Here is a 55,221-nt window from a genome sequence, read left to right as displayed (position 1 = left end):
CCGTCCGCTCCTGGTGCTCCGCCCGCTCCGTCCGCTCCTGGTGTTCCACCCGTTCCTGGCGTTCCACCCGTTCCGTCCGCTCATGCCGTCTCCTCCGCGATGGCGGCGGCCGCCGCGGGGTCGCGCCACGAGGGCTTGCTGGCCTTCAGGAAGGCGAACGGGACGATCACGCCCAGCAGCAGCAGACCGCCGCCGACGATCCCGATGTACGCCCAGACGCTGCCGCCGCCGAACTGCGAGGACGGCACGAACCCGATCACCATGGCCGCCGCCGACGCCAGCAGGCCCACCACGCACAGCACCCCCAGCGCCGGGGCGCGGTAGCCGCGCGGGTGGTCCGGCTGGAGCCTCCGCAGCCGGATCGCCGCCAGGAACATCAGCAGGTAGACGATCAGGTACACCTGCGTGGTGATCACCGAGAAGATCCAGTACACGCTGGAGACGTTCGGGATGAACGCGTACATCAGCGCGATGGCCGTGGTTACCACGCCCTGCGCGACCAGGATGTTCTGCTGCACCCCGTGGCTGTTCAGCTTCTGCAGCGACGGCGGCAGGTAGCCCTCCTGCCGGGAGATCATCAGCAGGCCCTTGGACGGGCCGGCCAGCCAGGTCAGCATGCCGCCCAGCGAGGCCGCGACCAGGCCCACCGCGATCAGCGGCGTCAGCCAGCCGATGTGGAAGTACTGGAAGAACGCGTCGAAGGCCTGCATCACGCCCGCCGTCAGCGACAGCTGGTCGGCCGGCACCACCCAGCTGATCGCCAGCGCCGGGAGGATGAAGATCAGCAGCACCATCCCGACCGCCAGGAACATCGAGCGCGGGAACTCCCGGCCCGGGTTCTTCAGCGAGGAGACGTGCACCGCGTTCATCTCCATGCCCGAGTAGCTCAGGAAGTTGTTGACGATCAGCACCAGGCTCGCCAGGCCCGTCCAGGCCGGCAGCAGGTGGTCCGCCGACATCGGCGCTGCCGACGGGTTGCCCTGCCCCAGGAACACGAAGCCCAGCACCACCAGCAGCGCGCCCGGGATCAGCGTCCCGATGATCAGGCCCCAGGACGCCAGGCCCGCCACCGCGCCCGTCCCGCGCGAGGAGACCCAGACGCCGGTCCAGTACAACACCATGATCACGATCGCCGTGTAGAGGCCGTTGCTGGCCAGGCTCGGGTCCACCACGTACGCGATCGTGCTCGCCACGTACGCCAGCAGGCTCGGGTAGTAGAAGATCGTCATCGCGAACTGGCACCACACGGCCAGGAACCCCAGCGGCTTCGACAGCCCCTGGGCCACCCAGTTGTACACGCCGCCCTCCCACCCCGAGGCCAGCTCCGCGGAGACCAGCGCCGTCGGCAGCAGGAACACGATGGCCGGCACCACGTACAGGAACACGCAGGCCAGCCCGTACACCGCCATCGTCGGCGAGGACCGCAGGCTCGCCACCGAACTGGTCGTCATCAGCGCCAGCGTCACCCAGGTCATCCTGGGCGTCGCCACCGCCTTCACCCGCTTCGCCGCAACCGCCGCCGTCGCCCCGTCCGGACTCGGCACATCCGCCGCGCTCATCCACCGCCTCCTCGAAGCGGCCCCGCCCACCGGAGCCCGCCCCTCCACCCTCCGGCCCCCACCCCCACCCCGCATCCGAAAACCCGTCACCACCCCCACCCCCCTCACCGGAACAGCCCAACACCCCACCCCACCACCCCCTCACCCACCCCCCCATCCACACCCTGTGGACAACCCCACCCACCACCCACCCCGGCGCCCCACCCGACCACGCAAAACAGCCGGGGCCAGTGACCCCCACGAGTCACCGGCCCCAACTGCTGCCACGAAGTCGGGATAGCGGGATCCGAACCCGCGACCTCTTCATCCCGAAGCAACCCGGGTGCCAACCCGACCAGGGGTCAGGGGGTTGCTGACCTGCGCACACAGTCCCGGAACGTTCGTGGCTGTCCGCCAAAGTACGGGGCTGTTGTAGCGCAGTTAGACACTCGGCCTTGCGCGGTTCCTCGTGAGGCCCATGCCTTCCGCTGCTGTCAGGCGCGGCTCGCTGAGCAGAGCCACGATGCCAGCCAAAGCCGAGAGTGCAGCAGGGAGGAGATCGGTCGGCGCCTTGAGCACCACCACGATGACGACCACGGCCACTGGCCAAATACCAGGGGCTCGGGTTGACAGGGGGCGCGTGGTTTCAGTCAGACTCACTGTGATGCCTCCAACGAGGTGTCCATTGCCCGCCGTACCGCACATGGTTCGCAGCCTCCGCGGTATCGGCGGGCATCTTTATTTCGTCATCGGACCGTAGCAGCGGAGAGTGCAGCCGCTGAGCACGAGTGATGACTCTCAGATGAGTGAATTTCTATACTCAGAAACGCAACGTGACGGCTCGACGTGCAACATGTTCTCTGAGAACATGTCAGAAATGCTGATTAATCAGGGCATATCGGCCGACGCATCACTGGGCGTGATTGGCTTGAATGCGGCATAAGGCTCCTCTGGCATGGTGGGCCGCCGAGGACAAGGTCGAGGGCTCTCCGCCTACGCGTTCAACAGGCGCTTACCGTGGATGGACGCGGCATGATGCCAGGAGCAAGCAGTGCAGCGTTCCAGGTAGGTGTGAGGAGAGGCATCCATCGCGTCGACCTCAGGCATTTCCCAGAAGTTCCGGCGGTCATGTACGCGACCGCATGGGGCATCGGCTGAGTGGTATACGGTCAGGCTCGGGCCGGGAGTACCTCGAACGAGGCATGGAAGGCTGGGGCTACGATCGCCGACTTCCCGAATCTCGTCGTCGACTTGTTGGAGCAGGTCGAGCATCTTCCGCCGAAGCTTCTCTTGGGCCCGGTGGTGGTCGTCCATGATCTTTAGCCTGCGCAGCCGCAGCGTGTTCATCTCGTCAGCGATTGTCACGATGGCTCCTAAGAAGTGTTAGAGCAGTTGAGTACTTCTTAGGGCTTGATGGCGGAGGCTGTCATGCCGGGAGGTTGGATTGGCAGACTATGGCCAGATGGTGCTCATCAGTGATCTAATAAGGCAGTGTTCTGACCAACTGCTGGAGCAAGTTTGACTGTGAAGTTCCACCCTGCAGCTGGACACTCTCCGTCTACGCCGCGAGGGTGTGACCTTGCCGGTGCCGCTGGCGGATCTCAATTGGCGTGAGGTAACCCCACTCAGGGTGTTTGCGTAGGCGCCTGCGGTTGTAGAAGATCTCGACGAACGCGAAAACCTCCGCCCGGGCTGTGGCGCGGTCCGGCCAAACCCGAGTGCCGATCTCCTCCTTCAATACGGCGAAGAAGCTTTCGGCGGCGGCGTTACCGTAACAGGAGCCGACTCGCCCCATCGACTGCCTCATGTCCAACTTGCTTATCTCACTCCGGAATTCACTCGACGTATATTCGCTGCCGCGGTCGGTGTGAAAAATGCACCCCCGCTCCAGAGTGCCGCGGCCGGCGGCCATCCGCAGTGCGGCCGCCGGCAGTTCGGCGCGGTGGTGGTCGGCCATCGCGTGGCCGACGACCTCGCGGGTGGCCAGGTCGATGCAGGTGGCCAGGTAGAGCCGGCCCTCCTCGGTCGGCAGGAAGGTCATGTCGCCGACCAGCCGCATCCCGGGGCGGGGAGCGGTGAAGTCGCGCCCGATCAGGTCCGGGGCGAACACCGGCTTGCGGGCCTGGCGGGTCAGACTGCGGCACCGGCGGCGGGTGACACCTGCGATCCCACGTTCGCGCATGATCCGCTCCACCTTCTTCCGGTTCACCGCCCGGCCCTGGCGGCGGAGTTCCGCGTGAACGCGCGGGACGCCGTAGGCGCCCCGGGAGGCCAGGTGTATCACCGTGATCTCGGCGGCGAGGAGGTCCTCGGCCCGTTCGCGGGCACGCCGGTCCTGTTCGCCGGCGCGGCAGGCGTAGAAGGAGAAGCGGGCGATCCCCAGCGCTCGGCAGATCCGCTTGACGCCGAAGGCGCCGTGGTGATCCTCAACGAAACGGAAGCGGGTCACCGATTCGTCTCGGCCGCGAAATAGGCGGCTGCCTTGCGAAGGATCTCGATCGTCTTCTGCTGCTCGAGGTTCTGCCGGCGAAGCCGGGTGAGCTCCTCGCGCTCGGGGCTGGTCAGGTCGCCGGGCCGGCCCTCACCTCGGTCGGTGCGGTCCTGCTTGACCCAGCCTCGCAGCCCCTCCGGGCCGACCCCGAGCTCCCGGGCGATTTCGGTGACGTTCCGGTGCGGAGAAGACCGGACGAGCGCGACCGCGTCCCTCTTGAACTCCGCCGTGTACCGCTTACTCATGTTGCTGTTGCTTCCCACCTGAAACTGCTTCCTCCGGGCTCACACGTCCCAGTCTCCAGGTGTCCAACCGCAGGGTGGAACTTCACACCCGGATGTGGACCGCCGCCCTCGACACCCGCCGGCGGATGGCGCCGGGCTCGCCCGTGGCGGTGCTCGACGCCCTGCTGAAGGAACCTCAGGGGTAGGCCCGGGAGGGGGTTCTCCGGCGGTTTTCTCCCAGGATTCTCCCAAGAGGACCGGGAGAGACAAGCAGGGCCGGTGTTCCCTGAGGAACACCGGCCCTGACCTGCACTTACGAAGTCGGGGTAGCGGGATTTGAACCCACGGCCTCTTCGTCCCGAACGAAGCGCGCTACCAAGCTGCGCTATACCCCGGTCCTGCTTTGTTGCCTTCCGTGTCCGGCGCAACGAGTAGAACTCTACAGGAGGTGGGGCCAGAGACGAAATCCGGTTTCGGGCTGGTCAGCGCGGGGCGGGGGTGAGGGTGAGGAGGGTGGCTTCGGGGGGGCAGGCGAAGCGGACGGGGGTGTAGCGGTTGGTGCCGCAGCCGGCGGAGACGTGGAGGTAGGAGCGGTGCTGGGGGGTGGTGTGGGTGGAGAGGCCCTTGACGCGGTCGGTGTCGAGGTCGCAGTTGGTGACCAGGGCGCCGTAGAAGGGGATGCAGAGCTGGCCGCCGTGGGTGTGGCCGGCCAGGATCAGGGGGTAGCCGTCGGCGGTGAAGGCGTCGAGGGTGCGGAGGTAGGGGGCGTGGACGACGGCGAGGGAGAGGTCGGCGTCGGGGGAGGGGCCGCCGGCGACGGCGGCGTAGTCGTCGTGGCGGATGTGCGGGTCGTCGAGGCCGGTGAACTCGATGTCGAGGCCGGCGACGGTGAGGCGGCCCCGGGCGTTGTTGAGGTTGAGCCAGCCGGCCTGGTCGAAGCCGTCGCGGAGCTTCTGCCAGGGGTTGTGGACGGCGCCGCTGATGCCGCGGCGGCCGCTGCCGTCGGGGTTGTTGAGGCCGTGGACGCCGCTGCGCAGGGCCTTGAGGTAGCGGGTGGGGCTCTTGCGGGCCGGGCCGTAGTAGTCGTTGGAGCCGAAGACGTAGACGCCGGGGAAGTCCATCAGCGGGCCGAGGGCGTCCAGGGCGGCGGGGACGCCGAGCGGGTCGGAGAGGTTGTCGCCGGTGTTGACCACCAGGTCGGGGCGCAGGCCCGCCAGGCTCTGCAGCCAGCGCTGCTTCTTGGCCTGGCCGTTGACCATGTGGATGTCGGAGACCTGGAGGATCCGGACGGGCCGGGCACCGGCGGGCAGGATCGGGACCTCGACGCGGCGCAGGCGGAACGAGCGGACCTCGTACCCGGCGGCGTAGACGAGACAGGCGGCGCCGGCGGCGGCGACACCGAGCGGGACGGAGTACAGCGGTCGCATCGGTCCATCGTCGCAGACGGGGGGAACGGTCGTACGGGCACCCGGGGGCGAAGCGGTCCGACGGGGTGTCAGGGGCGCCCGGGGGACGGGCGGGGAACGGCCGGGGCAGCGGGCCGGGAGCGGGGCCGGGCGCGCGGCCGGGCGTAAATGGGGCGGCACGGGGGCGGGGCAGGTGCCAGAATCGGCGGCATGACGACGCTCAAGGAGCAGCTGCAGGAGGACCTCACGGCTGCGATCAAGGCACGGGACGAGCTGCGCTCGTCCACCCTGCGGCTGACGCTGTCCGCGGTCACCAGTGCGGAGGTGGCGGGCGAGGAGAAGCGCGTGCTGTCCGACGACGAGGTGCTGCAGGTGATCGGCAAGGAGGCGAAGAAGCGCCGGGAGGCGGCCACCGCCTTCGAGGGCGCCGGCCGGGCCGAGCAGGCGGCGCGGGAGCGGGCCGAGGGCGAGGTGCTGGCCGAGTTCCTGCCGAAGCAGCTCTCGGACGAGGAGCTGGCGGCCGTGGTCGCCGCCGCGGTGGCCGAGTCCGGGGCGAGCGGCCCGCAGGGCATGGGCGCCGTGATGAAGCTGGTGCGTCCGCAGGTGGAGGGCAAGGCGGACGGCGGCCGGGTGGCCGCCGCGGTGAAGGCCGCGCTGGCCGGCTGACGCACGGGCGGGCGGACGGCCTGACGCCCTGACGGACGGCCTGAGGCCCTGACGGGCGGCCTGACGCCCTGGCGGGCGGGTGACGCCGGCCCGCGGAGAAGCAGGGAAGCGGACAAGCGGAGAAGCCGCCGGCCCGGAGGACCTCCTCCGGGCCGGCGGCTTCGTCGTGGGTGCCGCCGGGTCAGTGGCGGCCGGGCTTGGTGGTGTTGCCGCCGATGGTGCCGGGCGGGAGGGTGATGCCGCCGTTGACCAGGCCGCCGTCGTTGCTCCCGCCGGTGTTGCCGCCGTTGTTCCCGCCGTTGGCGCCACCGCCGCCGCCACCGCCGCCGGGGGTAGTGGCTCCGGCCGTGGTGGCGCCGCCGGTGGGCCAGCCGTTGTTCCCGCCCTGGACGTTGTCGCCGGAGGGGGCGGACGGGCTGTCGCCGGGGCTGGGGGACTGGGTGGGCTGCGGGATGTCGACCTTCTGGAAGGAGCGCGGGGCGCTGCCGTCGAGGGCGTCGTTCATGGCCTTCTGCCAGATCGGGCCGGGGCCGTCGGAGCCGTAGACCGCGCTGAAGGGCTTGCCGCCGATGCGGATGTTGCGCATCGGGACGTTGCCGCCGACGCCGCCGAGCCAGACCGAGGTGACCAGGTCGGGGGTGTAGCCGGTGAACCAGGCCGCGTAGCGGTTGTCGGTGGTGCCGGTCTTGCCGGCGATCTGGCGGCCGTCGTCGAGGCCGAGGGCGGAGCCGGTGCCCTTCTCGGTGACGCCGAGCAGCAGGGTGTTGATGCCGTCCGCGGTGGTCTGGGACATCGCCTGGTTGCAGTTGGCGCTCGGGACGCCGATGTCCTTGCCGTTGGAGCCGGTGACCGAGGTGATCGCGATCGGGGTGCAGTAGAGGCCGCGGGCGGCGAAGGCCGCGTAGGCGCCGGCCATCTGCAGCGGGCTGACCTCCTGGGTGCCCAGGGTCATCGAGGCGACCTGCTGGATCTTGGTGCCGTTGGCCAGGGTGCCGAGGCCCAGCTTGTCGGTCATCTGCTTGACCGGGCAGAGGCCCATCTGCTGTTCCAGCTGGATGAAGTAGGTGTTGACCGACTTCTGCATGGCGACCTGCAGGCTGTACGGGCCGTGCTCGCTGGTGGACTCGTTGGTCAGCGTCGGCGTGTCGTTGGTGGTGCCGTCGCAGGTGCTCATCTTGGGGTACTGCATGCTGTACGGCGAGGGGTATTCCTGGCTGATCGGGATGCCGGACTCCAGGGCGGCCGCGGCCACGATCGGCTTGAAGGTCGAGCCGGGGGAGAAGCCGTTGCCGCCGCCCATCGACGCGCCGACGTTGAGGTTCAGCACGGTCTGGTTCTTCGAGGTGTCCAGGCCGTACGGGCGGGTCTGCGCCATGGCGAGGATCTTGCCGGTGCCGGGCTCGATCATGGTGCCGGCGGCGGAGACCGGGTCGGTCACGTAGACCTTCTTGGTGACCGCGTTGTACATGGCGCTCTGCTTGTCCGGGTCGATGGTGGTGGTGATCTTCAACCCGCCCTGCGACCAGAGCTTCTGGCGGTCCGCCGCGGTCGCGCCGAACGCCGGGTCCTGCTTGACCACGTGGCGCACGTAGTCGCAGAAGAAGCCCATGCCGTTCTGCGCGGTGATGCAGCCGTTCTGCGGCTCGGAGTAGTGGACGCCGAGCGGCGCGGCGAGCGCCTCCTTGGCCTGCTCCGGGGTGATGTGCTTGTACTCCAGCAGCTTGTTGATCACCGTGTCGCGCCTGGTCTGCGCGGCCTGCGGGTGGGCGACCGGGTCGTACGCCGTGGGGTTCTGCACCAGGCCGGCCAGCATCGCGGCCTCGGGGATGGTGAGGTCCTTGGCGCTCTTGCTGAAGTACCGGTTGGCGGCGGCCTCGACGCCGTACGCCTGGTGGCCGTAGAAGGTGATGTTCAGGTAGTTGGTGAGGATCTGGTCCTTGGACAGGTCCTCCTCCAGCTTGATGGCGTACTTGAGCTCCTGGATCTTGCGGCCCAGGCTCTTCCTGGTGGCCTCCAGGAACGCCTGCTGGTCGTCGCCCGCCTGCTCGACGAAGACGTTCTTCACGTACTGCTGGGTGAGCGTGGAGGCGCCCTGCGCGGTGGTGCCGGACTCGGCGTTCTTGGTGATCGCGCGGAGCACGCCCTTGAGGTCGACGGCGCCGTGCTCGTAGAAGCGGGCGTCCTCGATGTCGACCTGGGCCTGGCGCATCACCGGGGCCATCTGGTCGGCGGTGAGGATGGTGCGGTCGCGGTCGTACACCTTGGCGATCAGGCCGCCCTTGGCGTCGTAGATCATCGACGCCTGGGACAGGGTGGGCTGCTTGAAGTCGTCCGGGATGTTGTCGAACGACTCCGCGGTGTCCTTGGCGGTCAGGCCGAACGCGCCGACCGCGGGCAGCGCCATTCCGGCGACCAGGATGCCGGCCAGGACCGAGCCGCCCAGGAACTTGACGCCGTGCCCTGCCTTGTCCATGAAGGAGCCAGTGGATCGCGAAGGTGCCATGGGGAGAACCCTACGTCGCGGAATCCCGTACACGGGGGCAGGTGTTCGCCTACGCTTGTCACAGAACTGCGACAGCTTCGCTCTGTTCATCGTCATCACTCTTGTGAGTGATGAGCTTTGTCCGATTCGCGGCGTTATGCCCGTGATCCGGACGGGTGTCGGGCGGGTCGCTGTCGCGCACCGTGACGAAAGCCCCCCTTCCGGCCCGGGCAAGGCCCCCGACCTGCGGTCACTCCAACGAGTGAGCTGCTGGACACCCATAGTCCGATCGGGTCATGCGAGATTGGGCACACAGGGGCTGTTGCGTCGTGCCGTTCTTCCGTAACGTCCTCAACTGGCAACGGTGAATATGCCGTTGCCGCCGTGGGGGAGCCCCGAATCGGGAGAGGACGGCGCCGGAATGGGCTGGGTGGACGACTGGAGCGCGCAGGCGGCGTGCCGCACGAGCGATCCGGATGAACTGTTCGTGCAGGGGGCGGCGCAGAACCGCGCCAAGGCGGTGTGCAGCGGGTGTCCGGTGCGCACCGAGTGCCTCGCGGACGCGCTCGACAACCGGGTCGAGTTCGGCGTCTGGGGCGGGATGACGGAGCGCGAGCGGCGGGCGCTGCTGCGCCGGCGGCCGACCGTGGACTCCTGGCGCCGGCTGCTGGAGACCGCGCGCACCGAGTACGAGGAGTCGCTGGCGACCGGGGTGGTCCTGCGGGACTACGCCCAGGCCGGCTGAGGCCGACGCTCCGTCAGGAGCGGTCGGTGGACGGGCCGTCGGGCCGTTCGGTGGGGGAGCCGAGCCGGTCGCCGATGGCCCGCAGGCCGTCCAGGTCGTGGACGTCGCCGGGGAGGGCGGCCACCTCGACGATCGGTACGTCCGGGTAGACCGAGGCGAAGCGATTGCGGGTGCGCCGCTCCCTCGTCATGATCTGCACCCGTTCGGCGTGCAGGCGCAGCAGGCCGGCGGCCAGCGTCTCGGCCGCCGCTCCGGCGTGCGGGGTGCCGTTCTCCTCCAGTGCCTCGGCGGCGGCCAGCGCGCGCTCCGCGGTGAGCTGCGGGGCGCCGGTGGAGTGGACCCGGTTGAGCACCAGGCCGGCCAGCGGCATGTCGTCGTCGGCGAGCCGGTCGACGAAGTAGGCGGCCTCGCGCAGCGCGTCCCGCTCCGGGGCGGCGACCACCAGGAACGCGGTGCCCTCGGCCTTCAGCAGCTGGTAGGTGCGGTCGGCGCGTTCCCGGAAGCCGCCGAACATCGAGTCGGTCGCGGAGACGAACGTCTGGATGTCGCTGAGCAGTTGGGCGCCGAAGATCTTGCCGAGGGTGCCGGTGATCAGCCCCATGCCGACGTTGAGGAACTTCATCGCGGAGCGGCCGCCGACCTTGGCGGGGGCGGTCAGCAGCCGGATCACCCGGCCGTCCAGGAAGGACCCGAGGCGGGTCGGGGCGTCCAGGAAGTCCAGCGCGGAGCGGGACGGCGGGGTGTCGACGACGATCAGGTCCCAGCGGTCCTCGGCGCGGAGCTGGCCGAGCTTCTCCATCGCCATGTACTCCTGGGTGCCCGCGAACCCGGCCGACAGCGACTGGTAGAACGGGTTCTCCATGATCACCCTGGCCCGGTCGGGCTCCGCGTGGGCCAGCACGACCTCGTCGAAGGTCCGCTTCATGTCCAGCATCATGGCCTGGAGTTCGCCGTCGCCCCGGGTGCCCTTGACCACCCGCGGGGTGTTGTCGAGCTCGCTCAGGCCCATCGACTGGGCCAGCCGGCGGGCCGGGTCGATGGTCAGCACCACGACGCGGCGGCCGCGTTCGGCGGCGCGCAGCCCGATCGCCGCGGCGGTGGTGGTCTTGCCGACGCCGCCGGAGCCGCAGCAGACCACGATCCGGGTCTCCGGGTCGTCGATCAGGGTGTCGATGTCCAGCCCGGTCATGCCGCTCCCTGCCGTTTCAGCTCGCCCGCCAGCCGGTACAGCCCGGCCAGGTCCATGCCCTCGCCGACCAGTGGCAACTCGTAGGTGGGGAGCTTGAGTTGCTGGATCTCGACGCGCTGGGAGCGCTCCAGCTCGACCCGCTCGGCGTGCTCCCTGGCCTGCTCCAGCAGCGGGTCGAGCAGCGGTTCCACGTTCGCCCGGACGGTCTCCGGCTTGCGCGAGCGCCCGCCGAGGCCGGCCTCGCCGAGGGCCAGCGCCACCTCCTCGCGGTGGTCGCCGTCGGCGGCCGCCACCGCCGCCGCGTCCAGTATCGGCGGGCGCACCATGTTGACCAGCACGCCGCCGACCGGCAGGCCGGAGGCGCGCAGGTCGGCGATCCCGTCCACGGTCTCCTGCACCGGCATCTCCTCCAGCAGGGTGGTGAAGTGCACCGCGGTCTCCGGGGAGCGCAGCACCCGCATCACGGCCTGCGCCTGGGAGTGGATCGGCCCTATCCGGGCCAGGCCCGCGACCTCGGAGTTGACGTTCAGGAAGCGGGTCAGCCGGCCGGTGGGCGGGGCGTCCATCACCACCGCGTCGTAGCGGCGGCGCCCGTCCGGGCCCTTGCGGCGGGCCGCCTCGCAGGCCTTGCCGGTGAGCAGCACGTCGCGCACGCCGGGGGCGACGGTGGTGGCGAAGTCCACGAAGCCGACCTTCTGCAGGGCCTTCCCGGCCCGGCCCAGCTTGTAGAACATCTCCAGGTACTCCAGCAGCGCCTGCTCGGTGTCGATCGCCAGCGCGTGCACCTCGCCGTGCCCCTTGCCGGGCAGCCCGAGCTGGGCGGGCGTCACAGTGGCCACCCGGCGCTCCTCGTACGGCAGCGCGGCGATCTGGAACAGCTCGGCGATGCCCTGCCGGCCCTCCACCTCGATCAGCAGGGTGCGGCCGCCGTCGGCGGCCAGCGCCAGGGCCAGGGCGGCGGCCAGCGTGGTCTTGCCGGTGCCGCCCTTCCCGCTGACCACGTGCAGCCGGACGCCCTCCCAGTCGGGTTCCCGCGGCGGTTCCTGCTCGGTCGGCCCCGCCGTGCCGCTGGTGCCCGCCACGCCCGCTCTCCGTCCGTCGCTGTCGGTACTGCCCGTGCTGTCCGTGCTGTCCGTGCCGTCCGCCGCCGTTCCCGGTGGTCGGTCTGGGGCCGCTCCCACCGCGAGGGTAACCAGCGCGCGGTCCGGATGCCGGGAGCACCCCGGCGGCCCCGGCGAATCATGCCCGCTTTGTGTCCCACCTCACACCGGCCCGGGCGGCTAGAGTCACCCCCATGACCAAGTGGGAATACGTCACCGTGCCGCTGCTCGTGCACGCCACCAAGCAGATCCTCGACACCTGGGGCCAGGACGGCTGGGAGCTCGTCCAGGTCGTTCCCGGGCCGAACCCGGAGCAGCTGGTCGCGTACCTCAAGCGCGAGAAGGAGTAGGGCATGGGCCAGGTCGAGCAGCGGCTCGCCGAGCTCGGACTGACGCTGCCCGAGGTCGCCGCCCCGGTCGCCGCGTACGTCCCGGCGGTGCGCGACGGCGCGCACGTGCTGACCTCGGGTCAGCTGCCGATGGTCGCCGGGAAGCTCCAGCTGACCGGCAAGGTCGGCGCCGAGGTCACCGCGGAGGAGGCCAAGGAACTGGCGCAGGTCTGCGCGCTGAACGCGCTGGCCGCGGTCAAGTCGGTGGTCGGCGACCTGGACCGGGTCGAGCAGGTCGTGAAGGTGGTCGGCTTCGTCGCCTCCGCCCCCGACTTCACCGGCCAGCCCGGCGTGGTCAACGGCACCAGCGAGCTGCTGGGCAAGGTGTTCGGCGACAAGGGCGTGCACGCCCGCAGCGCCGTCGGCGTGGCGGTGCTGCCGCTGGACGCGCCGGTCGAGGTCGAGCTGACGGTGCGGGTCCGGGACTGATCCGGGCGCCGCGCCCCTGACAGGGGAGGGCCCGCCACCGTTCGCGGTGGCGGGCCCTCGGCGTGCGGGCCGGGGCCGTTCCCGGGCGGGTGCGGTTAACATCCGTGAACATGCTGGAGATGCCGCCGTCCTGGCCCGCCCGAATCCGCGCCGTGGCCGCCGGGGAGATCGCCCCCGTGCCGCCCAGGCCCTCCGCTACCGTCGTGCTGCTGCGCGAGGCCGCGGCCGGCCCCGAGGTGTACCTGCTGCGCCGGCGCACCACGATGGCCTTCGCCGGGGGCATGTACGCCTACCCGGGCGGCGGGGTGGACCCGCGCGACCGGGAGGTGCGCCCGCCGTGGGCCGGGCCGTCGCCCGCCGAGTGGGCCGAGCGGCTGGGGGTGGACGAGCCGACCGCGTGCGCGGTGCTGTGCGCGGCCGTCCGGGAGACCTTCGAGGAGGCCGGGGTGCTGCTGGCCGGGCCGGACGCGCGGACGCTGGTCGGGCCCCGGGACTGGGCCGCCGAGCGGGGCGCGCTGGAGCGGCACGAGGTGTCGCTGGCCGAGTTCCTGGCGGAGCACCGGCTGGTGCTGCGCAGCGACCTGCTGGCGGCCTGGGCGCGCTGGGTGACGCCCGAGTTCGAGGAGCGGCGCTTCGACACCTGGTTCTTCGCCGCGGTGCTGCCGTCCGGGCAGGCCGCCGCGGACACCGTCGGGGAGGCCGACCGGGTCGCCTGGCTCACCCCCGCGGCGGCGGTGGCCGGGTTCGAGGCGGGCGAGTTCGGGATGCTGCCGCCGACCGTCACGGTGCTGCGCGAGCTGCTGCCGCTGCGCGCCGCGGCCGAGCTGCCCGGGGCGGCGGCGGGCCGGAAGCTGGTGCCGGTGCTGGGGCGGGCGGTGGTCTCCGGGGACCGCATGACGGTGCGCTGGAGCGGGTATGACGAGCTGACTATCGACGGAGTGTTCCCGGCGTGAGAACCTTCCCCCGGAACGATCACCGGCCCCGCCGGGCGACCCGTTCCGGGACGGGCCCGCGTCGGCCCGTACCGTTGACCGGACCACCGCAACCACCGTCTTGACCTCGGAAGGAGACTCCGATGACCCACAACGACGTGGCTCGCCGGACCTCGGCCATGCCCGCCCGCACCGTCACCCCCCGCGCCGCCGCCTGCGACGAAGGGAGCGCGCCCCGGGAGACCGTCCGCAGCCTGGTCCGCGACCTGCCCGGCCGCGACCTGGTCCGGCCGCTCCCGCTGCGCCGCCTCAGCCGCGCCGAACGGGACGTCGCGTGAGCGCAGCACACCGGGTGAGCGCGCACTCCGAGGGCGCCGCGTGAGCGGCCCGCTCCCGGGCGACCCCGCCGACACCGTCGGCGGGGTCGCCACCCCGCGCGCCCAGTGCGTGCTCGCCCCCAACCCGTCCCCGATGACGCTGGACGGCACCAACACCTGGCTGCTCTCCGAACCCGGCTCCGACCTCGCCGCCGTCGTCGACCCCGGCCCGCTCGACGAGGCCCACCTGCGCCGGATCGTCGACACCGCCGAACGGCAGGGCAAGCGGATCGCGCTCACCCTGCTCACCCACGGCCACGCCGACCACGCCGAGGGCGCCGCCCGGTTCGCCGAGCTCACCGGCACCCCCGTCCGCGCCCTCGACCCGGCGCTGCGGCTCGGCGACGAGGGCCTGCGCGGCGGGCAGCGCCTCGACGTCGGCGGCCTCGACCTGCGGGTCGTCGGCACCCCCGGGCACACCTCCGACTCGCTGACCTTCCACCTGCCCGCGGACGGCGCGATCCTCACCGGCGACACCGTCCTGGGCCGCGGCACCACGATGGTCGCCCACCCCGACGGGCGGCTGGGCGACTACCTCGACTCGCTGCGCCGCCTGCACGCGATGGCCTCCGAGCACGGCGTGCGCACCGTCCTGCCCGGCCACGGCCCGGTCCTGGCGGACGCGCTCGGCGCCGTCGACTACTACCTGGCGCACCGGGCGGCCCGGCTCGCCCAGGTCGAGACGGCGGTCGAGGCCGGGTGCCGCACCGCCGCCGAGGTGGTCGCCCGGGTGTACGCGGACGTCGACCCGGCGCTGTGGCCCGCGGCGGAACTCTCGGTCCGGGCCCAGCTCACCTACCTGGAGGACCGGGGCCTGGTCTAGGGGCCTGGTCTAGGGGCCCGGCGTGGCCGGCCCGGGGCCCCGGGAACGCGGAACCGCGCCCGGTGCACCTGGCGGTGCGCGCGGGCGCGGTCGGGGCGGAGCGGCTCAGCGGGACCGGCGGGAGAGCCGCTCGACGTCGAGCAGGACGACCGCGCGGGCCTCCAGCTTGAGCCAGCCGCGGCCGGCGAAGTCGGCGAGCGCCTTGTTGACCGTCTCGCGGGAGGCGCCGACCAGCTGGGCCAGCTCCTCCTGGGTGAGGTCGTGGGCGACGTGGATGCCCTCGTCGGAGGGGACGCCGAAGCGGCGGGAGAGGTCGAGCAGGGCCTTGGCGACGCGGCCGGGCACGTCGGAGAAGACCAGGTCGGACATCACGTCGTTGGTGCGGCGCAGGCGGCGGGCGATGGCGCGCAGCAGCGCGATGGAGACCTCGGGCCGGGCGTGCAGCAGCGGGAGCAGGTCGCCGTGGCCGAGGCCGAGGAGCTTGACCTCGGTGAGGGCGGTGGCGGTGGCGGTGCGCGGGCCCGGGTCGAAGAGCGAGAGCTCGCCGATCATCTCGGAGGGGCCGAGCACGGCGAGCATGTTCTCGCGGCCGTCGGGGGAGGCCCGGTGCAGCTTGACCTTGCCCTCGACCACGACGTAGAGCCGGTCGCCCGGGTCGCCCTCGTGGAACAGCGACTCACCGCGGGCGAGCGTCACCTCGGTCATGGAAGCGCGGAGCTCGGCAGCCTGGTCGTCGTCGAGTGCCGCGAACAGCGCGGCGCGCCGCAGAACGTCGTCCACGAGCTTCCTCCTGCTGGTGTCTGGGCAGTGCTACTCACCACCAAGGATGACGCATGTCGCTCCGATCATATGAGGAGGGGGTGTGCCGAGGTGGGGCCTACGGGGCCATTCGCGCAGTTCGGGTGGGCGTTTCGCGCCACCGGTCCGCCACCGGTTCGGCACCGGCCCGGCGTCGGCCCGGCACCGCGGAGCTACCCGCCGAGGGCCTGCCGGGCGAAGGCGCGGGTGCCGGCGACGTGGTGGCGGGCGAGGTCGGCGGCGGTCTCCGGGTCGCCGGCCCGGATGGCGTCCAGCAGCCGCTGGTGCTCGGTGCACATCGGGAGGCTGGTCCCGACGTCGGAGGTGAGCCGGAACAGGCGGCGCAGGCGGCCGTCGAGCGGGGCCATCATGTCGCGCAGCAGCGGGTTCCCGGAGAGCTCGACGATCTCGCGGTGGAAATCGGCGTTCAGGCTGACCGTCTCGCGCAGCCGGCCGGCCTCGGCGGCCTTGCGGGTGCGGGCCAGGATGCGTTCCAGGCCGCGGACGCCGGCGGGGGTGGCGTGCCGGGCGGCGAGGCTGGCGGCGAGCGCCTCCAGGGACTCGCGGACGGCGAAGAAGTGCTCCGCCTCCTCGGGGCCGAAGTCGGCGACGACGGCGCCGCGGCGGGCCTGGACGGCGAGGAAGCCCTCGCGTTCGAGGCGCTGCATGGCCTCGCGGACCGGAATCCGGGAGACGCCCATGCCGTCGGCGAGCTCGCGCTCGACCAGGCGCTGCCCGGCGGGGTACTCGCCCTCGATGATCCGTTCGCGCAACTGGACGTAGACGAGGTCCGCCAGCGACTGGTGGGCGTCGCCGAGGGTGTCGGTCATCGGGGGGCTCCAGGCGGAAGCGGGCGGAGGGAGCGGGCAGTAGATCAGATCATTCCAGATCGGCTCCGGCCCCCCTCTTGTCTGGTATTCGGTATACCAGATAGCTTGGCCGCTCACCCTCCCCGACGAGCACCGGAGCCCGCCCGTGACCGCCCTCCCGCCAGGCCCGCAGCTGCTGCTGGACGCCACCCTCCCCGACGGCTCCCGCGCCGACCTGCGGATCGACGACGGCCGGATCGCGGCGATCACCCCCGTCCCGGCCGGGCGCGAGCGCGTCGACCCCGGGGCCGGCCGGGCCGCGCTGGACGGGGCGGTGCTGCTGCCCGCGCTGGTCGACGGGCACGCCCACCTGGACAAGACCTTCCTCGGCGCGCCCTGGCAGCCGCACCGCGCGACGGCCGGCCTGCGCGAGCAGATCGCCGCGGAGCGGGAGCTGCGCCGCGAGGTCGCCGAGCGGGCCCCGGTGGCGGACCGGGCGGAGGCGCTGGCCCGCCGGATGGCGGCGCTGGGCACCGGCTTCGTCCGCTCGCACGTGGACGTCGACCCGGACACCGGGCTGGACCACCTGTACGCGGTGCTGGAGGCCCGCGAGCGGGTGCGGGAGCTGCTCGACGTGCAGCTGGTGGCGTTCCCGCAGAGCGGCGTACTGGCCGAGCCCGGGGTGGCCGGGCTGCTGGACGCGGCGCTGCGCGAGGGCGCCGAACTGATCGGCGGGCTCGACCCGTTCGGCTTCGACGGGGACGTGGACGGCCAGCTGGACGTGGTGTTCGGCCTGGCCGAGCGGCACGGCGCCGGCATCGACATCCACCTGCACGACGGCGGCGAGGCCGGTGCGGCGCAGCTGCGGGCGATCGCCGGGCGGACGGCCGCGCTGGGCCTGGGCGGGAGGGTCGCGGTCAGCCACGCGTACTGCCTCGGGCAGCTCGCCGAGCCCGAACTCACCCGGACCGCCTCGGCGTTGGCGCGGGCCGGGGTGGCCGTGATGACCAACGGACCGGCCCGGACGATGCCGCCGGTGAAGCTGCTGCACGAGCTGGGCGTGCTGGTCTTCGCGGGCTCCGACAACATCCGCGACGCGTGGTGGCCGTACGGCACCGGCGACATGCTGGAGCGGGCCACCGTCATCGGTTTGCAGGGCGAGCTGATGACCGATCAGGAACTCGTGCTGGCGGCCGAGTTGGCCACCGTGAACGCCGCCCGCGCGCTCGGCGTCGAGGAGTACGGGATCGCCGTGGGGCGGCCCGCGAACCTGGTGGCCGTCGCCGCGCACTCGGTGCCCGAGGCCGTCGCCGCGCACCCGGAGCGGCTGCTGGTGCTGCACCGCGGCCGCACCGTACTGGACCGCCTCGACCCCCTTTCGCAGTAGCGAAGTTCCCCCACGCACATCCGCAGCACCCCGGAAGGATCCCCCCACCATGTCCCTCACCCCCTCCGTGGACCGGGCACCCGCCCCGGCCGAACCGCCCGACCCGTCCGCCCCGGCCGCGGGCCGGCTGGCCAAGGGCCTGATCGGCACCACCGACCTGGTGTTCTTCGTGGTCGCCGCGGCGGCGCCGCTGACCGTGCTGGCCGGCATCGCCCCGTTCGCGATCGGGGTGGGCGGGGCGTCCGCACCGGCCGCGTACCTGATCTCGGGCGCGCTGCTGGTGCTGTTCGCCGCCGGGTTCACCGCGATGAGCCGGTACGTGCGCAACGCGGGCGCGTTCTACGCGTACGTGGCGCGCGGGCTGGGGCGGACCCTCGGGGTGGTCACCGCCTACGTGGCGGTGCTCAGCTACAACCTGATCACCCCGGGCGTGGCGGCCGCGTTCGGCTACTTCGCGGCCGGCCACATCGAGCAGCGCACCGGCGCGCACGTGCCCTGGTGGCTGCTGTCCGGCGGCTGCGTGGCCGTGGTCGGCGTGCTCGGCTGGCTGAAGGTCACGCTGTCGGCGAAGGTGCTCGGCGTGGCGCTGGTGCTGGAGGTGCTGTCGCTGCTGCTGATGGAGGGCGGGGTGCTGGCCGACCGGGGGACGGCCGCGCTCGACCCGGTCTCCTTCGACCCGTCGCTGCTCACCCAGGCCGGGGTGGCGGGCATGTTCGTGCTGGTCATCGGCGCGTTCACCGGCTTCGAGGCGACCGCGATCTACGCCGAGGAGGCCCGCGACCCGGCCCGCACCGTGCCCCGGGCGACGTTCATCGCGATCGGCTTCCTGGCGGTGTTCTACGCCCTGGGCACCTGGATCGTGATGGGCGCGTACGGCACCGACGAGGCGGTCGCGCAGGCCCGGGCCGACGGCGGGCCGGACCTGACCTTCCGGGCCGCCGAGCGTTTCGTCGGCCTGTGGCTGTCGGACACCATGCACGTGCTGATCATCGTGTCGGCGTTCGCCTCCGCGCTGGCCTTCCACAACGCCGCCGCCCGCTACCTGTACGCGCTGGGCCGCGAGGGCCTGCTGCCGCGCGGGCTGGGCCGGGTGTCGCCGCGCACCGGCTCGCCCGGGCGGGCGGTGCTGGTGCAGTCGGCGTTCAACGCGCTGGTGGTCGGCCTGGGCGCGGTCCTCGCGGTCGACCCGTACCTGGTGGTGCTGCTGTGGTCCAACAGCGTCGGCGTGCTCGGCATCATGGTGATGCAGGCGCTGGCGGCGGTCGCGGTGTTCGCGTTCTTCCGCAAGGACCGGCGCGGGCTGTCGGCGTTCCGGGTGGTCTGGGCGCCGCTGCTGGCCGCCGCCGGGCTGGCGGTGCTGGCCGTGCTGGCGCTGTTCAACTTCGACCTGCTGACCGGCCGCACCGGCCTGGTCAACTGGCTGCTGCTGGTGCCGCTGCCGGTGGTCGCGCTGATCGGCCGGCAGGTCGCCCGGCGGATCCGGCGCACCGACCCGGAGCGGTTCGCCCGGCTGACCGAGGTCGACGTCGAACGCGACTGAGCGGGCGCGCGGACGGCGGTGGCCGCCCCGTCGCGGGGGCGGCCACCGCCGTCGCGGCGGGCGTCAGGGGACGAGCGCGCCGTGCTCGGCGACCGCCCGGCCCGCCTTCACCACCAGCTCGCGCGGCGGCAGGTCGACCACCACCTGCGGGACGCACTCGCCGTCCACCAGCAGGAAGTCGGCGGGCGTGCCGGGCCGCAGGTCGGCCCTGGGCAGGCCGAGCAGGTCGGCGCCGCCGTGCGCGGCCAGCTCCAGGCAGTCGGTCAGCTCGGCGTCGGTGCGGGCGTCGGTGGTCCAGCCCAGCAGGTGCGCCCGGTGCAGCATGTCGGCGTTGCCGAACGGGCTCCAGGAGTCCCGGACGCCGTCCGAGCCGAGGCCGACCCGCACCCCGCGGGAGCGCAGCGCGCGGAACGGCAGCACCTGGTGCGCGGACGGGGCGACGGTGGTCAGCCCGATCCCGGCGGCCGCCAGCAGGTCGGCGGTGGCGTCGAGTTCGGCGGCGGGCAGCTCGGGCAGGCAGAACACGTGGCTGGCCGTCACCCGGCCCTGCAGCCCGGCCGCGACCGTCCGTTCGGCCAGCGCCCGCAGCGGGCCCAGGCCGGCCGCGCCGAGGTCGTGCAGGTGCACGTCCAGCAGCACGCCGTACCGCTCGGCCAGGCCGAACAGCAGGTCGAGCTGCTCGCGGCCGTCCGGGCCGCCGCCGTCGAACCCGGCCGGGTCGATGCCGCCGACCGCGTCCACCAGGCGCTCGCGGGCCGCCTCGGTGAGCAGCCCGGCCGCGCCCGGGGTGCGCACCACGCCGTGCTGCGGGAACGCCACCGACTGCACGTCCAGCTTCCCGGCCAGCCGCTCGGCGGCCTCGCGCAGGCCGGTGACGCCCGCCAGGCCGTACGCGGGGGCGACGTCCACGTGCGCGCGCACGGCCCGGGTGCCCCGGGTCACCGCGTGCGCGAGCAGGCGGTGGGCCCGCTCGCCGACCGGGGTGCGCTGGTGCTCGTACAGCTCGACGTCGGCGGCCACGTACGCGGGGAGATCGTGCGCCGGGCGGCGGCCGTACCAGGGCTCGCCCCAGGTGGTCTTGTCCGGGTGGACGTGCGCGTCCACCAGCGTCGGCAGCGCGATCCGGCCGCAGCCCTCCACCACGGACGGGCGCGCGCCCGGCGGGAGCCCGGCGGCCAGGACGCCGTCCACGGCGACCAGGTCGGTGACCGGGCCGCCGAACGGGCGGACCCGGCGGAACAGCGTGACGTGCATGGTGTCGCTCCCGGGGAGGTGCTGAAGGCCCGGCCGGTGCGGCAGGTTCCGGAACCATTCGAACCGCTTCCGCGCTGTCAGTCAACTCGCATGTGAGGAAGGCGAGTTGACGCTTCAGGCTGCCCGGACGGGGCGGTCCGCCGGGGCGGCGACGGCCCGCACCGGGCAGGGCGCGTGCAGCCGGCAGTGCCGCTCGGTGCGGGCGCCCCGCAGGTGGCGGCGGTGCTCCCGGGCGCCGAGCAGCAGCAGGTCGTCCGGGCCGCCGACCGCCGCCACCAGCGCGGGCCCCGCCGCCCCGGCCACGACCACCGGACGCACCACCACCCCGTCCGGCCAGCCCCCGACCGCGTGCCGCAGCGCCCCGTCCAGCAGCCGCCGGGCCGCCGCCTCCGACGGCGGGCCGGCCAGCAGCGGCACCAGCACCGCCCCGCGCGCCGCGGCCTCCACCACCGCCCGGCGCAGCGCGGCCAGACTGCCCGGCGACCCGTCCACGCCGACCACCACCCGGGGCTCCCGCACCTCCGCCATCGCACCCGCCTCCTCGCTCCTCCCTCCAGTCAACGCCGCCCCGGGCCGGGCGGGCGTCAAGGCGGCGTCGGGAAAGCGGCGGCGGGCGTCAGGGAGGCGTCAAGGACCGGCCCGGAGCCCGTTCCCGCAGGTCTGCTGGTGGCCGGAGGCGGGCCCCGGCGACCGGAAGGCCGGGGCCCGCGCTCCCCGGACGAGGGACGAGCGGAGGACGAGATGGCACAGCGGATGCGCGTCGTGGTCGGCGTCAGCGGGTCGCCCGCCGGGCCGGCCGCACTGCACCGCGCGGTGGCCGAGGCCCGGCGGGCGGGCGGCGGCGCGGAGGTGCTGGCCCTGCACGCCTGGGAGCCGCCCGGCGGCGCGCCCGGGTACCTGCGCTCGCCCTGCCCGCCGCTGCTGTCCGCGGTCCGGGCCGCCGCCGAGCAGCGGCTGGACGAGGCGCTGGCCGCGGCGTCCGGCGGTGCCGGGTTCGACGGCGTGCCCGTCACCGCCCGCTGCGTGCGCGGCGCGCCCGCCGCGGCCCTGCTCGCCGCCGCCGACCGGGGCGCCGACCTGCTGGGGCTCGGCGCGGCCGGCTCCTGGTGGCGGCGCGGCCTGCGCGGCTCCGTCCCCGCCCGCTGCGTGCGCGCGGCCCGCTGCCCGGTCCTGGTGCTGCCGGGCCCGCCCGCTGCCGGACGGGCCGGGCGGGCCGGACGGCGGCGACCTGGACGCGGAGCTGTGCGGGCTGGTCGGGCGCGGATGAGCGCCGGGAGCCCCGCGCGGGGGCTGCCGGTCGACCTGTCGGCCGCCCTGGCCCTCCTCACCGGTGCCGGGACGGCGGCCGCCCTCGGCCTGCTGGGCGAACTGCGGCCCGGCTGGTTCGCGCTCACCGCCTTCGCCGCCGGCTGTGCCGCCCTGGGCGGCCGGTCACGGCCGGCCGCGGCCCCGCTGATCGGCCTGGCGGCCTGGCTGTTCCACAACGGCTTCGCCGAGCACCGCCACGCCGAACTCGGCTGGTCCGGCCCCGCCGCGGAGACCGGCCGCCTCGCCCTGCTCATCGCCGCGGCCCTGCTCGGCACCCTGGGGGCGACGGCCGCCCGGCGAGCGCGCTGAGAGCCGACCGTACGGCGGCGGCCGGGCCGTGGGGCCCGGCCGCCGCACCGAGGGGCGCGGCCCGGACCCGGTGCGTGGGGCACCGCCTGGCCGCGCCCGGCGCCGCGGGCCGGTGGTCCGGCCGGGGCCGGCCCGGCGGGGTGCGCGCCGCCGGGGGCGTGGTGACCGCCCGGCGCGCGGCGGCCGTTTGGAAGCGCTCCCAAGAAAGATCCGTACGCGTCTTCTGCGCAGGTGGTGAATCGAAGTACAAAGGAGGCAGCGGAAGTTCGGGCTGTGGGGGCCGGAACGTCCGCACCCGGGGCGGCCCGGGCGGTGCGTGGGGGTACTGCCTGGGCCGCCGGGTTCCTCCGTCCGCGTTCCCGGCGTTCCACAATGGACGGCATGAGCGTGCACGAGGACGGACTCCCCGAGGTGGCCCGGCTGCTGTCCGGCGGCGGGGTGGTGGTGCTGAGCGGGGCCGGGCTGTCCACCGAGTCCGGCATCCCGGACTACCGCGGGCCGGACGGCGTGCGCCGCCACCGGGCCCCGATGACGTACCAGGAGTTCGTCGCGGGCGAGGCCGCCCGCCGCCGCTACTGGGCGCGCAGCCACGCCGGCCGGGCGGTGGTCGCCCGGGCCCGCCCGAACGCCGGGCACCTCGCGGTGGCCCGGCTGCGCGAGGCCGGCCGGATCGCCGCCGTGATCACCCAGAACGTGGACGGCCTGCACCGCGCCGCCGGCACCGCCGACGCCGTCGAACTGCACGGCGGCCTCGACCGGGTGGTCTGCCTCGACTGCGGCGCCGTCACCCCCCGCACCGCCCTCGACGAACGCCTCGCCGTCCTCAACCCGTCCTTCCGGGACGCCGGTTCGCGCACCAACCCGGACGGCGACGTCGAACTCCCCGACCACCTGGTCGCCTCGTTCGTCGTCGCGTCCTGCTCCTCCTGCGGCGGCGTGCTCAAACCGGACGTGGTGTTCTTCGGCGAGAGCGTCCCCAAGGACCGCGTCGAGCGCTGCTACCGGCTGGTGGACGACGGCCGTGCCCTGCTCGTCCTCGGCTCCTCGCTCGCCGTGATGTCCGGCCTGCGCTTCGTCCGCCACGCCGCGAAGACCGGCAAGCCCGTCGCCATCGTCACCCGCGGCACCACCCGCGGCGACGACCTGGCCACCGTCCGGATCGACCGCCCCCTCGGCGAGACCCTGACCGCGCTGGCCGCGCCCTTCACCGGCGCGCCCTGCACCGGGTAGCGCGCCCGGCCGGGGGAGCCGCCCGGCGTCAAGGGGGCGTCAAGGGCGGCCGGGCGGCCGTATGGGGGGCGTCAGGGGACGCGGGAACGGCGGTCCGTGCTGCTTGGCTCCAGGTGCCGGCGAAAGCGCCGGCGCCCGTTCCGAGCCACCCTGGTGGATGCCATGTCAGACCTGATCTACGTCGGTGTCACGGTCGCCGTGTTCGCCGTCCTCGCCCTGATCGCGCGGGGGGTGGAGAAGCTGTGAGCGCCGAGCACATAGCGGGTCTCCTCGTCGCCGCCGCGCTGGTCGGGTACCTCGTCCTCGCGCTGCTCCACCCGGAGAAGTTCTGACATGGGGGCCACTCTCGCCGGGTGGTTGCAGGCGCTCGCCCTGGTCGGCGCGCTGGCCCTGTGCTACCGACCGCTGGGCGACCACATCGCCCGGCTGCTCACCTCCGCCAAGCACCTCAGAGCGGAGAAGGCGCTGTACAAGGTGGTCGGCGTCGACGCCGACGCCGACCAGCGCTGGCCCGTCTACCTGCGCTCGGTGCTGGCGTTCTCCGCGCTGTCCGTGCTGTTCCTGTACGGGCTGATCCGCCTCCAGACGCACCTGCTGCTGAGCCTGGGCGTGCCGGAGATGGAAGCGCACCAGGCCTGGAACACCGCGATCTCGTTCACCACCAACACCAACTGGCAGTCCTACGGCGGCGAGTCCGCGATGGGCCACCTGGTGCAGATGACCGGTCTCGCGGTGCAGAACTTCGTCTCGGCGGCGGTCGGCATCGCGGTGGTCGCGGCGCTGATCCGCGGGTTCCGGGGGTCCGGGGGTCGTCCCCCGGGAAAGCACAGCACCCGCAACCGCACCGACCGGGTCGGCAACTTCTGGGTCGACCTGACCCGGATCTCGCTGCGCCTGCTGCTGCCGCTCGCCGTCGTCTTCGCCCTGGTGCTGGTGGCCAACGGCGTCGTGCAGAACTTCCACGGCTTCGAGCAGGTGACCACCCTGTCGGGCGGGCAGCAGTCGGTCCCCGGCGGGCCGGTGGCCTCGCAGGAGGTCATCAAGGAGCTGGGCACCAACGGCGGCGGCTTCTACAACGCCAACTCGGCCCACCCGTTCGAGAACCCGACCGGCTTCAGCAACCTGCTGGAGGTCTTCCTCCTGCTGCTGATCCCCTTCGCCCTGCCGCGCACCTTCGGGAGGATGGTCGGCGACCACCGCCAGGGCTACGCGATCGTCGCCGTGATGGGCCTGTTCTGGGTGGCCTCCACCGTCCTGATCACCTTCTTCGAGCACCAGCACGCCGGCAGCGCGCTGCAGGCGGCCGGGGCGGCGACGGAGGGCAAGGAGCAGCGCTTCGGCGTGGCCGCGTCCAGCCTGTTCGCGGCGTCCACCACGCTGACCTCGACCGGTGCGGTGAACTCCTTCCACGACTCGTTCACGCCGTTCGGCGGCGGGCTGACGGTGTTCAACATGATGCTCGGCGAGATCGCGCCCGGCGGCACCGGCTCCGGCCTGTACGGCATGCTGATCCTGGCGGTCGTCGCGGTGTTCGTCGCGGGCCTGATGGTCGGCCGCACCCCCGAGTACCTGGGCAAGAAGCTCGGCGGCCGGGAGATGAAGTTCGCCTCGCTGTACATCCTCACCACCCCGGCGATCGTGCTGATCGGCGCGGGCACCGCGATCGCGCTGCCCGGCGAGCGCGCCGGGATGCTGAACGACGGCGCGCACGGCTTCTCCGAGGTGCTGTACGCGTTCACCTCGGCGGCGAACAACAACGGTTCGGCGTTCGCGGGCATCACCGTGAACACCACCTGGTACGACACGGCGCTCGGCCTGGCCATGGTGTTCGGCCGCTTCCTGCCGATGGTGTTCGTGCTCGCGCTGGCCGGCTCGCTGGCCCGGCAGCGCCCCGTCCCGGCGGGCGCGGGCACGCTGCCCACGCACCGGCCGCTGTTCGTCGGCCTGCTGGCGGGCGTGATCCTGATCGTCGTCGGCCTCACCTACTTCCCGGCCCTGGCCCTCGGGCCGATCGCAGAAGGTCTCCACTGATGTCCACCACCGTCCCTGAAGTCCCGCGCCGGGCCGCGGCCGGCCTGCTCGATCCGAAACTGCTGCTCGCCTCGCTGCCCGACGCGCTGCGCAAGCTCGACCCCCGGGTGATGGTGCGCAACCCGGTGATGTTCGTGGTCGAGGTCGGCTCGGTGGTCACCACCGTCGCCGCGGTCGCCGACCCGTCGGTGTTCGCCTGGGCGATCACCTGCTGGCTCTGGCTGACCACGGTGTTCGCCAACCTGGCCGAGGCGGTGGCCGAGGGCCGCGGCAAGGCGCAGGCCGACACCCTGCGCCGGGCCCGGACGGAGTCCGTCGCCCGCCGCCTCACCGACTGGCCCGCGTCCGGCACGGAGGAGGAAGTCCCGGGCACCGCACTGCGGTTGGGCGACCACGTGGTGGTCGAGGCCGGGCAGGTGATCCCGGGCGACGGCGACGTGGTCGAGGGCGTCGCGTCGGTCGACGAGTCGGCGATCACCGGCGAGTCCGCGCCGGTGATCCGGGAGTCCGGCGGCGACCGCAGCGCGGTGACCGGCGGCACCAAGGTGCTCTCCGACCGGATCGTGGTCAGGATCGGCTCCGAGCCGGGCAAGACCTTCGTCGACCGGATGATCGCCCTGGTGGAGGGCGCGGCCCGGCAGCGGACGCCGAACGAGATCGCGCTGAACATCCTGCTGGCCTCGCTCACCGTGGTCTTCCTGGTCGCCGTGGTCACCCTGCAGCCGATGGCGGCGTACGCGGGCGCCCCGCAGTCGACGATCGTGCTGGTGGCGCTGGTGGTGGCGCTGATCCCCACCACCATCGGCGCGCTGCTCTCGGCGATCGGCATCGCGGGCATGGACCGCCTGGTGCAGCGCAACGTGCTGGCCATGTCGGGCCGGGCGGTGGAGGCCGCGGGCGACGTCAACACGCTGCTGCTCGACAAGACCGGCACCATCACCCTCGGCAACCGGCAGGCCGCCGAGTTCCAGCCCGCCGCGGGCGTCCCGGTCGGGGAGCTGGCGGACGCCGCGCAGCTGTCCTCGCTGGCGGACGAGACCCCGGAGGGCCGCTCCATCGTCGTCCTCGCCAAGACCGGGTACGGCCTGCGGGCCCGCGCCCGGGGCGAGTTGGCGCACGCGGCCTGGGTGCCGTTCACCGCGCAGACCCGGATGTCCGGCGTCGACCTGGACGGGCGGCAGGTCCGCAAGGGCGCGGCCGGGTCGGTCGCCAACTGGGTAACCGCACACGGCGGTTCGGTCGGCGAGGAGGTGGCCGTGCTGGTCGACGGCATCTCCGCGGCCGGCGGCACCCCGTTGGTGGTGGCCGAGCGCGCGGCCGGGGGCGTACCGCGCGTCCTGGGCGTCGTCCACCTCAAGGACGTGGTGAAGGAGGGCATGCGGGAGCGCTTCGAGGAGCTCCGCCGGATGGGCATCCGGACCGTGATGATCACCGGCGACAACCCGCTGACCGCCCGGGCCATCGCCGAGGAGGCGGGCGTCGACGACTTCCTCGCCGAGGCCACCCCCGAGGACAAGATGGCGCTGATCAAGAAGGAGCAGGAGGGCGGCAAGCTGGTCGCGATGACCGGCGACGGCACCAACGACGCCCCGGCGCTCGCCCAGGCCGACGTCGGCGTGGCGATGAACACCGGCACCATGGCGGCCAAGGAGGCCGGCAACATGGTCGACCTGGACTCCAACCCCACCAAGCTGATCGAGATCGTCGAGATCGGCAAGCAACTGCTGATCACCCGGGGCGCGTTGACCACCTTCTCGATCGCCAACGACGTCGCCAAGTACTTCGCGATCATCCCGGCGATGTTCGCCGGCGTGTACCCGGGCCTGAGCCGGCTGAACGTGATGGGGCTGCACAGCCCGCAGTCCGCGATCACCTCGGCGATCGTCTTCAACGCCCTGGTCATCGTCGGCCTGATCCCGCTCGCCCTGCGCGGCGTCAAGTACCGCCCCAGCAATGCGAGTTCGCTGCTGTCGAGGAACATCGGGATCTACGGCCTCGGCGGCCTGGCCGTCCCCTTCGCCGGCATCAAACTCATCGACCTGGTCGTCCAGTTCGTGCCGGGCCTGAGCTGAGAGAGGCCAGAATCCACATGCCCGCCTTCCTGCGTACCCACCTCACCGCGCTGCGGATGCTGCTGGTGATGACCGTGATCCTCGGCATTGCCTACCCGCTGCTGGTCACCGGCGTCAGCCAACTCGCCTTCCCGGCAAGGGCGAACGGCTCGCTCGTCGAGGTCGACGGCCGGCTGGTCGGCTCCGGCCTGATCGGCCAGCGCTTCGACCTGCCGCAGTCCGACCCGGACGCCCCGGCCCGGCCCGACCCCAAGTGGTTCCAGCCCCGCCCCTCCGCGGGCGGCTACGACCCGACCGCCTCCGGCGCCTCCAACCTCGGCCCGAACAGCGACGACCTGCTGAAGGCCGTCGAGGAGCGCCGGGCCGCCGTCGCCGCCTTCGACGGCGTCGACCCGGCCGACGTCCCGCCGGACGCGCTGACCGCCTCCGGCTCCGGCCTCGACCCGCACATCTCCGTCGCCTACGCCAGGGAGCAGGTCGACCGCGTCGCCCGCGAGCGCGGCATCCCCGCCGAACGGCTGGACCAACTGATCGACCGGTGCACCGACGGCCGCTCGCTCGGCTTCCTCGGCCAGCCCGGAGTCAACGTGCTCCAGCTCAACCGGGCCGTCGCCGCCGTCAAGTGACGGACCGTCAGAAACCCGCGCAGGCCGTCCCGGACGCTCCCCCGTCCGGGACGGCCGACCGCGTCCCCGCCCGGCCCCCGCGCCCCGCAGCCGAGAAGAGCCGCCATGCCCGCTGACCCCCGGCCCCGGCCGCACCCCGAGGGCCGCCGCCGCGGCCGGCTGCGGGTCTACCTCGGCGCCGCGCCCGGCGTCGGCAAGACCTACCGGATGCTGGACGAGGCCCACCGCCGCCGGGAACGCGGCACCGACGTGGTGGTCGGCTGGCTCGACACCCACGACCGCCCGCGCACCGCCCGCCTGCTCGACGGCCTGGAGCAGCTCCCGCGCGCCGTGCGCCGGCACCGGGGCGCCGAGTTCACCGAACTCGACCTGGACGGGCTGCTCGCCCGCCGCCCCGGACTCGCCCTGGTCGACGAACTCGCCCACACCAACGTCCCCGGCGGGCGGCACGCCAAGCGCTGGCAGGACGTCGAGGAACTGCTCGCGGCCGGCATCGACGTGGTCACCACCGTCAACATCCAGCACCTCGAATCGCTCAACGACGTCGTCCGGAAGATCACCGGCGTCCCGCAGCGCGAGACCGTCCCCGACGAGGTGGTGCGCCGCGCCGACCAGATCGAACTGGTCGACATGGCCCCGCAGGCCCTGCGCCGCCGCCTCGCCCACGGCAACGTCTACCGGGCCGAGCAGGTCGACGCCGCGCTCGCCCACTACTTCCGGATCGGCAACCTCACCGCGCTGCGCGAACTCGCCCTGCTCTGGCTGGCCGGACGGGTCGACGAGGGGCTGCGCGACTACCGGGCCGCGCACCGCATCGACCGGGTCTGGGAGACCCGCGAACGCGTGGTGGTGGCACTCACCGGCGGCCCCGAGGGCGAGACGCTGGTCCGCCGCGCCGCCCGGATCGCCGACCGCGCCGCCGGCGGCGACCTGCTGGCCGTCCACGTGACCCGCAGCGACGGCCTGGCCGGGGCCTCCCCGGCCCGGCTCGCCGAACAGCGGCACCTGGTGGAGTCGCTCGGCGGCAGCTACCACGTGGTGGTCGGCGACGACATCCCCGAGGCGCTGCTCTCCTTCGCCCGCAGCCGCGACGCCACCCAACTCGTCCTCGGCACCAGCCGGCGCGGCCGCACCGCCCGCTTCCTCACCGGCCCCGGCATCGGCGAGACCACCGTCGACCGCTCCGCCGACATCGACGTCCACATGGTCACCCACGCCTTCACCGGCCGCGGCCGCCTCCCCCCGCTGGGCCGCCGTCACTCCCGCCGCCGCACCCTCGCCGGGTACGGCGCCGGGCTCGCCGTCCCCGTCCTGCTGACCGCCGCGCTCTCCCAGGCGCACACCGCGCTGAACCTCACCACCGACGCGCTGATCCTCCAACTCGGCGTGGTGGCCGTCGCGCTGCTCGGCGGCGCGGTCTCCGCCCTGCTGGCCTCGCTGACCGCCTCCCTGCTGCTGAACTACTTCTTCATCCCGCCGGTGCACACCTTCACCATCGGCGAGACCAACAACCTCATCGCGCTCGCCGTGTTCGCCGCCGTCGCCCTGTGCGTCTCCACCGTCGTCGACCACGCCGGACGCCAGACCGCCCGGGCGGCCCGCGCCACCGCCGAGGCCGAGACCCTCTCCACCCTGGCCGGCTCCGTCCTGCGCGGCGCCGACGCCGTCCCCGCCCTGCTGGAACGCACCCGCACCGCCTTCGGCCTGGACGCCGTCGCTCTCCTCGACCGGGCCGGCGGCACCGTCCTGGACCGCGCCGCAGGCACCCCCGACCCGGCCGGGCCCGCCGGCACCACCACCCTCGACATCGGCCCCGACGCCGTCCTGCTGCTCACCGGGCGCCCCCTGCCCGACACCGACCGGCGCGTGCTCACCGCGTTCGGCGCCCACCTCGCCGCCGCCCTCGAACGCGACCGGCTCGCCGACGCCGCCGCCGAGGTCGAACCGATCCGCGCCGCCGACCGGATGCGCACCGCCCTGCTCGCCGCCGTCAGCCACGACCTGCGCACCCCGCTCGCCGCCGCCCTCGCCTCGGTCGGCTCACTGCGCAGCCCCGACGTCGACTTCACCGCCGCGGACCGGGCCGAACTGCTCGCCCTCGCCGACGAGTCCCTGCACCGGCTCACCCGGCTGGTCGACAACCTGCTCGACCTCAGCCGCCTCCAGGCCGGCGCCCTCACCCCGCACCTGCGGCCCACCCACCTCGACGAGGTGCTGCCCGGCGCGCTCGACGCGCTCGCCGATCCCGACACGCCCGTCCGCAGCACCGCCACCGAGCACGTCCCGCCGGTCCTCGCCGACCCGCTGCTGCTCGAACGCGTCCTCGCCAACGTCCTCGCCAACGCCCTGCACCACAACCCGCCCGGCGCCCCGGTCCTGGTCACCGCCTCCGCCCACGCCGGACGGGTCGAGATCCGGATCGCCGACCGCGGCCCCGGCATCCCCCCGGAGGACCGCGACCGGGTCTTCCGGCCCTTCCAGCGGCTCGGCGACACCGACAACACCACCGGCACCGGCCTCGGCCTCGCCCTCTCCCGCGGCCTCACCGAAGCGATGGGCGGCACCCTCGACCTGGAGGACACCCCGGGCGGCGGCACCACCCTGCTCATCGCCCTGCCACAGGGGCCCGGCTGAGAACGGCGAAGAGAGAGCACCGCCAGGGGCTCGGGGAACGGCGGGCCCGGGTCTGCTGCCGGTGCACTGCCGTGGCGCGCATCGGCTTCCGGTTCTGTTCAGGACCCGCAGCAGCACGGACACTCCGATGGGCTCCGACCACCAGCAGCACGCACTCGCCGTTCCCCGAGCCCCTGATGTCGCCCCCCGCCGTTCTCGCCCGAGCCCCCGAGGTGCGTCTCAGTGCCCAGGCCACCACTCGTCGACGCCCGCGGCCAGGCTCCCCGCGACCGTCCCCAGCAGCGCGCCGGCGATCACGTCGCCCGGGTAGTGGACGCCGGTGTGGACGCGGGAGTAGCCGACCGAGGCGGCCAGCAGGCCCAGGGGGGCCGCCGCCCAGGGCAGTTGGGAGGCGACCCCGGTGGCGAAGGCGAAGGCGGACGCGGTGTGCCCCGAGGGGAAGGACGCCGACTCGGGCATCGGCACGAAGCGGGCCTCCGGCACCTTCCCCGCGACCCGGTCCGGCCGGTGGCGCCGGGCCAGCGACTTGCCGAGCAGGTTGGCCGCCGCCGAGGCCGTCGCCACCGAGGCCAGCCCGACCACCGCCGCCCGCCGCGAACGTCCCGGCACGAGGGCGAGCCCGCAGGCCACCGCGATGGAGATCTTCGAGTGGTTCGCGGCGGTGGAGAGCTGCCGCAGCCGCAGGTCCAGGGTCGGCGTCGGGGTCGCGGCCACCGCGACGTACACCGCCTCGTCCACCGCCGACAGGTCCGCGACCACCCGCTGCCCAGCCAGCACCCACCGCGTCAACGCCTTCACCGCATACCGCCGTTCTTCTCCGTCCGGCCCGACGCGAGGTGCGCCAGGCGGCTCCATTTCAGGTTCGGGGCCGGGGCCACCGTGCCCGGCCGGTCGCGCGGGACCCGCACCCGCAGCACGCCGGGGCGGATGACGCAGCGCACCGGCACGTCCAGTTCCAGGGCCTCGCCGTCCACCGCGACCGGGATGCGGGGCACGTCCGCCGTGACCAGCACCTCGCGGCCGACCAGCACCGTCACCCCCTCGGCACTCGTACCACGCAGCGCCAGGTCCGCGACCTGCGCCGCGCCGTCCACCCGCACGCCCAGCACGCCCAGGCAGCCGCGGTCCATCCGGGAGCGCCGCCCGGGGTCGAGCAGGTCGCCCGCGTCGTACGGGTTGTTGCTGACCAGGACGGCCTGCGGACGCTCCAGCCGCTCCCCGCCGATCTCGGCGGTGAGCTTCGCGCCCGCGTAGCCGACCAGCAGGTCGGGCAGCATCGCGAGGACGGTGGAGGTCTTCGCGTCCCGGTACTCGGGGTTCTGGACGATCTCCGCGTAGGTGCCGAACGACACGTTGTTGACGAAGGCCCGGCCCGCGACCTCGCCCAGGTCGACCCGCAGCTCCACGCCGTCGGGCAGCGCGTCCAGGCAGCGCGCCGGGTCCTCGCGGTCCAGGCCGAGGTCGAGCGCGAAGTGGTTGCGGGTACCCGCCGAGATCACCAGGAACGGCAGTTCGTGCCGGGCCGCGACCTGGGCGACCAGCGCCTGGGTGCCGTCGCCGCCCGCCACGCCCAGCAGGTCCGCGCCGTCCGCGACGGCCCGCTCGGCCAGCTCCACGACGTCCTGGTGGGCGTCCGGGTCCAGCAGGACGACCTGCGCGCCGAGTTCACGGGCCCGCTCCGCCAGGTGGAACTCCTCCACCTTCCCGCCGCCGGACTTCGGATTCATGATCAGGACGGGCCTGCGCGGCGGATCGACCTCCCGCTCCGGCACCTCCCTGGTCCGCTGCGCCGAACGCAGCGCCACCCGGCCCAGCCACAGCCCGGCCGCCCACAGCGCCACCGCACCCAGCACCCACGGCCACGTCCCGCCGCCGACGTACAGCACCACCGCGCCCACCGGGGCCGCCACCGCCAGCAGCACCCCCAGCCAGCGCAGCGGCCCGCGCCGCGACAGCGCCCACCACCCGCCGACCGCCATCAGCGCCAGCGCGGCCACCCCGACCGCCACCACCAGCGCCCCGCGCAGCCCGGCCCCGGCGGCCAGCAGCAGCACCGCCGCCAGCCCGCAACCGATCGCCGCCCGCGCCAGCCACACCGTCCTCGCCGGCCACACCACCTTCGCCGCCTCTCCCATTCGTCGACGGTAACGCCCTGTCAGCTACCCCGCCCGGCGCGTCGCATCCCCGCGGGTGTCCCTGCGGGTGTCCCCGCGGCGGAATCCGCCGGGTGGTCGCCAGGGTGGTCGTCCGGGTGGTCGTTCGGGTGGTGATCGCCGACGGCCGGCAGATGGCGCGGCGGGGCCGGCGGGTCGCCGTCCGGATTCCCGCCGGGGGAGGGGGCACCGGCTCCGGACACGCCGGTGGCGCACGGCGGTCCGCCGTGCGCCACCGGTCGTCCGGCCGCCCTACTCCGCGACGGGCGTGCCGTCGGCGGCGATCCGGGCGAAGCCCAGGTAGGGGTGCAGCGCCTTGGGCAGCAGCACCGAGCCGTCGGCCTGCTGGTGCTGCTCCAGCACCGCCGCGATGGTGCGGCCCAGCGGCAGGCCGGAGCCGTTGACGGTGGCGGCCGGGGTCGGCTTGCCCTTCTCGTCCCGGGTGCGGATGCCGGCCCGGCGGCCCTGGAAGGTGCCGAAGTCCGACACCGAGGAGATCTCCCGGTAGGTGTCCTGGCTGGGCAGCCACACCTCCAGGTCGTACGTCAGCTGCGAGGAGAAGCCGGTGTCCCCGGCGGCCAGCGCCACGACGCGGTAGGCGAGCCCGAGCTCCTGCAGGCAGGCCTCGGCGTGCGAGACCATCAGCCGCATCTGCTCCCGGGACTGCTCGGCCGCGCAGATCCGTACCATCTCGACCTTCGAGAACTGGTGCAGCCGGATCAGCCCGCGGGTGTCGCGCCCGTAGGAGCCGGCCTCCGAGCGGAAGCACGGGGTGTGCGCGGTGAGCGCCAGCGGCAGGTCGGCCGGCGGGACGATCTCGTCCGCGTACAGGTTGGTCAGCGGGACCTCGGCGGTCGGGATCAGGAACAGGTCCCGGTCGGCGACGCCGGTCCTGAACAGGTCCTCCTCGAACTTCGGCAGCTGCCCGGTGCCGGTCATGGTGCGCCGGTTCACCAGGTAGGGCACCGCGTGCTCGACGTACCCGTGCCGGCGGGTGTGCACGTCCAGCAGCAGGGCGACGATGGCCCGTTCCAGGGCGGCACCGGCGCCGCGCAGCACGCTGAAGCGCGAGCCCGACAGCTTGGTGGCCCGGCCGAAGTCCATGATCCCCATGGTCTCGCCGAGGTCGACGTGGTCCTTGGGCGTGAAGTCGAAGCGCGGCGGCTCGCCGACCCGGCGCAGCTCGCGGGCGTCCTCGTCGGAGAAGCCGTCGGGGGCCTCGTCGTCCGGCAGGTTGGGGATGGTCAGCAGCAGGTCGGTCAGCTCCTGTTGGACCTGCTCCAGCTCCGCCTCGTTCTGCTGGACCTGCTCCTTCAGCGCGCGGGCGGTCTCCTTCAGCTCGCTGACGTCCCCGCCCTGCTTCGCGGTGCGCTGCACCTCCTGGGCGACCTGCTTCGAGCGGGCCCGCAGCTCGTCGCCGGCCTGGATGCCGCTGTTGCGGCGGGACTGCAGCGCCTCCAGCGCGGACAGGTCGAGGCGGTAGCCACGACGTGCCAGAAGCCGGACGGCTTCGTCCCCCAGGTCGATCAGGACGCGGGCATCATGCATCGGAGTCGGTTCTCCTCGGTTCGCAACGGTTCCGGCGGGGTGGATTCGCCCCGACCGTAGCAGGGCCGGGGAAACCGGTGCAGTGCCTTTCCGCCCTCGCCGCACGCCGTGCGCACCCGGCCCGTGCCCTTGCTCCGGCCTCCCCTTGTGGGGATGGTCTACGCAGGGATAATCTCTGCGTAGATGAAGTCGGGCGGGGGAGCCGCCGGACACCGAACGAGGGGGAACCGCCATGTGGCAGCACGAGCACACCGCCGAGACCGCCGCCGCGCCGCACGCCGTCTGGGCCGTCCTCGGCGACCTGGACAACTGGACGGACTGGGACACCTCGATGGAGGCCGTCGCCCTGGACGGCCCGTTCGAGGTCGGAGGCAAGGTCACCATGACGCCGACCGGGCAGGAGCCGATCGTCTCCGTCATCACCCGGATCGAGCCGGAGCGCGTCTACGCCGACCGCACCGAGTTCGGCGGCGCGGTGCTGGACTTCTCGCACACCCTCACCGCCCTCCCCGGCGGCGGCACCCGGGTGGTCCACCGCCTGGAGATCACCGGCCCGGACGTCGCGCTGCTCGGCCCCGAGATCGGCCCGATGATCACCGAGGACTTCCCGGCGGCGATGGCCGGCCTGCTCGCCCGCGCCGAACGGTCCGCCTGACCGTGCTTGACTGTCCGACCGGCCGGTGCGGTCGGACGGCCGGTGCGGTCGGCGCGACCCGGACGGCCGGAGCCGCCGGAGCAGGTGAGACGTACGGAGGAGAGCGGCATGGACGGACTGGTCGAGGGCCCGGCGAACAGCCCCGGATTCTGGCTGTGGCACACCACCCTGCGCTGGCAGCGCGAGGTCGCCGCCGCCCTCGCCCCGCACGACCTGACGCACCCGCAGTTCGTGCTGCTCTCCTGCGCCTGGTGGCTCAACGAGCGCGGTGAGACCCCCAACCAGCAGGAACTGTCCGCGCAGGCCGGCACCGACGTCCGCACCACCTCCCAGGTGGTGCGGAAACTGGAGGCCAAGGGCCTGCTCGACCGCACCACCGACCCGGACGACACCCGGGCCCGTCGGCTGAGCATCACCCCGCGCGGCGTCGCCCTCGCCCGGGCCGCGATCCCGGCCGTCGAGGCCGTCGACCGCGCCTTCTTCGCCCCGGCCGCCCACGGCTCGCCCGCCCTCGACGGGGACGGGCTCAGCCGACTGCTGCGGCGCCTGGTCGACGCGCCCTGACGCCGTCGTGCCCTTGCGCCGTCGAGCCCTGACGCCGAAGCGCCCGCCCCGTCGAGCCTTCGAGCCCTCTCAGCCTCGGGCGACGAACCCGGCCACCACCGGCCCCAGCGCGTCCGGCGCGACCTCGTGGGTCTGCCCCTCCAGGGTGCGGTACTCGGCGCCCGCGGCGGCGGCCGTCGCCGCGGCCGCGTCGCGCAGCAGGGCCGGGCTCAGCCCGCCGTCGGCCACCAGCACCGGCACCGGCAGCCCGGCCAGCAGCGCGTCCGGCACCGGCGCGCCCTCCGTGCCGCCCAGCACCTCGGCGTCGTGCACCAGCGTCGGCGCCACCGCCAGGAAGGCCGGCCACACCGGCGACTCGCGCAGCTGCGCGACCACCGGCCCGGGGGTGCCGACGAGGGCCATGAACCGGGCCACCGCCGCACCCGGCTCGCCCGCCAGCACGTCCTGCTCCACGCCCGTCCGGTACTCCCTGAACCGGGCCCGCTGCTCGTCGGAGGTGCTGAACGGCGGCTCGTACGCCACCACCCGCTCCACCCCGATGCCCGCCCCGGCCGCCCGCAGCGCCAGCGCCGCGCCGGAGGACAGGCCCAGCAGCGTCGCCCGGCCGCCCGCCGCCGCGACGAGCGCCGCCAGGTCCTCCACCTCCCGCTGCACGGCGTACGGCCCGCCGGCGCCGCTCTCGCCGCGCCCGCGCCGGTCGTAGCTGAACACCCGGTGCGCACCGGCGAGTTCGGCGGCCAGGCCACCCGAGGGCCCGAACGCCCGGTGGCACATCGCGCCGTCCACCACCAGCACGGGCGGGCCCGCCTCACCCGCCACCTGGTAGGCGATGCGGGTCCCGTCGGCGGAGGTCACGTACTCGGTCATTCCCACTCCAGGTGAGTCGTCGTGGTCGGTCGGCCGCGGTCACGCACCGGCGGCGAGGTGGTGCGCGACCAGCGCGTTGGCGTGGCCGTGGCCGAGCCCGTACTCGGACTTCAGCCAGGCGACCAGCTCCATGTGCCTGGTCAGCGGCGAGTCGGCGATCAGCTGCTGCCACTCGGCGATCGGGCGCCCGTACTTCTTCTCGATCGAGGGGAAGTAGCTGGCCGGTCCCATGACCTTCTTCTCGGTCTTCTCGGTGCTCATCGCGCAGTCCCGTCCGTTCACGTGCTCCGTGCCACTGTCACAGGAGAGGACGCCGCGCCCCGGCGGAACTCATCGCTCCGCGCGGAAGTTTCTGCCAGCCCGTACGGTCGGCCCATGGCACGCATCGACGACAGCGCGATCGAACGGGCCGCCGACTACCTGTGGACGGCGGGCCGGGTCCTGGAACAGCGGCGCTTCGCCCACCTCTTCGGCACCGCCCCCGACCCGGCGGGCGTCCTCGCCGCGCTGGACGCCTACCGCACCCCGGACGGCGGCTGGGCGTACGGCCTGGAGCCGGACGTCCGCGGCCCCGCCGCCCAACCGCTCGCGGCCGGCGCGGCCGCCCGGATCCTCGCCGAGGCCGACGCCCTGGCCGGCCCGCGCGGCACCGGGCTCTGCGACTGGGCGAGCACCCTGACCACCCCGGACGGCGGCGTCCCGGCCGTCCTGCCCAGCCTGCGCCGCTACCCGCACCCGCCCTTCCTGCCGATCGCCGACGACCCGCCCGCCGAACTGCTCTCCACCGGCCAGATCGCCGCCCCGCTGCTCCGGGCCGGGGTCCGCCACCCCTGGCTGACCGGCGCGCAGGCGTTCTGCCGCCGCGCGATCGAGGCGATCGGGACGACCCACCCGTACGAGGTGATCACCGCCGTCGGCTTCCTGGACGCCGCGCCCGACCGGGCCTGGGCCGCCGAACAGGCCGCCCGCCTCGGCGAGTCGGTGCGCGCGCAGCGGCTGGTGCTGCTCGACCCGGCCCGCCCCGAGCAGGTCCGCCCCGCCCCCGGCTACGCGCCCGGCGAGTTCCACTTCCCGCACGACTACGCGTCCGGCCCGGACAGCCTGGCCCGCGCCTGGTTCACCGACGCCGAGGTCGAGCGCGGCCTCGACCACCTCGCCTCCCGCCAACTCCCGGACGGCGGCTGGCCGATCAACTGGGCCCGCTGGTCCGCCGCCACCGAGAACGAGGCCCGCCCGGGCGTCACCCTGGCCGCCCTGCGCACCCTCCGCGCGTACGAGGGGAGTTAGGGCCTGCCCGGCCGAGCTTGCCGGACGGGCCCTAGGGCAGCGCGTCCAGCCAGGCGTCCGCCGTGCCGGTCCGGGCGTACAGCACGCAGCGCCCGGCCCGGTGCGAGGAGACCAGCCCGGCGGTGCGCAGCGCGGTGAGGTGCTGGGAGACCGCGGGGGCGGAGAGCCCGCAGCGGGCGGCGAGTTCGGTGGTGGAGGCGGGCACGTCGAGTTCGGCCAGCAGCAGGGTGCGGGTGCGGCCGAGCACCGGCGCGAGCGCCTCGGCGCGCGGAGCCGGGCGGTGCTCCCAGACGGTCGCGGCGGCCAACGCCGGGTAGCAGAGCTGCGGGGGGTCGGGGGCGACGGTGCGGGTCAGCAGCCGGGGCCAGGCGAACACCGAGGGCACCAGCAGCAGTCCGGCGCCGGTCGCGATCCGGGTGACGGCGCAGTGCCGCTCCGACAGGTGCAGCGTGCCGTCCGCCCAGTGCGCCGTGCCGTGCAGGTCGCCGAGCATCGCCGCGCTGCCCCGCTCGGCGGCCTGCCGGGCCCGCCGCAGCACGTCCGCCTCCAGCACCGCGCGGATCCGCGACCAGTACGGGGCCAGGGCGAGCTGCCAGAACGCCTCGGCCTCGGCGGTGATCCGGCGCAGCGCCTGCTCGGGTTCGCGCTCCAGCAGCCGCAGCCGCAGCCGCAGCCGCAGCCGCCCGCCGGCCCGGACGCCCCGGTCGGCGCGCAGGCAGTCCAGGTCGTGCCGGAGCAGCGCGGGGCCGGTGGCCCGGATCGCCGCCAGTTCGGCCGCCAGCTCGGCGACCGGCACGCCGGGGACGGGGTTGAGGAAGTCCGGCAGGTGCCCGTGCGGGGGGACCAGCTCGGCCAGCCAGCCCCGGTCCAGCCCGGCGGCGGCCAGCCGCGGCCGGACCTGCGCGGCCCAGCGGCGGTGCGGCGCGGGCACCGGGTCGGCGGCCAGCGTGCGCAGGGCGGCGACCACCTCCCACATCGGCGAGATCGCGAACCTGGTCAGCGCCAGGTCGCCCACCGACAGCGGCAGCCCCGTCCGCACCCCGCCACCTCCGCCGCCGCCCACGGCCGCCCGACACCGCCGATTCGGCCCCAGCTTAATCAGTCGGCCCCGACCGGCCGGGCCCGCCAGGATGGACGCGTCCCTCCCGAGCACCGCACCGGAAGCGAGCCCCGCATGCCGCACCCCGCCCTCCCCGCCCGTTCCGCCGAGCACGCCGCCACCCTGCGCGCGCTGGCCGACGCCGACGCGCCGCTGCTGCTCCCCAACGCCTGGGACGCGGGCAGCGCGGCGGTGATCGCCGCGGCCGGGGCGCCCGCGATCGCCACCACCAGCGGCGGCGTCTCCTGGTCCGCGGGGCGCGGCGACGGGCAGGGCCTGGACCGGGCGGCGATGGCCGAGCTGGTGCGCCGGATCGCCGCCGCCGTGGACGTCCCGGTGACCGCCGACGTCGAGGGCGGCTACGGCCCGGCCCCCGAGGACGTGGCGCAGACCGTCCGCGCGGTGGTCGCGGCGGGCGCGGTCGGCGTCAACCTGGAGGACTCGGCGGCCCCCGGCGGCCCGCTGTTCACCGTCGCCGAGCAGTCCGCCCGGCTGCGCGCCGCCCGGACGGCCGCCGCCGAGGCCGGTCTGCCCGCCCTGCTGGTCAACGCCCGCACCGACGTCCACCTGTTCGGCGTCGGCCCGGTCGACGGGCGCCCGGCGGAGGTGCTGCGCCGGGCCGAGGCGTACGCGGCGGCCGGGGCCGACTCGCTGTTCGTCCCCGGTCTGCTCGACCTCGCCGCGCTGAAGGAGCTGACCGCCGCGTCCCCGCTGCCGGTCAACGCGATGGCCGTCCCGGGCGGCCCGACCGTCGTGGAACTCGCCGCCGCCGGGGTCCGCCGGATCAGCCTGGGCACCGCGCTCGCCCAGGCCGCGTACACCGCCGCGCACCGGGCCGCCGCCGAACTGCTCGGCTCCGGCACGTACGGGGCGCTGGACGGCGCGCTCGACTACGGCACGCTCAACGGCCTGCTCGCCGGGCGCGGATGACGGTCCGTCAGGAGGCCGCGCGCTCCACCAGCTCGGCGATCCGGGCCGCCTCGGCCTCGCCCAGCTCGGCGATCGCGAAGTAGGTGGGCCACATCGCGCCGTCGTCCAGCTTGGCGTTGTCGCTGAAGCCGATCATCGCGTAGCGGGACTTGAACTTGGCGGCGCTCTGGAAGAAGCACACCGGCTTGCCGTCCGCGTTGTTGTAGGCGGGCATGCCGTACCAGGTCTTCGGAGCCAGCTGCGGCGCGACCTCGGAGACGATCTCGTGGAAGCGCCGGGCCAGCACCCGGTCCTCCTCGGGCATCTCGGCGATCTTCTCCAGCAGGTCCTTCTCCGCCTCGGCGGCCTTCGCCGCCGCCGACGCCCGCTTGGACTCCGCCTTCAGCTCCTTGGCGCGCTCCTTCATCGCCGCGCGCTCGTCCGCCGTGAAACCTTCGTGCTTCTCCGCCATGACCGGTCCTCCCGTTCCCGTTCCCTGCTGACGTCTTCGATCCTAGGGACGGGACGGGCGCGGGGGCTTCTCGGAAAATGATCGGTCCGGCCGGGGGAGGGGCTCCCCGGGCCGGACCACGACCGGTCGGTGTTCCGACGCGGACGGCTCAGCGGGCCTTGAAGGTGCGCAGTCGCAGGCTGTTGGTGACGACGAAGACGGAGGAGAAGGCCATGGCGGCGCCGGCGATCATGGGGTTGAGGAGTCCGGTGGCGGCGAGGGGGAGGGCGGCGAGGTTGTAGGCGAAGGCCCAGAAGAGGTTGCCCTTGATGGTGGTGAGGGTGCGGCGGGAGAGGCGGATGGCGTCGGCGGCGGTGCGCAGGTCGCCGCGCACCAGGGTGAGGTCGGCGGCTTGGATGGCGGCGTCGGTGCCGGTGCCGAGGGCGAGGCCGAGGTCGGCCTGGGCGAGGGCGGCGGCGTCGTTGATGCCGTCGCCGATCATGGCGACGGTGCGGCCTTCGGTTTGGAGGCGTCGGACGGTGGTGAGTTTGTCCTGGGGGAGGACGTCGGCGATGACGTCGTGGGCGGGGATGCCGATCTGGGCGGCGACGGATTGGGCGGTGGTGTGGTTGTCGCCGGTGAGCAGGAGGGGGTGCAGGCCGAGGGCGCGCAGGTCGGTGACGGCTTGGGCGCTGGTGGGTTTGACGGCGTCGGCGATTTCCAGGACGGCGTGGGCGGTGTTGTCCCAGCCGATGGTGATGGCGGTGTGTCCGGCGTGTTCGGCGGCGGTTTTCGCGGTGCGCAGTCGGGTGGGCAGGGGGGTGGTGAGGAGTGTTTCGCGGCCGGCGACCACGGTGTGGCCGTCGATGGTGCCGTGGACGCCGTGGCCGGGGGTGTTGGTGAAGTTCTGGACGGGGGGGAGGGTGCCGAGGCGTTCTCGGGCGGCGGTGGCGATGGCTTGGGCGATGGGGTGTTCGGAGGCGTGTTCGAGGGCGCCGGCCAGGCGTAGGGCTTGGTCCTCGGTGGTGTCGGGGGTGGTGTGGATGGCGAGGAGGGTCATGCGGCCGGTGGTGACGGTGCCGGTTTTGTCGAGGAGGACGGTGTCGATCCGGCGGGTGTTCTCCAGGACTTCGGGGCCTTTGATGAGGATGCCGAGTTGGGCGCCGCGTCCGGTGCCGACGAGCAGGGCGGTGGGGGTGGCCAGGCCGAGGGCGCACGGGCAGGCGATGATCAGCACCGCGACCGCCGCGGTGAAGGCGGCGCTCCAGCCCCCGCCGGTGCCCAGCCAGTAGCCCAGGGTGGCCAGCGCCAGGGTGATCACGATCGGCACGAAGACGGCGGAGATCCGGTCGGCGAGGCGCTGGGCGGCGGCCTTGCCGTTCTGGGCGTCCTCCACCAGCTTGGCCATCCGGGCGAGTTGGGTGTCGGAGCCGACCCGGGTGGCCTCGACGACCAGCCGGCCGCCCGCGTTGACGGTCGCGCCGGTGACGGCGTCCCCGACGGCCACCTCGACCGGCACCGACTCGCCGGTCAGCATCGAGGCGTCCACCGCCGAACTGCCCTCCACCACCCTCCCGTCGGTGGCCACCTTCTCACCCGGACGCACCACGAACCGGTCCCCGACGGCGAGCTGCGCCACCGGCACGCGCACCTCCCGGCCGTCGCGCAGCACGGCGACGTCCTTGGCACCGAGCTCCAGCAGGGCCTTCAGCGCGGCGCCCGCGGTCCGCTTCGAGCGGGCCTCGAAGTAGCGTCCGGCCAGGACGAACGCGGTGACGCCGGCCGCCGCCTCCAGGTAGATGTTCGAGGAGCCGTCCGAGCGGGCGATGGTGAACTCGAAGCCGTGCCGCATCCCGGGCATGCCCGCGTCGCCGAAGAACAGCGCCCACAGCGACCACAGGAACGCGGCGCCGGTCCCGAGCGAGACCAGGGTGTCCATGGTGGCCGCGCCGTGCCGGGCGTTGGCCCAGGCGGCCCGGTGGAACGGCCAGGCGGCGTACGTCACCACCGGCGCGGCCAGGGTCAGCGACAGCCACTGCCAGTCGTCGAACTGCAGGGCCGGGACCATCGCCATCGCGATCACCGGCACCGCCAACGCCACGGCTGCGACCAGCCGCTGCCGTAGCGGCGCCAGTTCGTCGGCGGGCCCGGCGCCCGCCGCTTCCGGGGCCGCCGCCGGGGGCGCGGGGAGCGCGGCGGTGTAGCCGGTGGCCTCGACGGTCGCGATCAGGTCGGCGACCTCCACCGGGCCCTCGACGACCACCTTCGCCTTCTCGGTGGCGTAGTTGACGCTGGCCCGGACGCCGTCCATCCGGTTGAGCTTCTTCTCGATCCGGGCGGCGCAGGACGCGCAGGTCATGCCGCCGATGCGGAGTTCCACCTCGGTGGAGGCGGGTGCTGCCTGGGTGGTCATCAGGGCTCCTGGTGGTCGTCTCCCGGCCGGGGCCGGGTCACTGAGGGGTGGGGGGAGCGGGCCGCTCAGGCCCGGCCGGTCAGTTCGTAGCCGGCCTCGTCGACCGCGGCGCGCACCGCCGCGTCGTCCAGCGCGGCCGCCGAGTCGACGCTCACCAGGCCGTTCGGCACGTCGACCCGGACGGCCTGCACGCCCTCCAGCGCGCCGACCGCCGTGCCGACGGCCTGCTCGCAGTGGCCGCAGGTCATTCCGGCGACGGTGAACACGGTGGTGACGGCGGCCGGGGCGGTCGCGGTCGCGGTGGTCGAGCAGGTGCCGTCGGTGGAGCAGCAGGACACGGTGGCCTCCCAGTGGTCTCCCGATACCCAGTGGGGGTATCGGCTTCATGTCTCCAGTTATACCCCTGGGGGGTATGGTGCGCAAGCATCGCTCCCGGCGCCCCGTGCGGATGCGGCGGCCCGACCCCCGCCCTTCCGTCCTGATTGACAGATACCCCCAGGGGGTATCTACTCGCTGCGTCGGAACGTCCCGGAGCCCCGGACGCGAACCCCGCCCCACTCACCGGAGTACGCCATGAACACCGCCCGCAAGGTCACCGCCTTCGCCACCGGCCTCGCCGCCGCCTTCACCGCCGCGTACGGCGTCGGCCACGCGGTCGGCCCCGCCCCGGCCCCCGCCCGGCCGCACGCCGCTCACGGCGAGGAGACCGCCGCCCCCGGCGACCACCCGGTCGGCGGCCTGCAGATCGCCGACCGCGGCTACACCCTCAGCCTGGACCGCACCGTCGTCCCGGCCGGCGGCCCGGCCGAGCTGCGCTTCCGGGTGCTGGCCCCGGACGGGAACCCGCTCACCGCCTACCGGCCCGCGCACGAGAAGGAGCTCCACCTGATCGTCGCCAACCGCGACCTGACGGACTTCCAGCACCTGCACCCCGTCCGCGCCGCCGACGGCACCTGGACCGCCCCGGCCGCCCTCGCGGCGGCCGGCGACTACCGGGTCTTCGCCGACTTCACCCCGGCCGCCGAGGCCGAACCGCTCACCCTCGGCGCCGACCTGCACGCCGCCGGCGACTACCGCCCGGCCGCCCTGCCGCGGACCGGCCGCACCGTCACCGTCGACGGCTACACCCTCACCCTCACCGGCGACCTCGTCCCCGGGCGGCCCGGCCGCCTCGCCTTCACCGTGAGCAGGGACGGCCGCCCGGTCACCGACCTCGACCCCTACCTCGCCGCCTACGGCCACCTGGTCGTCCTGCGCGCCGGCGACCTCGGCTACCTGCACGTCCACCCGGACGGCGAACCCGGCGACGGCACCACCGCGCCCGGCCCCGAGGTCGACTTCACCGCGACCGCCCCCAGCCCGGGCGACTACCGGCTCTTCCTCGACTTCCGGCACCAGGGCACCGTCCGCACCGCGGCCTTCACCCTCACCGCCGGAGCCGCCGCCGCACCCCGGCCCGCCGCCGACCCCACCGCGGCCCACCACCACTGACCCCGCACGGGAGGCATCAGCAGGTCCGCGCTGCTCATCGGCTCGGCCCCGCCCGGGACTTGACGATGGTGTCGATCTCGATGTCGATACCATGCGAGACCGACGCCACCAGGGGGTCGACACCGCCGAGGAGGGGGACCATGGCGAAGATCGTCATCACCGGAGACCGGCTCACCGTCGAGCTGACCGCCTGGGAGAAGACCAAGGCCGTCCACGGCGACGTCACCGTCCCGCTCGGGTCCGTCAGCGAGGTCGCCGTGGTCGACCACCCGCTCGACGCCGCCAAGGGCCTGCGCGCGCCGGGCACCAGCGTCCCGGGCGTCACCAAGGCCGGGACCTGGATCTCCGGCGGCGAGCGACGGTTCGTGCTGGCCTCCCGCGGCGAGCGCGCCGTCCGCATCACGCTGACCGGCGGCAGCCACGGGAACTTCGACGAGTTGGTCGTCGCCGTGGAGGACCCGGAGGCCCGGGCCGCCGAGATCCGCACCGCCGCCGGCCGCTGACCGGTCCGGACCGCGCGCCCGGCCACGGCCCGCGCGCCCCGGGCGCCCGGGCCGCCGGGTGCGACCGATTCCGGGCCGTGGCCGGGTCGCTTCGGCGTAGCCTTCGTGCATGGCAGAGAGCAAGGTCGCGAAGGCCGGGCGGAAGAAGCCCGAGACGCACCTGGGGATGGTGCGGCGGGCCCGGAGGATCAACCGGGAACTGGCGGAGCTGTACCCCTACGCGCATCCGGAACTGGACTTCGACGGGCCGTTCCAACTGCTGGTGGCGACCGTGCTGTCGGCGCAGACCACCGACCTGCGGGTGAACCAGACCACGCCGGCCCTGTTCGCGAAGTACCCGACGCCGGAGGACCTCGCGGCGGCCGTCCCCGAGGAGCTGGAGCAGGTCATCCGGCCCACCGGTTTCTTCCGGGCCAAGGCGAAGTCGCTGATCGGCCTGTCGATCGCGCTGCGCGACCGCTTCGACGGCGAGGTGCCGCACCGGCTGGAGGACCTGGTCACGCTCCCCGGCGTGGGCCGCAAGACCGCCAACGTGGTGATCGGCAACGCCTTCGGCGGCGCCGGCATCACCGTCGACACCCACTTCGGGCGGCTGGCCCGCCGCTTCGGCTGGACGACCGAGGAGGACCCGGAGAAGGTCGAGGCCGACGTGATGGCGATCTTCCCGAAGTCGGAGTGGACGATGCTCTCGCACCGGGTGGTCTTCCACGGCCGCCGGGTCTGCCACGCCCGCAAGCCCGCCTGCGGGGCCTGCCCGATCGCACCGCTGTGCCCCTCGTACGGGATCGGGGAGACCGACCCGGAGCAGGCCCGCAAGCTGCTCAAGTACGAGCTGGCCGGGCAGCCCGGCCAGCGGCTGCGGCCCCCGGCCGACTTCCCGGGCGAGGCGGCGGCCCGCGCCGAACTGGCCGCCGGACACCCGCTGCCGGACACCGACCCGCAGGCCCAGCCGGCCGCGCAGGCCACGAAGGCCGCGCAGGCCGCGCAGGCCACGAAGGCCGCGCAGGCTCCGAAGACCGCGAAGGCCGCGAAAGCTTCGAAGAGCGCGAAGGCCGCCAAGACCCGGGAGGGCACCTCATGACCACGACGCCGCCGGTGCTGGTCCGGGACGGTCTGCCGGGGTGGCTGGTGCCGGTGCGGGAGGCCGCCGAGCGGGCGGTGCCCGAGCAGCTGAGCCGGTTCCTGCCGCCCGCCGAGGGCGGCCGCCCGTCGGCGGTGCTGATGCTGTTCGGCGAGGGCCCGGTCGGGCCGGACCTGCTGCTGATCGAGCGGGCCCGCAGCCTGCGCTCGCACGCGGGCCAGCCGTCCTTCCCGGGCGGCGCGCTGGACCCGGAGGACGGCGACCCGGCGGGCAGCGGCCCGCTCGCGGCGGCGCTGCGCGAGGCGGTCGAGGAGACCGGCCTGGACGCCTCCGGGGTGCAGCTGTTCGCCCGGCTGCCGGCCCTGTACATCCCGGTCAGCGGGTTCGTGGTGACGCCGGTGCTGGGCTGGTGGCGCCGGGAGTCGCCGGTCGGCGTGGTCGACCCGGCGGAGACCGGCGCGGTGTTCCGGGTGCCGCTGGCCGAGCTGACCGACCCGGCGAACCGGGCGAAGCTGCGCCACCCGTCCGGTTTCACCGGGCCCGCCTTCCAGGTGGCCGGCCGCCTGGTGTGGGGGTTCACCGCCGGGGTGATCGACCGGGTGCTGCACTTCAGCGGCCTGGAGCGGCCCTGGGACACCCGGCGCACCGTGGAGCTCTCCGAGGAGGCCGTCACGCTGTCGCAGCGCAGCGGCTGACCGCTCCGCCCGCGCGCCGGTCCGCCCGCCCGCGCGCCGCTCCGCCCGCGCGCCCGCTCAGCGGGACAGCGAGGCCATGGTCGAGACGGTGTCCCCGTCGTCCTCGTACCCGTTCCAGTCGCTGGTCACCGAGCTCGCCGCCGACCCGATCACCCCGAGCACCAGGTAGACCACCAGCAGCGCCTTCGCGGCCCCGGTCAGCACCAGCGGCCGGGTCGCGGAGCGGACCGGCTCGGAGTCGACCGGGTCGCCGAACACGGCCTTGGGGTACGCGGCGGTCAGCATCATCAGGTACGCCTGGAACCGCATCCGGTAGCGCAGCACCGCCGCGGTGGCCCCGAACAGCGCCTGCGGCATCCGGCCGAGCACCAGCACCACCAGCCAGCTGATGAAGGACAGCGTCCACCAGCCGGTCTGCAGCAGTCCCTGGACGATCGCGGCGGGGATCGCCAGCAGCAGCCGGAAGAACACCGCGAGCCGGTTCAGCGGTCCGCCCGCCCGCAGCTCGATCCGCACGGGGTGGTCCTGGGCCTCGAACCGGAACGGCGGGTAGCGGTCGGTGAGCAGCAGCGAGGAGGCGTAGACCCGGGTGTCGTACGCCAGGAACCCGCTCAGCCACCTGGCGGCGAAGCGCGGCAGCCGGCCGCCGAACAGCGCGCCGAACCAGCCGATCACCACGACCGCGAAGGCGACGATCGACAGCACCCACAGCACCACGTACTGCGGGACGAGCAGCAGCAGGCGCAGCAGCACGGTGAGCCGGTTCTGCGGGCCGGGCGGCGGGACGTCCAGGGCCGGCTGGAACTCGGTGCGGTCCACCGCCGGCACGTCCCACCTGGGCTGTTCCATGGTTCGGCTCCCTGTTCCCTGGTCGTTGCGCGATCGGCCGGCCGGAAGACCGGATGGTCCGACCGTCCCAACGGACCCGCACCCGCTGCCCGCCGGATTGACCCGATCGGGCGACGGCCGGGGACCGGTGTCCCCCGCCCGGCGGGACGTGGGAGGGTGTTCGGGTGAATGTCCTGGATCTGCTGCTGATCGCCGCCGCGCTCGGCTTCGCCGTGTCCGGCTATCGGCAGGGGTTCGTGGTCGGAGCTCTCTCGGTGCTGGGCTTCCTCGGCGGTGGCCTGATCGCGGTCCAACTGCTGCCGCTGCTGCTGCACCACCTCTCGCCGGGCACCACCGCCTCGGTGGTGGCGGTGGTGGTGGTGATCGTGCTGGCCGCGGTCGGGCAGGCGGTCACCACGCACTTCGGGTGGAAGCTGCGCGGCCGGATCGGCCGGAACAAGGTCAAGACCCTGGACGCGGTCGGTGGCTCGCTGGTCAACGTGCTGTCCATGCTGCTGGTGGCCTGGCTGATCGGCTCGGCGCTGGCGGGCACCTCGCTGCCCACCGTCTCCAAGCAGGTGCGCAGTTCGCGGATCCTGGGCACGGTGCAGGAGGCGCTGCCGGACGACGCCCCGAACTGGTTCTCCGACCTCAGCCAGGATCTGGCCCGCAACGGCTTCCCGCAGGTGTTCAACCCGTTCGAGCAGGAGCCGATCACCGAGGTGGAGCCGCCCGACCCGGCGCTGGCCAACAGCCCGGGCGTGCTGAGGGCCAAGGGCTCGCTGGTGAAGGTGCTGGGCACCGCGACCTCCTGCGGCAAGACCCTGGAGGGCTCCGGCTTCGTGTTCGCCCCGCACCGGGTGATGACCAACGCCCACGTGGTCGGCGGCGTCGACGAGCCGACCGTGCAGGTCGCCGGCGCCGGGCAGCTGTACGACGCGACGGTGGTCCGCTACGACTGGCAGCGCGACATCGCGGTGCTGGACGTGCCGAAGCTGAACGCCCCGCCGCTGACCTTCGCGGGCGAGGCCCGCTCCAACGACTCGGCGATCGTCGCGGGCTTCCCGGAGAACGGCTCGTTCAACGTCCAGCCCGCCCGCATCCGCGGCCGCATCCAGGCCAACGGCCCGGACATCTACCACCGCGGCCAGGTCGTCCGGGACGTCTACTCGGTGCGCTCGCTGGTGCGCCAGGGCAACAGCGGCGGCCCGCTGCTCACCCCGGACGGCCAGGTGTACGGGGTGGTGTTCGCCAAGTCGCTGGACAGTTCCGACACCGGCTACGTGCTGACCGCCGCCGAGGTCAGGGAGGACGTGGTGCAGGGCGCCACCGCCACCGGCAAGGTCAGCACCGAGGGTTGCGCACTGTGACCGTCCGGGGGCCGAAACCACTCTGACGGTCCGTCCGTCCCTCCTGGTAGCGTCGGCCGAGCTCACCCGAACGGCCGCACCGGGCCGCCGTCGCAGGAGCCCCGGGAGGTCGGACACACGCCATGATGGGTCACTCGCACGCGGTCAGCGGCGCCCTGCTGTTCGCGGCCACCGCGCCGTTCGTCCCACCGCTGATGGGCATGCACCTGCAGCCGGCGGACGTGCTGATGGGCACCGTGCTGTGCGCGGGCGCGGCCCTCCTGCCGGACCTGGACCACCACGACGGCACCATCGCCAACTTCCTCGGCCCGATCTCCAAGGTGCTGTGCCAGTTCGTGGCCTGGATCTCGGGCGGCCACCGGCACGCCACCCACTCGCTGCTGTTCGTCGCGCTGATGGGCGGCGGCAGTTGGGCCGGGATCACCTACCTGGGCCGCAACTTCACCATCGGCCTGACGTTCTTCCTGCTCGCGATGGCGATCAAGGCGCTGCACCTGCACCCGCCGGGGGACGGCCCGCAGGGCTGGATCACCGTGATGGGCCTGGCCGCGCTCGGCACCTTCGGCATGCTCGAGTGGCTGCCGAGCGCCCCGGGCTGGCTGCCGTACGCGGTGGCCCTGGGCACCCTGGCGCACCTGCTGGGCGACTGCCTGACCAAGCAGGGCTCGCCGCTGCTGTGGCCGCACAAGGAGCGCTACGAGGTGGTGCTGATCAAGCGCACCGGCAACAAGGTGGAGACCAAGATCCTGGTGCCGGTGATGACGCTGGCGACGTTCGCGCTGCTGCTGTGGTCCACCGCGATCTCGCCGACCGTGCTGAGCTGAGCCCGCCGGACGGACGGCCGGGGCCGGTGAGGAACCTCCTCACCGGCCCCGGCCGTCTCCGTGCGGCGGGAGCGGGGGCTCACCCCTCCCGGCGGAGCCGGGCGCCGACCCAGCGGGCGCGCCGTCCGATGATCTTCGGAATGCCGAGCCGGTACCCCGCGCCGCTCGGTGTCCGTCCGGTCGGCTCGTAGGGCCACTCCGGCTGCGGGACGTGCGGCTGCGAGCTGCTGCTACCACGGCGGCGTCGGCGCGGCTGGGCTTCTCGTTCGGGCATCCAGGTCATACCGGAGGGATTCCCCCGGCCCGCCCGGAGTAACCGCCTCCCGTCCCCCCGACTGGCCTATGCGCTTGTCATATGAACGCCGCCAACTGGGCCGGAGCGGGGGCCGGTTGGACCGCCGCCCGCCGGGCCCGGCTCAGTCCTCCCCGTGCAGCCGGACCCACTCGATCAGCTCCGCGGTGAACTCCTCCGGAACCTCCTCGTGCGGGAAGTGCCCGACCCCCGGCAGCAGCCGCCACCGGTACGGCGCCGACACGAACTCGCCCGCCCCCAGCGCCGTCCGGGGCAGCAGCACCGGGTCCGAGGCGCCCTGCACGTGCAGCACCGGCGCGGAGATCTGCTTCTTCATCCGGCGCGCGAACTGGATGCCGTCCGGCCGCGCCATCGACCGCATCAGCCAGCGGTACGGCTCGATCGAGCAGTGCGCCGTGCTCGGCACCCGGATCGCCTCCCGGTACGCCGCCACCGCTTCGGCGGGCAGCATGTTCGGCCCGGTCCAGGCCCGCAGGTACTCGCCCACCAGCGCCCCGTCGTCCGCGACCAGCCGGCGCTCCGGGATCCACGGCCGCTGGAAGCCCAGCACGTGCTCGAACGCGGCGATCTGCTTGCGGTCGGTCAGCAGCGCCCGGCGCAGGTGCCGCGGGTGCGCCGCCGACACCACCGTCAGGCTGCGGATCACCGAGGGGCGCATCACCGCCGCCACCCAGGCCAGCGTGCCGCCGGTGGCGTGCCCGACCAGGTGCGCCCGCCGCTCGCCGAGCGAACGGATCACGCCGGTGACGTCCAGCGCCAGGTTGCCGGGGTCGTAGCCGCGCGGGGTGCGGTCCGAGCCGCCCATGCCGCGCAGGTCCAGCGCCACCGCGCGGAAGCCCGCCTCGGCCAGCGCCGTCAACTGGTGCCGCCACGCCCACCAGTACTCGGGCCAGCCGTGCACCAGCAGCACCAGCGGGCCCTCGCCGAGCTCGGCGATGTGGAAGCGCGCACCGTTCGCCGCCAGGTCCCGGTGCGTCCACGGCCCGGCCGAGCGGACGCTCCAGGGCTCCGCGGGCACGGGCGGGGCGGGGACGGGAGCGGTCTCATCCACGGGCTTCTGGTCCAACGACATACCAGCAGCCTGTCATACCCGCCCCCCTCGTACCCGCCCGGCGCCCGCGCACGCGCGCAACCGTTACCGGCCGGTGCTCACTGGATCCGGCCGAGCGCCCGGTCGATCTCCTCCTTGGTGGCCGGCCGCGGCTTCGCGTTCTTCAGCACCTGGGCGGTGGCCTGGGCACCGGCGATGGTCCGCTCCGGCTTCCGGATCTTCTTGAAGTACCGGATCATCATGAACGCCAGCAGCGCGGCGATCAGCACGTACGCCCCGCCGACGATGGCGAACGACCAGCCGGTGGTGATGCCCAGCGCCTGCAGGCCCCAGGCGAAGGCGAAGGAGAACATCGGGATCGAGGCCAGCGCGACCACGCCCGCCACCACGCCGGCCGCGGTGCCGATGCCGCCGCGCACCACGTCCGCCTTGATCTCGGCCTTGGCCAGCGCGATCTCGTCGTGCACCAGGCTGGACAGCTCGGCGGTGGCGTCGGCGAACAGCTCGCCGATGGTCCGCTCGCCCTCGTGCGGGGTGCGGCCGTTCGGGGGTGCGGCTCCTGCGGCCATCGGGAGGTCTCCGTTCAACGGGCTGGTGGTGAGGCGTCCTGAGAGGGCGTCACGCGAGTGTCTGTCAGCTCAGCATCATGCCCCTACCGGCGAGTCGGGCACCACTCCGGGTACCCGCCCGGGCGCGTGTCATCCCTGTCGCTGGTACACATCGGGGATGCCGTCGCCGTCCTCGTCCCGGTCCTCCTCCTCGCACAGCTGCCGGTAGTACCGGTTGCGCCGCTTCAGCAGCAGCGAGCCGATCACCGCACAGGCCAGCGAGCCGACCAGGACGGCCTCCTTGCACAGCTGGGCCAGGTGGTGGTCGTCCGGGAAGGCCAGGTCGCTGATCAGCAGCGACACCGTGAAGCCGATGCCCGCGACGGTGGACAGCGCCACCATGTCGGACCAGGTCAGCTGCGGGTTCAGGGCGGCCCGGGTGTAACGGGCGACCAGCCAGGTGCCGCCGAAGATGCCCACCGACTTGCCGACCAGCAGGCCGACCACGATGCCCAGCGGCGCCGGCCGGGTGAACACCTCGCCCAGGATCTCCGCCGACACCGGCACGCCCGCCGCGAACAGCGCGAACACCGGCACCGCCAGGCCTGCCGACAGCGGCCGCACCAGGTGCTCGATGTGCTCCCCGGGCGACTCCTCCTCGCCCTCCTCGCGGTGGCAGCGCAGCAGCAGGCCCATCGCCACGCCCGCCACCGTCGCGTGCACCCCGCTCTCGTGCATCAGCGCCCAGATCACCACCGCCAGCGGCACGTACAGCCACCAGCCGTGCACCCGGCGCCGGTGCAGGAACCAGAACAGCACCAGGCCCGCCAGCGCCGCCCCCAGCGCCCAGAACCGGATTCCGGACGAGTAGAAGACCGCGATGATCAGGATCGCGATCAGGTCGTCCACCACCGCCAGGGTCAGCAAGAACGCCCGCAGCGCGGACGGCAGGTGACTGCCCACCACCGCCAGCACGCCCAGCGCGAAGGCGATGTCGGTCGCGGTCGGGATCGCCCAGCCCGCCGGGTGCCCGTTCGGCGCCGCCGCGTTGATCACCGTGAACAGCAGCGCCGGCAGCAGCACCCCGCACACCGCCGCCACCACCGGCAGCAGCGCCGCGCTCGGCGTGCGCAGCTCCCCGGCCACGAACTCGCGCTTCAGCTCGATGCCCGCCACGAAGAAGAAGACCGTCAGCAGCCCGTCCTGCGCCCAGGCCTCCAGCGACAGGTCCAGGTGCAGCGGGCCGCTCGGGCCGACCGTCCGGTCCAGCACCGCCTCGTACGCGTGCGGCCACAGGTTCGCCCAGAGCAGCGCCAGCGCCGCGGCCGCCAGCAGCAGCACGCCGCCCACCGTCTCGGTGCGCAGCGCGTCGGTCAGGTAGCGGCGCTCGGGCAGCGACAGCAGGCCGAGGAACTGCCGGCGCTCACCGGGCCTCTCGTGCGCACCGGACTTGTCACGCGCACCGGACGCGTCGTGGTCGTCGTGCTGGTCGCGGTCGTCGGACGGGCTGGCCACGGCGGGGACCTCCTGGGGCGGGCGGCATGCGGACACACGGGTGGTGCAGTGCCGACCAGACTTCCCGGCGCGCCTCAGGTTCCAGATGGTTCCCCGCCATCCTACGGCCCGGGACAAGCGGTCAATCGGTTCGCCCCACTGTAGGGGGGTTCGCCGGGCCGGCTCCGGTGCGCTGACCCGGATGGGTTCGGCCGGATGCGGACGATCCGCCGCGTTCCTAGGGTCGGCCGCAGAAGCGGGCCGCCGCCCCGGCCGCCCGCCCCGTCATGGAGGAAACGATGCCCAGTCAGGAAACCGAACCCATACCGGTCCAGGCCGTGGGTCCGCAGGGGAGAGGAGCCGAGGGCGCCGACACCGCCCTGCCCCCGTTAGCCGACCCGGACCTCGACCACCTGCTGCGCCCGCTGTTCGCCGCCGCCGCGCCCCAGGGCGGCATGGCCATCGCGGTGATCCGCGGCACCGAGCGCACCGTCGCCTGCCGCGGCTACGCCGACCGGGCCGGGGAGCGCCCGGTGCGGGCCGACACCCGCTTCGAACTGGGCTCGGTCACCAAGACCTTCACCGCGCTGCTGCTCGCCGACATGGTCGCTCGCGGCGAGGTCGGCTACGACGACCCGATCGACCGCTACCTGCCCGCCGAGGCGCTGCCCGGCTACCCGCACGAGCGCCCGATCACCCTGCTGCACCTGGCCACCCACACCTCCGGGCTGCCCCGGCTGCCGGTCGGCCTGGTCCCCGCCGCGGTGCCCCGCTGGTTCACCAGCCCGTACGCCACCTTCAGCGCCGCGCACCTGCTGCGCGCGCTGCCCCGCACCCCCGTGCGCGGCACCCCCGGCACCCGGGTGCGGTACTCCAGCCTCGGCGCCGGACTGCTCGGCCTGGTGCTGGAACGGGCCGCCGGGCAGCGCTACCAGGAACTGCTCACCGGGCGGGTCTGCGAGCCGCTCGGCCTGATCGACACCTCCTGCGGCACCGGCCGGGACGAGACCACCGGCTACCGGCGCGGCCGCTGGATCCCCTCGTTCAAGGTCCCGGCGCTGCCCGGCGCGGCCGCCCTGCGCTCCACCGCCGACGACATGCTGCGCTACCTGCAGGCCCACCTGGCGGTGGACGCGGTGCCGATCCCGGAGCGGACCGGCGCGGCGGCCAGCCTGCGGACCGCGCTGCGCGAGGTGTGCCTGCCCCGGGTCGCCCGGCGCGGCTCCGGGCAGCGGATCGGCCTGAGCTGGCACCACCGCCCGGCCGAGGAGGGGGCCGAGGACCGCGAGGTGGTCTTCCACAGCGGCTCCACCGGCCGCTGCACCGCCTTCGTGGGCTTCGACCGGGCCGCGCAGACCGGCCTGGTCGCGCTGGCCGGGCCGCTGGCCGTCGGGCGGCGCAGGTTCGCCCAGGGCGCGTACGACGTGCTGCGGGCGCTGGCGGCCTGACCGGGCTGCCGGGTCGGTGAGTCGCCGGGTCGGTGAGTTGCCGGGTCGGTGAGTCGCCGGGTCCGTGAACGTGGGCCGGTGAACGGGACGGGCCCCGCTCCGCTGCGTGCGGAACGGGGCCCGGCCTCGTGAACGGCGGCGGATCAGCCCTCGGAGCCGGCGGCCGGCAGCTGGGACTGGATCAGGTTCATCACCGAGGAGTCGGCCAGCGTGGTGGTGTCGCCCACCTCGCGGCCCTCGGCGATGTCGCGCAGCAGACGGCGCATGATCTTGCCGGAGCGGGTCTTCGGCAGCTCCGAGACCACCTTGATCTGCTTGGGCTTGGCGATCGGGCCGAGCGTCTTGCCGACGTGGTTGCGCAGCTCGGCGATCAGCTCCTCGCTGTCCGTGGCGGTGCCGCGCAGGATCACGAAGGCCACGATCGCCTGGCCGGTGGTGGCGTCGGCCGCGCCGACCACCGCGGACTCGGCGACCGCCGGGTGGCCGACCAGCGCCGACTCGACCTCGGTGGTGGAGATGTTGTGGCCGGAGACCAGCATCACGTCGTCCACCCGGCCGAGCAGCCAGATGTCGCCGTCCTCGTCCTTCTTGGCGCCGTCACCGGCGAAGTAGCGGCCCTCGAAGCGCGACCAGTAGGTGTCGACGTAGCGCTGGTCGTCGCCCCAGATGGTGCGCAGCATGGACGGCCACGGCTCGGTCAGCACCAGGTAGCCGCCGGAACCGTTGGGCACCTCGCGGGCCTCGTCGTCCACCACGGTGGCCGCGATGCCCGGCAGGGCGCGCTGGGCGGAGCCCGGCTTGGTCTCGGTGACGCCCGGCAGCGGGCTGATCATGATCGCG

54 protein-coding genes, 1 tRNA gene and 1 pseudogene (2 of these 56 cut by a window edge) are annotated in these 55,221 nt (G+C 73.9%); 27 read left to right on the top strand and 29 right to left on the bottom strand.

Annotation, left to right across the window (positions count from 1 at the left end; translation table 11 throughout):
• From HUT16_RS15955 to HUT16_RS15925, 7 genes are all read right to left on the bottom strand, one after another.
• A protein-coding gene (locus HUT16_RS15955; protein ID WP_254897831.1) for a hypothetical protein crosses the window boundary here: on the bottom strand, positions 1-67 show its 5' end (the start). It extends 479 nt beyond the left edge of the window; the window shows 67 of its 546 coding nt (coding positions 1-67); its start codon is at positions 65-67; its stop codon lies beyond the left edge, outside the window.
• A 13-nt stretch (positions 68-80) separates the two neighbouring features.
• Positions 81-1,559, bottom strand: a complete 1,479-nt coding sequence (locus HUT16_RS15950; protein WP_176188835.1) for an APC family permease — start codon at positions 1,557-1,559, stop codon at positions 81-83.
• A gap of 972 nt (positions 1,560-2,531) precedes the next feature.
• Complete coding sequence (locus HUT16_RS15945) at positions 2,532-2,903, bottom strand: hypothetical protein (protein ID WP_176188834.1); 372 nt, start codon at positions 2,901-2,903, stop codon at positions 2,532-2,534.
• Positions 2,904-3,096: 193 nt separating this feature from the next.
• Entirely contained in the window at positions 3,097-3,987 is an 891-nt protein-coding gene (locus HUT16_RS15940; protein ID WP_176188833.1) for an IS3 family transposase, read from the bottom strand.
• The gene (locus HUT16_RS15935; RefSeq protein ID WP_176188832.1) at positions 3,984-4,292 is read right to left on the bottom strand and encodes a transposase; all 309 of its coding nucleotides are present in this window, start codon (positions 4,290-4,292) and stop codon (positions 3,984-3,986) included. The genes HUT16_RS15940 and HUT16_RS15935 overlap by 4 nt, the downstream gene beginning before the upstream one ends.
• A 282-nt stretch (positions 4,293-4,574) precedes the next feature.
• Positions 4,575-4,648 (bottom strand) — tRNA-Pro (locus HUT16_RS15930).
• Positions 4,649-4,735: 87 nt separating this feature from the next.
• A complete protein-coding gene (locus tag HUT16_RS15925; RefSeq protein WP_176188831.1) occupies positions 4,736-5,680 on the bottom strand; it encodes a metallophosphoesterase in 945 nt (314 codons plus the stop codon).
• Positions 5,681-5,869: 189 nt separating this feature from the next.
• On the opposite strand from HUT16_RS15925, the gene HUT16_RS15920 reads away from it, so the two are divergent.
• Entirely contained in the window at positions 5,870-6,325 is a 456-nt protein-coding gene (locus tag HUT16_RS15920) for a GatB/YqeY domain-containing protein (RefSeq protein ID WP_176188830.1), read from the top strand.
• Positions 6,326-6,506: 181 nt separating this feature from the next.
• Here the strand turns inward: HUT16_RS15920 and HUT16_RS15915 are convergent, their stop codons facing one another.
• Positions 6,507-8,828: a transglycosylase domain-containing protein gene (locus tag HUT16_RS15915; protein WP_176188829.1), complete on the bottom strand. Its 2,322-nt coding sequence runs from the start codon at positions 8,826-8,828 to the stop codon at positions 6,507-6,509.
• 400 nt (positions 8,829-9,228) lie between these two features.
• Between HUT16_RS15915 and HUT16_RS15910 the strand changes: the two genes are divergently transcribed.
• Positions 9,229-9,552: a WhiB family transcriptional regulator gene (locus tag HUT16_RS15910; RefSeq protein WP_030461873.1), complete on the top strand. Its 324-nt coding sequence runs from the start codon at positions 9,229-9,231 to the stop codon at positions 9,550-9,552.
• A gap of 13 nt (positions 9,553-9,565) precedes the next feature.
• On the opposite strand, the gene HUT16_RS15905 is transcribed toward HUT16_RS15910, so the two are convergent.
• Positions 9,566-10,741, bottom strand: a complete 1,176-nt coding sequence (locus HUT16_RS15905; RefSeq protein WP_176188828.1) for an ArsA family ATPase — start codon at positions 10,739-10,741, stop codon at positions 9,566-9,568.
• Complete coding sequence (locus HUT16_RS15900) at positions 10,738-11,748, bottom strand: ArsA-related P-loop ATPase (RefSeq protein ID WP_176192698.1); 1,011 nt, start codon at positions 11,746-11,748, stop codon at positions 10,738-10,740. Before HUT16_RS15900 ends, HUT16_RS15905 begins: the two co-directional genes overlap by 4 nt.
• A gap of 287 nt (positions 11,749-12,035) precedes the next feature.
• On the opposite strand from HUT16_RS15900, the gene HUT16_RS15895 reads away from it, so the two are divergent.
• From HUT16_RS15895 to HUT16_RS15875, 5 genes are all read left to right on the top strand, one after another.
• Complete coding sequence (locus tag HUT16_RS15895; protein ID WP_014136749.1) at positions 12,036-12,191, top strand: DUF4177 domain-containing protein; 156 nt, start codon at positions 12,036-12,038, stop codon at positions 12,189-12,191.
• Positions 12,192-12,194: 3 nt separating this feature from the next.
• Entirely contained in the window at positions 12,195-12,659 is a 465-nt protein-coding gene (locus tag HUT16_RS15890) for a RidA family protein (protein ID WP_176188827.1), read from the top strand.
• Between the two features lie 110 nt (positions 12,660-12,769).
• A complete protein-coding gene (locus HUT16_RS15885; RefSeq protein ID WP_176188826.1) occupies positions 12,770-13,612 on the top strand; it encodes an NUDIX domain-containing protein in 843 nt (280 codons plus the stop codon).
• 122 nt (positions 13,613-13,734) lie between these two features.
• Positions 13,735-13,929 carry a hypothetical protein gene (locus HUT16_RS15880; protein ID WP_176188825.1) on the top strand — a complete coding sequence of 65 codons (195 nt, stop codon included), beginning with the start codon at positions 13,735-13,737 and terminating at the stop codon, positions 13,927-13,929.
• Between the two features lie 40 nt (positions 13,930-13,969).
• On the top strand, positions 13,970-14,791 hold the full coding sequence (locus tag HUT16_RS15875; RefSeq protein WP_176188824.1) for an MBL fold metallo-hydrolase: 822 nt from the start codon (positions 13,970-13,972) through the stop codon (positions 14,789-14,791).
• 105 nt (positions 14,792-14,896) lie between these two features.
• Here HUT16_RS15875 and HUT16_RS15870 read toward each other — a convergent pair whose 3' ends face one another.
• Positions 14,897-15,571, bottom strand: coding sequence for a Crp/Fnr family transcriptional regulator (locus HUT16_RS15870; RefSeq protein ID WP_033220149.1), 675 nt, complete (start codon positions 15,569-15,571; stop codon positions 14,897-14,899).
• A gap of 191 nt (positions 15,572-15,762) precedes the next feature.
• Complete coding sequence (locus HUT16_RS15865) at positions 15,763-16,419, bottom strand: GntR family transcriptional regulator (protein ID WP_176188823.1); 657 nt, start codon at positions 16,417-16,419, stop codon at positions 15,763-15,765.
• Between the two features lie 145 nt (positions 16,420-16,564).
• On the opposite strand from HUT16_RS15865, the gene HUT16_RS15860 reads away from it, so the two are divergent.
• Together HUT16_RS15860 and HUT16_RS15855 are read left to right on the top strand one after the other, a co-directional pair.
• Positions 16,565-17,785 carry an amidohydrolase family protein gene (locus HUT16_RS15860; protein WP_176188822.1) on the top strand — a complete coding sequence of 407 codons (1,221 nt, stop codon included), beginning with the start codon at positions 16,565-16,567 and terminating at the stop codon, positions 17,783-17,785.
• Positions 17,786-17,834: 49 nt separating this feature from the next.
• A complete protein-coding gene (locus tag HUT16_RS15855) occupies positions 17,835-19,325 on the top strand; it encodes an APC family permease (RefSeq protein WP_176188821.1) in 1,491 nt (496 codons plus the stop codon).
• 63 nt (positions 19,326-19,388) lie between these two features.
• Here HUT16_RS15855 and HUT16_RS15850 read toward each other — a convergent pair whose 3' ends face one another.
• Both HUT16_RS15850 and HUT16_RS15845 read right to left on the bottom strand, forming a co-directional pair.
• Positions 19,389-20,579 (bottom strand): amidohydrolase, encoded by a 1,191-nt coding sequence (locus HUT16_RS15850; RefSeq protein ID WP_176188820.1) that lies wholly within the window; start codon positions 20,577-20,579, stop codon positions 19,389-19,391.
• A 114-nt stretch (positions 20,580-20,693) separates the two neighbouring features.
• Complete coding sequence (locus HUT16_RS15845) at positions 20,694-21,107, bottom strand: universal stress protein (protein ID WP_176188819.1); 414 nt, start codon at positions 21,105-21,107, stop codon at positions 20,694-20,696.
• A gap of 213 nt (positions 21,108-21,320) precedes the next feature.
• Between HUT16_RS15845 and HUT16_RS15840 the strand changes: the two genes are divergently transcribed.
• From HUT16_RS15840 to HUT16_RS15810, 7 genes are all read left to right on the top strand, one after another.
• Entirely contained in the window at positions 21,321-22,196 is an 876-nt protein-coding gene (locus HUT16_RS15840; protein WP_254897830.1) for a universal stress protein, read from the top strand.
• Between the two features lie 372 nt (positions 22,197-22,568).
• Positions 22,569-23,426 (top strand): NAD-dependent protein deacetylase, encoded by an 858-nt coding sequence (locus HUT16_RS15835; protein ID WP_176188818.1) that lies wholly within the window; start codon positions 22,569-22,571, stop codon positions 23,424-23,426.
• A gap of 242 nt (positions 23,427-23,668) precedes the next feature.
• Positions 23,669-23,758, top strand: coding sequence for a K(+)-transporting ATPase subunit F (gene kdpF, locus HUT16_RS15830; protein ID WP_176188817.1), 90 nt, complete (start codon positions 23,669-23,671; stop codon positions 23,756-23,758).
• A 1-nt stretch (position 23,759) separates the two neighbouring features.
• Positions 23,760-25,457 carry a potassium-transporting ATPase subunit KdpA gene (gene kdpA / locus HUT16_RS15825; RefSeq protein ID WP_176188816.1) on the top strand — a complete coding sequence of 566 codons (1,698 nt, stop codon included), beginning with the start codon at positions 23,760-23,762 and terminating at the stop codon, positions 25,455-25,457.
• A complete protein-coding gene (kdpB, locus tag HUT16_RS15820; protein WP_176188815.1) occupies positions 25,457-27,529 on the top strand; it encodes a potassium-transporting ATPase subunit KdpB in 2,073 nt (690 codons plus the stop codon). The genes kdpA and kdpB overlap by 1 nt, the downstream gene beginning before the upstream one ends.
• A gap of 17 nt (positions 27,530-27,546) precedes the next feature.
• The gene (kdpC, locus tag HUT16_RS15815; protein ID WP_176188814.1) at positions 27,547-28,155 is read left to right on the top strand and encodes a potassium-transporting ATPase subunit KdpC; all 609 of its coding nucleotides are present in this window, start codon (positions 27,547-27,549) and stop codon (positions 28,153-28,155) included.
• Positions 28,156-28,260: 105 nt separating this feature from the next.
• Complete coding sequence (locus HUT16_RS15810; protein WP_176188813.1) at positions 28,261-30,789, top strand: ATP-binding protein; 2,529 nt, start codon at positions 28,261-28,263, stop codon at positions 30,787-30,789.
• 219 nt (positions 30,790-31,008) lie between these two features.
• On the opposite strand, the gene HUT16_RS15805 is transcribed toward HUT16_RS15810, so the two are convergent.
• From HUT16_RS15805 to serS, 3 genes are all read right to left on the bottom strand, one after another.
• On the bottom strand, positions 31,009-31,587 hold the full coding sequence (locus HUT16_RS15805; RefSeq protein WP_254897829.1) for a phosphatase PAP2 family protein: 579 nt from the start codon (positions 31,585-31,587) through the stop codon (positions 31,009-31,011).
• Positions 31,584-32,924, bottom strand: coding sequence for a diacylglycerol kinase family protein (locus HUT16_RS15800; protein WP_176188811.1), 1,341 nt, complete (start codon positions 32,922-32,924; stop codon positions 31,584-31,586). Before HUT16_RS15800 ends, HUT16_RS15805 begins: the two co-directional genes overlap by 4 nt.
• Before the next feature lie 270 nt (positions 32,925-33,194).
• Complete coding sequence (gene serS / locus HUT16_RS15795) at positions 33,195-34,490, bottom strand: serine--tRNA ligase (protein WP_176188810.1); 1,296 nt, start codon at positions 34,488-34,490, stop codon at positions 33,195-33,197.
• A 232-nt stretch (positions 34,491-34,722) separates the two neighbouring features.
• On the opposite strand from serS, the gene HUT16_RS15790 reads away from it, so the two are divergent.
• Positions 34,723-35,145: an SRPBCC family protein gene (locus HUT16_RS15790; protein ID WP_176188809.1), complete on the top strand. Its 423-nt coding sequence runs from the start codon at positions 34,723-34,725 to the stop codon at positions 35,143-35,145.
• Positions 35,146-35,253: 108 nt separating this feature from the next.
• Complete coding sequence (locus HUT16_RS15785) at positions 35,254-35,709, top strand: MarR family winged helix-turn-helix transcriptional regulator (RefSeq protein ID WP_176188808.1); 456 nt, start codon at positions 35,254-35,256, stop codon at positions 35,707-35,709.
• Between the two features lie 69 nt (positions 35,710-35,778).
• Here the strand turns inward: HUT16_RS15785 and HUT16_RS15780 are convergent, their stop codons facing one another.
• On the bottom strand, positions 35,779-36,576 hold the full coding sequence (locus HUT16_RS15780) for an alpha/beta fold hydrolase (protein WP_176188807.1): 798 nt from the start codon (positions 36,574-36,576) through the stop codon (positions 35,779-35,781).
• Between the two features lie 39 nt (positions 36,577-36,615).
• On the bottom strand, positions 36,616-36,837 hold the full coding sequence (locus tag HUT16_RS15775) for a DUF4287 domain-containing protein (protein WP_176188806.1): 222 nt from the start codon (positions 36,835-36,837) through the stop codon (positions 36,616-36,618).
• A gap of 114 nt (positions 36,838-36,951) precedes the next feature.
• Between HUT16_RS15775 and HUT16_RS15770 the strand changes: the two genes are divergently transcribed.
• Positions 36,952-37,863, top strand: a complete 912-nt coding sequence (locus HUT16_RS15770; protein ID WP_176188805.1) for a hypothetical protein — start codon at positions 36,952-36,954, stop codon at positions 37,861-37,863.
• A gap of 31 nt (positions 37,864-37,894) precedes the next feature.
• On the opposite strand, the gene HUT16_RS15765 is transcribed toward HUT16_RS15770, so the two are convergent.
• Positions 37,895-38,902 carry a DUF5937 family protein gene (locus HUT16_RS15765; RefSeq protein ID WP_254897828.1) on the bottom strand — a complete coding sequence of 336 codons (1,008 nt, stop codon included), beginning with the start codon at positions 38,900-38,902 and terminating at the stop codon, positions 37,895-37,897.
• Positions 38,903-39,037: 135 nt separating this feature from the next.
• On the opposite strand from HUT16_RS15765, the gene HUT16_RS15760 reads away from it, so the two are divergent.
• Positions 39,038-39,892: an isocitrate lyase/phosphoenolpyruvate mutase family protein gene (locus HUT16_RS15760; RefSeq protein ID WP_176188804.1), complete on the top strand. Its 855-nt coding sequence runs from the start codon at positions 39,038-39,040 to the stop codon at positions 39,890-39,892.
• A 7-nt stretch (positions 39,893-39,899) separates the two neighbouring features.
• Here the strand turns inward: HUT16_RS15760 and HUT16_RS15755 are convergent, their stop codons facing one another.
• From HUT16_RS15755 to HUT16_RS15745, 3 genes are all read right to left on the bottom strand, one after another.
• The gene (locus HUT16_RS15755; RefSeq protein ID WP_176188803.1) at positions 39,900-40,343 is read right to left on the bottom strand and encodes an iron chaperone; all 444 of its coding nucleotides are present in this window, start codon (positions 40,341-40,343) and stop codon (positions 39,900-39,902) included.
• 148 nt (positions 40,344-40,491) lie between these two features.
• Entirely contained in the window at positions 40,492-42,735 is a 2,244-nt protein-coding gene (locus HUT16_RS15750) for a cation-translocating P-type ATPase (protein ID WP_176188802.1), read from the bottom strand.
• A gap of 65 nt (positions 42,736-42,800) precedes the next feature.
• The gene (locus HUT16_RS15745) at positions 42,801-43,073 is read right to left on the bottom strand and encodes a cation transporter (protein WP_176188801.1); all 273 of its coding nucleotides are present in this window, start codon (positions 43,071-43,073) and stop codon (positions 42,801-42,803) included.
• A gap of 235 nt (positions 43,074-43,308) precedes the next feature.
• On the opposite strand from HUT16_RS15745, the gene HUT16_RS15740 reads away from it, so the two are divergent.
• The 4 genes and pseudogenes from HUT16_RS15740 to HUT16_RS15725 all read left to right on the top strand — a co-directional run bounded on the left by HUT16_RS15740 (position 43,309) and on the right by HUT16_RS15725 (position 46,505).
• Entirely contained in the window at positions 43,309-44,226 is a 918-nt protein-coding gene (locus HUT16_RS15740) for a hypothetical protein (RefSeq protein ID WP_176188800.1), read from the top strand.
• Positions 44,227-44,366: 140 nt separating this feature from the next.
• Complete coding sequence (locus HUT16_RS15735; RefSeq protein ID WP_176188799.1) at positions 44,367-44,729, top strand: hypothetical protein; 363 nt, start codon at positions 44,367-44,369, stop codon at positions 44,727-44,729.
• A 109-nt stretch (positions 44,730-44,838) separates the two neighbouring features.
• A pseudogene (gene nth, locus HUT16_RS15730) lies at positions 44,839-45,612 on the top strand (endonuclease III); the annotation flags it as partial.
• Positions 45,613-45,806: 194 nt separating this feature from the next.
• A complete protein-coding gene (locus HUT16_RS15725; protein WP_176188798.1) occupies positions 45,807-46,505 on the top strand; it encodes a CoA pyrophosphatase in 699 nt (232 codons plus the stop codon).
• Between the two features lie 57 nt (positions 46,506-46,562).
• Here HUT16_RS15725 and HUT16_RS15720 read toward each other — a convergent pair whose 3' ends face one another.
• A complete protein-coding gene (locus HUT16_RS15720) occupies positions 46,563-47,354 on the bottom strand; it encodes a DUF4389 domain-containing protein (RefSeq protein ID WP_176188797.1) in 792 nt (263 codons plus the stop codon).
• Positions 47,355-47,518: 164 nt separating this feature from the next.
• Between HUT16_RS15720 and HUT16_RS15715 the strand changes: the two genes are divergently transcribed.
• Complete coding sequence (locus HUT16_RS15715; protein WP_176188796.1) at positions 47,519-48,703, top strand: MarP family serine protease; 1,185 nt, start codon at positions 47,519-47,521, stop codon at positions 48,701-48,703.
• Positions 48,704-48,828: 125 nt separating this feature from the next.
• The gene (locus HUT16_RS15710) at positions 48,829-49,527 is read left to right on the top strand and encodes a metal-dependent hydrolase (protein WP_217712069.1); all 699 of its coding nucleotides are present in this window, start codon (positions 48,829-48,831) and stop codon (positions 49,525-49,527) included.
• Positions 49,528-49,606: 79 nt separating this feature from the next.
• On the opposite strand, the gene HUT16_RS15705 is transcribed toward HUT16_RS15710, so the two are convergent.
• The 4 genes from HUT16_RS15705 to nhaA form a co-directional block, all read right to left on the bottom strand.
• Positions 49,607-49,801 carry a hypothetical protein gene (locus HUT16_RS15705; RefSeq protein WP_176188794.1) on the bottom strand — a complete coding sequence of 65 codons (195 nt, stop codon included), beginning with the start codon at positions 49,799-49,801 and terminating at the stop codon, positions 49,607-49,609.
• 142 nt (positions 49,802-49,943) lie between these two features.
• The gene (locus HUT16_RS15700; protein WP_254897827.1) at positions 49,944-50,891 is read right to left on the bottom strand and encodes an alpha/beta fold hydrolase; all 948 of its coding nucleotides are present in this window, start codon (positions 50,889-50,891) and stop codon (positions 49,944-49,946) included.
• Positions 50,892-50,989: 98 nt separating this feature from the next.
• Positions 50,990-51,460, bottom strand: a complete 471-nt coding sequence (locus tag HUT16_RS15695) for a phage holin family protein (RefSeq protein WP_176188793.1) — start codon at positions 51,458-51,460, stop codon at positions 50,990-50,992.
• Between the two features lie 129 nt (positions 51,461-51,589).
• A complete protein-coding gene (nhaA, locus tag HUT16_RS15690) occupies positions 51,590-52,843 on the bottom strand; it encodes a Na+/H+ antiporter NhaA (protein WP_176192694.1) in 1,254 nt (417 codons plus the stop codon).
• Positions 52,844-53,232: 389 nt separating this feature from the next.
• On the opposite strand from nhaA, the gene HUT16_RS15685 reads away from it, so the two are divergent.
• Positions 53,233-54,381 carry a serine hydrolase gene (locus HUT16_RS15685; RefSeq protein ID WP_176188792.1) on the top strand — a complete coding sequence of 383 codons (1,149 nt, stop codon included), beginning with the start codon at positions 53,233-53,235 and terminating at the stop codon, positions 54,379-54,381.
• Between the two features lie 143 nt (positions 54,382-54,524).
• On the opposite strand, the gene acs is transcribed toward HUT16_RS15685, so the two are convergent.
• Positions 54,525-55,221: the 3' portion of an acetate--CoA ligase gene (gene acs, locus HUT16_RS15680; RefSeq protein ID WP_176188791.1), read on the bottom strand. Its footprint extends 1,259 nt past the window's final position; 697 of the gene's 1,956 nt are visible here — the last part of the coding sequence; the start codon falls outside the window, past its right edge; its stop codon occupies positions 54,525-54,527.

It is taken from the genome of Kitasatospora sp. NA04385 (assembly GCF_013364235.1).
Classification (GTDB): domain Bacteria; phylum Actinomycetota; class Actinomycetes; order Streptomycetales; family Streptomycetaceae; genus Kitasatospora.
The sequence above is the reverse complement of the archived record's forward strand: the minus strand, read 5'-3'. Positions and strand labels throughout refer to the sequence as shown.

Excerpts from the sequence above, each read along its gene's own strand:
- HUT16_RS15755 (WP_176188803.1), bottom strand. The coding sequence starts at position 40,343 with ATGGCGGAGAAGCACGAAGGTTTCACGGCGGACGAGCGCGCGGCGATG.
- HUT16_RS15920 (WP_176188830.1), top strand. The coding sequence starts at position 5,870 with ATGACGACGCTCAAGGAGCAGCTGCAGGAGGACCTCACGGCTGCGATC.
- HUT16_RS15750 (WP_176188802.1), bottom strand. The coding sequence starts at position 42,735 with ATGACCACCCAGGCAGCACCCGCCTCCACCGAGGTGGAACTCCGCATC.
- HUT16_RS15810 (WP_176188813.1), top strand. The coding sequence starts at position 28,261 with ATGCCCGCTGACCCCCGGCCCCGGCCGCACCCCGAGGGCCGCCGCCGC.
- HUT16_RS15685 (WP_176188792.1), top strand. The coding sequence starts at position 53,233 with ATGCCCAGTCAGGAAACCGAACCCATACCGGTCCAGGCCGTGGGTCCG.
- HUT16_RS15770 (WP_176188805.1), top strand. The coding sequence starts at position 36,952 with ATGGCACGCATCGACGACAGCGCGATCGAACGGGCCGCCGACTACCTG.
- HUT16_RS15950 (WP_176188835.1), bottom strand. The coding sequence starts at position 1,559 with ATGAGCGCGGCGGATGTGCCGAGTCCGGACGGGGCGACGGCGGCGGTT.
- HUT16_RS15780 (WP_176188807.1), bottom strand. The coding sequence starts at position 36,576 with ATGACCGAGTACGTGACCTCCGCCGACGGGACCCGCATCGCCTACCAG.
- kdpA (WP_176188816.1), top strand. The coding sequence starts at position 23,760 with ATGGGGGCCACTCTCGCCGGGTGGTTGCAGGCGCTCGCCCTGGTCGGC.
- HUT16_RS15885 (WP_176188826.1), top strand. The coding sequence starts at position 12,770 with ATGCTGGAGATGCCGCCGTCCTGGCCCGCCCGAATCCGCGCCGTGGCC.
- HUT16_RS15835 (WP_176188818.1), top strand. The coding sequence starts at position 22,569 with ATGGACGGCATGAGCGTGCACGAGGACGGACTCCCCGAGGTGGCCCGG.
- HUT16_RS15850 (WP_176188820.1), bottom strand. The coding sequence starts at position 20,579 with ATGCACGTCACGCTGTTCCGCCGGGTCCGCCCGTTCGGCGGCCCGGTC.
- HUT16_RS15840 (WP_254897830.1), top strand. The coding sequence starts at position 21,321 with ATGGCACAGCGGATGCGCGTCGTGGTCGGCGTCAGCGGGTCGCCCGCC.
- HUT16_RS15855 (WP_176188821.1), top strand. The coding sequence starts at position 17,835 with ATGTCCCTCACCCCCTCCGTGGACCGGGCACCCGCCCCGGCCGAACCG.
- serS (WP_176188810.1), bottom strand. The coding sequence starts at position 34,490 with ATGCATGATGCCCGCGTCCTGATCGACCTGGGGGACGAAGCCGTCCGG.
- HUT16_RS15785 (WP_176188808.1), top strand. The coding sequence starts at position 35,254 with ATGGACGGACTGGTCGAGGGCCCGGCGAACAGCCCCGGATTCTGGCTG.
- HUT16_RS15760 (WP_176188804.1), top strand. The coding sequence starts at position 39,038 with ATGCCGCACCCCGCCCTCCCCGCCCGTTCCGCCGAGCACGCCGCCACC.
- HUT16_RS15710 (WP_217712069.1), top strand. The coding sequence starts at position 48,829 with ATGGGTCACTCGCACGCGGTCAGCGGCGCCCTGCTGTTCGCGGCCACC.
- HUT16_RS15725 (WP_176188798.1), top strand. The coding sequence starts at position 45,807 with ATGACCACGACGCCGCCGGTGCTGGTCCGGGACGGTCTGCCGGGGTGG.
- HUT16_RS15740 (WP_176188800.1), top strand. The coding sequence starts at position 43,309 with ATGAACACCGCCCGCAAGGTCACCGCCTTCGCCACCGGCCTCGCCGCC.
- HUT16_RS15845 (WP_176188819.1), bottom strand. The coding sequence starts at position 21,107 with ATGGCGGAGGTGCGGGAGCCCCGGGTGGTGGTCGGCGTGGACGGGTCG.
- HUT16_RS15735 (WP_176188799.1), top strand. The coding sequence starts at position 44,367 with ATGGCGAAGATCGTCATCACCGGAGACCGGCTCACCGTCGAGCTGACC.
- HUT16_RS15915 (WP_176188829.1), bottom strand. The coding sequence starts at position 8,828 with ATGGCACCTTCGCGATCCACTGGCTCCTTCATGGACAAGGCAGGGCAC.
- HUT16_RS15910 (WP_030461873.1), top strand. The coding sequence starts at position 9,229 with ATGGGCTGGGTGGACGACTGGAGCGCGCAGGCGGCGTGCCGCACGAGC.
- HUT16_RS15720 (WP_176188797.1), bottom strand. The coding sequence starts at position 47,354 with ATGGAACAGCCCAGGTGGGACGTGCCGGCGGTGGACCGCACCGAGTTC.
- HUT16_RS15895 (WP_014136749.1), top strand. The coding sequence starts at position 12,036 with ATGACCAAGTGGGAATACGTCACCGTGCCGCTGCTCGTGCACGCCACC.
- HUT16_RS15705 (WP_176188794.1), bottom strand. The coding sequence starts at position 49,801 with ATGCCCGAACGAGAAGCCCAGCCGCGCCGACGCCGCCGTGGTAGCAGC.
- HUT16_RS15880 (WP_176188825.1), top strand. The coding sequence starts at position 13,735 with ATGACCCACAACGACGTGGCTCGCCGGACCTCGGCCATGCCCGCCCGC.
- kdpB (WP_176188815.1), top strand. The coding sequence starts at position 25,457 with ATGTCCACCACCGTCCCTGAAGTCCCGCGCCGGGCCGCGGCCGGCCTG.
- HUT16_RS15905 (WP_176188828.1), bottom strand. The coding sequence starts at position 10,741 with ATGACCGGGCTGGACATCGACACCCTGATCGACGACCCGGAGACCCGG.
- HUT16_RS15925 (WP_176188831.1), bottom strand. The coding sequence starts at position 5,680 with ATGCGACCGCTGTACTCCGTCCCGCTCGGTGTCGCCGCCGCCGGCGCC.
- HUT16_RS15890 (WP_176188827.1), top strand. The coding sequence starts at position 12,195 with ATGGGCCAGGTCGAGCAGCGGCTCGCCGAGCTCGGACTGACGCTGCCC.
- HUT16_RS15775 (WP_176188806.1), bottom strand. The coding sequence starts at position 36,837 with ATGAGCACCGAGAAGACCGAGAAGAAGGTCATGGGACCGGCCAGCTAC.
- kdpC (WP_176188814.1), top strand. The coding sequence starts at position 27,547 with ATGCCCGCCTTCCTGCGTACCCACCTCACCGCGCTGCGGATGCTGCTG.
- HUT16_RS15790 (WP_176188809.1), top strand. The coding sequence starts at position 34,723 with ATGTGGCAGCACGAGCACACCGCCGAGACCGCCGCCGCGCCGCACGCC.
- HUT16_RS15695 (WP_176188793.1), bottom strand. The coding sequence starts at position 51,460 with ATGGCCGCAGGAGCCGCACCCCCGAACGGCCGCACCCCGCACGAGGGC.
- HUT16_RS15800 (WP_176188811.1), bottom strand. The coding sequence starts at position 32,924 with ATGGGAGAGGCGGCGAAGGTGGTGTGGCCGGCGAGGACGGTGTGGCTG.
- HUT16_RS15865 (WP_176188823.1), bottom strand. The coding sequence starts at position 16,419 with ATGACCGACACCCTCGGCGACGCCCACCAGTCGCTGGCGGACCTCGTC.